General features: G+C 67.7%; 43 protein-coding genes (1 of these 43 running past the window's edge). 17 read left to right on the top strand and 26 right to left on the bottom strand.

The features are described from left to right. The 3 genes from ACFW6D_RS23125 to ACFW6D_RS23115 form a co-directional block, all read right to left on the bottom strand. On the bottom strand, positions 1-15 hold the 5' portion of the coding sequence (locus ACFW6D_RS23125) for a WhiB family transcriptional regulator (protein ID WP_379331282.1). 309 nt of this gene lie to the left of the window's left edge; only the first 15 of its 324 coding nucleotides appear in the window; its start codon is at positions 13-15; its stop codon lies off the left edge, out of view. Positions 16-153: 138 nt separating this feature from the next. Next, positions 154-474: a hypothetical protein gene (locus ACFW6D_RS23120; RefSeq protein WP_379331280.1), complete on the bottom strand. Its 321-nt coding sequence runs from the start codon at positions 472-474 to the stop codon at positions 154-156. A gap of 120 nt (positions 475-594) precedes the next feature. After that, positions 595-2,742, bottom strand: a complete 2,148-nt coding sequence (locus ACFW6D_RS23115) for an ATP-dependent DNA helicase UvrD2 (RefSeq protein WP_379331399.1) — start codon at positions 2,740-2,742, stop codon at positions 595-597. Positions 2,743-2,839: 97 nt separating this feature from the next. Here ACFW6D_RS23115 and ACFW6D_RS23110 point away from each other — a divergent pair, with 97 nt between their 5' ends. Continuing rightward, positions 2,840-3,073 (top strand): mycoredoxin, encoded by a 234-nt coding sequence (locus ACFW6D_RS23110; protein WP_379331397.1) that lies wholly within the window; start codon positions 2,840-2,842, stop codon positions 3,071-3,073. Positions 3,074-3,075: 2 nt separating this feature from the next. On the opposite strand, the gene nudC is transcribed toward ACFW6D_RS23110, so the two are convergent. From nudC to ACFW6D_RS23090, 4 genes are all read right to left on the bottom strand, one after another. Then, positions 3,076-3,966 carry an NAD(+) diphosphatase gene (gene nudC / locus ACFW6D_RS23105; RefSeq protein ID WP_379331278.1) on the bottom strand — a complete coding sequence of 297 codons (891 nt, stop codon included), beginning with the start codon at positions 3,964-3,966 and terminating at the stop codon, positions 3,076-3,078. Positions 3,967-4,008: 42 nt separating this feature from the next. Further along, the gene (locus ACFW6D_RS23100) at positions 4,009-5,067 is read right to left on the bottom strand and encodes a potassium channel family protein (protein WP_379331276.1); all 1,059 of its coding nucleotides are present in this window, start codon (positions 5,065-5,067) and stop codon (positions 4,009-4,011) included. Between the two features lie 110 nt (positions 5,068-5,177). Further along, positions 5,178-9,005 carry an ATP-dependent helicase gene (locus ACFW6D_RS23095; RefSeq protein ID WP_379331274.1) on the bottom strand — a complete coding sequence of 1,276 codons (3,828 nt, stop codon included), beginning with the start codon at positions 9,003-9,005 and terminating at the stop codon, positions 5,178-5,180. Beyond that, complete coding sequence (locus ACFW6D_RS23090) at positions 9,002-12,760, bottom strand: ATP-dependent helicase (RefSeq protein WP_379331395.1); 3,759 nt, start codon at positions 12,758-12,760, stop codon at positions 9,002-9,004. The genes ACFW6D_RS23095 and ACFW6D_RS23090 overlap by 4 nt, the downstream gene beginning before the upstream one ends. 115 nt (positions 12,761-12,875) lie before the next feature. Between ACFW6D_RS23090 and ACFW6D_RS23085 the strand changes: the two genes are divergently transcribed. The 5 genes from ACFW6D_RS23085 to ACFW6D_RS23065 all read left to right on the top strand — a co-directional run bounded on the left by ACFW6D_RS23085 (position 12,876) and on the right by ACFW6D_RS23065 (position 17,656). After that, positions 12,876-13,664, top strand: coding sequence for an alpha/beta fold hydrolase (locus ACFW6D_RS23085; RefSeq protein ID WP_379331272.1), 789 nt, complete (start codon positions 12,876-12,878; stop codon positions 13,662-13,664). A 4-nt stretch (positions 13,665-13,668) separates the two neighbouring features. Next, complete coding sequence (locus ACFW6D_RS23080; protein ID WP_379331270.1) at positions 13,669-13,959, top strand: MGMT family protein; 291 nt, start codon at positions 13,669-13,671, stop codon at positions 13,957-13,959. 74 nt (positions 13,960-14,033) lie between these two features. Beyond that, complete coding sequence (locus tag ACFW6D_RS23075; RefSeq protein ID WP_379331268.1) at positions 14,034-15,776, top strand: NTP transferase domain-containing protein; 1,743 nt, start codon at positions 14,034-14,036, stop codon at positions 15,774-15,776. A 49-nt stretch (positions 15,777-15,825) separates the two neighbouring features. Then, positions 15,826-17,265 carry an ATP-binding protein gene (locus ACFW6D_RS23070; RefSeq protein ID WP_379331266.1) on the top strand — a complete coding sequence of 480 codons (1,440 nt, stop codon included), beginning with the start codon at positions 15,826-15,828 and terminating at the stop codon, positions 17,263-17,265. Positions 17,266-17,494: 229 nt separating this feature from the next. Continuing rightward, positions 17,495-17,656 carry a hypothetical protein gene (locus ACFW6D_RS23065; protein ID WP_379236894.1) on the top strand — a complete coding sequence of 54 codons (162 nt, stop codon included), beginning with the start codon at positions 17,495-17,497 and terminating at the stop codon, positions 17,654-17,656. Between the two features lie 50 nt (positions 17,657-17,706). Here the strand turns inward: ACFW6D_RS23065 and ACFW6D_RS23060 are convergent, their stop codons facing one another. Genes ACFW6D_RS23060 through ACFW6D_RS23045 form a run of 4 tightly spaced genes read right to left on the bottom strand, consistent with a single transcriptional unit; the run spans position 17,707 to position 23,052 of the window. Continuing rightward, positions 17,707-19,665 (bottom strand): dipeptide ABC transporter ATP-binding protein, encoded by a 1,959-nt coding sequence (locus ACFW6D_RS23060; RefSeq protein ID WP_379331264.1) that lies wholly within the window; start codon positions 19,663-19,665, stop codon positions 17,707-17,709. Then, entirely contained in the window at positions 19,662-20,522 is an 861-nt protein-coding gene (locus ACFW6D_RS23055; protein ID WP_379331262.1) for an ABC transporter permease, read from the bottom strand. The genes ACFW6D_RS23060 and ACFW6D_RS23055 overlap by 4 nt, the downstream gene beginning before the upstream one ends. Then, a complete protein-coding gene (locus ACFW6D_RS23050) occupies positions 20,519-21,478 on the bottom strand; it encodes an ABC transporter permease (protein WP_379331260.1) in 960 nt (319 codons plus the stop codon). The genes ACFW6D_RS23055 and ACFW6D_RS23050 overlap by 4 nt, the downstream gene beginning before the upstream one ends. Further along, positions 21,475-23,052, bottom strand: coding sequence for an ABC transporter substrate-binding protein (locus ACFW6D_RS23045; RefSeq protein WP_379331258.1), 1,578 nt, complete (start codon positions 23,050-23,052; stop codon positions 21,475-21,477). The genes ACFW6D_RS23050 and ACFW6D_RS23045 overlap by 4 nt, the downstream gene beginning before the upstream one ends. A gap of 244 nt (positions 23,053-23,296) precedes the next feature. On the opposite strand from ACFW6D_RS23045, the gene ACFW6D_RS23040 reads away from it, so the two are divergent. The 4 genes from ACFW6D_RS23040 to mtnC all read left to right on the top strand — a co-directional run bounded on the left by ACFW6D_RS23040 (position 23,297) and on the right by mtnC (position 28,926). Continuing rightward, positions 23,297-25,702: an arylsulfatase gene (locus tag ACFW6D_RS23040; RefSeq protein ID WP_379331256.1), complete on the top strand. Its 2,406-nt coding sequence runs from the start codon at positions 23,297-23,299 to the stop codon at positions 25,700-25,702. A 106-nt stretch (positions 25,703-25,808) separates the two neighbouring features. Next, positions 25,809-27,677, top strand: coding sequence for an S-methyl-5-thioribose-1-phosphate isomerase (gene mtnA, locus ACFW6D_RS23035; protein ID WP_379331254.1), 1,869 nt, complete (start codon positions 25,809-25,811; stop codon positions 27,675-27,677). Beyond that, positions 27,674-28,243 carry an acireductone dioxygenase gene (locus ACFW6D_RS23030; RefSeq protein ID WP_379331252.1) on the top strand — a complete coding sequence of 190 codons (570 nt, stop codon included), beginning with the start codon at positions 27,674-27,676 and terminating at the stop codon, positions 28,241-28,243. The genes mtnA and ACFW6D_RS23030 overlap by 4 nt, the downstream gene beginning before the upstream one ends. After that, entirely contained in the window at positions 28,240-28,926 is a 687-nt protein-coding gene (gene mtnC, locus ACFW6D_RS23025; protein ID WP_379331250.1) for an acireductone synthase, read from the top strand. Before ACFW6D_RS23030 ends, mtnC begins: the two co-directional genes overlap by 4 nt. A 50-nt stretch (positions 28,927-28,976) precedes the next feature. On the opposite strand, the gene ACFW6D_RS23020 is transcribed toward mtnC, so the two are convergent. Continuing rightward, positions 28,977-30,521: an alanine/glycine:cation symporter family protein gene (locus ACFW6D_RS23020; protein WP_379331248.1), complete on the bottom strand. Its 1,545-nt coding sequence runs from the start codon at positions 30,519-30,521 to the stop codon at positions 28,977-28,979. A gap of 121 nt (positions 30,522-30,642) precedes the next feature. Beyond that, positions 30,643-31,431, bottom strand: coding sequence for a helix-turn-helix domain-containing protein (locus tag ACFW6D_RS23015; RefSeq protein ID WP_379331246.1), 789 nt, complete (start codon positions 31,429-31,431; stop codon positions 30,643-30,645). Between the two features lie 517 nt (positions 31,432-31,948). Here ACFW6D_RS23015 and ACFW6D_RS23010 point away from each other — a divergent pair. From ACFW6D_RS23010 to ACFW6D_RS22990, 5 genes are all read left to right on the top strand, one after another. Next, the gene (locus ACFW6D_RS23010; RefSeq protein WP_379331244.1) at positions 31,949-35,659 is read left to right on the top strand and encodes a nitrate reductase subunit alpha; all 3,711 of its coding nucleotides are present in this window, start codon (positions 31,949-31,951) and stop codon (positions 35,657-35,659) included. A 10-nt stretch (positions 35,660-35,669) separates the two neighbouring features. Then, entirely contained in the window at positions 35,670-37,346 is a 1,677-nt protein-coding gene (gene narH / locus ACFW6D_RS23005) for a nitrate reductase subunit beta (protein WP_379331393.1), read from the top strand. Then, the gene (gene narJ / locus ACFW6D_RS23000; RefSeq protein ID WP_379331242.1) at positions 37,343-38,023 is read left to right on the top strand and encodes a nitrate reductase molybdenum cofactor assembly chaperone; all 681 of its coding nucleotides are present in this window, start codon (positions 37,343-37,345) and stop codon (positions 38,021-38,023) included. Before narH ends, narJ begins: the two co-directional genes overlap by 4 nt. Next, positions 38,020-38,775 (top strand): respiratory nitrate reductase subunit gamma, encoded by a 756-nt coding sequence (gene narI / locus ACFW6D_RS22995; RefSeq protein WP_379331240.1) that lies wholly within the window; start codon positions 38,020-38,022, stop codon positions 38,773-38,775. The genes narJ and narI overlap by 4 nt, the downstream gene beginning before the upstream one ends. 84 nt (positions 38,776-38,859) lie before the next feature. Further along, the gene (locus ACFW6D_RS22990) at positions 38,860-39,522 is read left to right on the top strand and encodes a maleylpyruvate isomerase family mycothiol-dependent enzyme (protein WP_379331238.1); all 663 of its coding nucleotides are present in this window, start codon (positions 38,860-38,862) and stop codon (positions 39,520-39,522) included. 117 nt (positions 39,523-39,639) lie between these two features. On the opposite strand, the gene ACFW6D_RS22985 is transcribed toward ACFW6D_RS22990, so the two are convergent. The 7 genes from ACFW6D_RS22985 to ACFW6D_RS22955 form a co-directional block, all read right to left on the bottom strand. Next, on the bottom strand, positions 39,640-40,083 hold the full coding sequence (locus tag ACFW6D_RS22985; protein ID WP_379331236.1) for a PIN domain-containing protein: 444 nt from the start codon (positions 40,081-40,083) through the stop codon (positions 39,640-39,642). After that, positions 40,080-40,310 carry a CopG family transcriptional regulator gene (locus tag ACFW6D_RS22980; RefSeq protein ID WP_379331234.1) on the bottom strand — a complete coding sequence of 77 codons (231 nt, stop codon included), beginning with the start codon at positions 40,308-40,310 and terminating at the stop codon, positions 40,080-40,082. Before ACFW6D_RS22980 ends, ACFW6D_RS22985 begins: the two co-directional genes overlap by 4 nt. A gap of 74 nt (positions 40,311-40,384) precedes the next feature. Continuing rightward, a complete protein-coding gene (locus tag ACFW6D_RS22975) occupies positions 40,385-40,732 on the bottom strand; it encodes a hypothetical protein (protein ID WP_379331232.1) in 348 nt (115 codons plus the stop codon). A 180-nt stretch (positions 40,733-40,912) separates the two neighbouring features. Further along, the gene (locus tag ACFW6D_RS22970; RefSeq protein WP_379331230.1) at positions 40,913-42,706 is read right to left on the bottom strand and encodes an amidohydrolase family protein; all 1,794 of its coding nucleotides are present in this window, start codon (positions 42,704-42,706) and stop codon (positions 40,913-40,915) included. Continuing rightward, positions 42,666-44,309, bottom strand: coding sequence for a class I adenylate-forming enzyme family protein (locus ACFW6D_RS22965; RefSeq protein ID WP_379331228.1), 1,644 nt, complete (start codon positions 44,307-44,309; stop codon positions 42,666-42,668). Before ACFW6D_RS22965 ends, ACFW6D_RS22970 begins: the two co-directional genes overlap by 41 nt. 108 nt (positions 44,310-44,417) lie before the next feature. After that, positions 44,418-47,003, bottom strand: coding sequence for a LuxR C-terminal-related transcriptional regulator (locus ACFW6D_RS22960; protein ID WP_379331226.1), 2,586 nt, complete (start codon positions 47,001-47,003; stop codon positions 44,418-44,420). 145 nt (positions 47,004-47,148) lie between these two features. After that, positions 47,149-47,367 (bottom strand): hypothetical protein, encoded by a 219-nt coding sequence (locus ACFW6D_RS22955; RefSeq protein WP_379331224.1) that lies wholly within the window; start codon positions 47,365-47,367, stop codon positions 47,149-47,151. A 177-nt stretch (positions 47,368-47,544) separates the two neighbouring features. Here ACFW6D_RS22955 and ACFW6D_RS22950 point away from each other — a divergent pair, with 177 nt between their 5' ends. Continuing rightward, entirely contained in the window at positions 47,545-47,979 is a 435-nt protein-coding gene (locus ACFW6D_RS22950; RefSeq protein WP_379331222.1) for a hypothetical protein, read from the top strand. A gap of 62 nt (positions 47,980-48,041) precedes the next feature. On the opposite strand, the gene ACFW6D_RS22945 is transcribed toward ACFW6D_RS22950, so the two are convergent. Genes ACFW6D_RS22945 through ACFW6D_RS22925 form a run of 5 tightly spaced genes read right to left on the bottom strand, consistent with a single transcriptional unit; the run spans position 48,042 to position 55,496 of the window. Then, positions 48,042-48,374, bottom strand: a complete 333-nt coding sequence (locus tag ACFW6D_RS22945; RefSeq protein WP_379331220.1) for a TfoX/Sxy family protein — start codon at positions 48,372-48,374, stop codon at positions 48,042-48,044. Between the two features lie 35 nt (positions 48,375-48,409). Continuing rightward, positions 48,410-49,375: an alpha/beta hydrolase gene (locus ACFW6D_RS22940; protein WP_379331218.1), complete on the bottom strand. Its 966-nt coding sequence runs from the start codon at positions 49,373-49,375 to the stop codon at positions 48,410-48,412. A gap of 56 nt (positions 49,376-49,431) precedes the next feature. After that, entirely contained in the window at positions 49,432-50,109 is a 678-nt protein-coding gene (locus ACFW6D_RS22935) for a DUF6875 domain-containing protein (RefSeq protein WP_379331216.1), read from the bottom strand. After that, positions 50,106-54,494: an amino acid adenylation domain-containing protein gene (locus ACFW6D_RS22930; protein ID WP_379331214.1), complete on the bottom strand. Its 4,389-nt coding sequence runs from the start codon at positions 54,492-54,494 to the stop codon at positions 50,106-50,108. The genes ACFW6D_RS22935 and ACFW6D_RS22930 overlap by 4 nt, the downstream gene beginning before the upstream one ends. A gap of 57 nt (positions 54,495-54,551) precedes the next feature. Next, complete coding sequence (locus ACFW6D_RS22925; protein WP_379331212.1) at positions 54,552-55,496, bottom strand: NAD-dependent epimerase; 945 nt, start codon at positions 55,494-55,496, stop codon at positions 54,552-54,554. 125 nt (positions 55,497-55,621) lie between these two features. Here ACFW6D_RS22925 and ACFW6D_RS22920 point away from each other — a divergent pair, with 125 nt between their 5' ends. Next, positions 55,622-56,581 (top strand): GlxA family transcriptional regulator, encoded by a 960-nt coding sequence (locus tag ACFW6D_RS22920; protein ID WP_379331210.1) that lies wholly within the window; start codon positions 55,622-55,624, stop codon positions 56,579-56,581. Here the strand turns inward: ACFW6D_RS22920 and ACFW6D_RS22915 are convergent. Beyond that, positions 56,554-57,348, bottom strand: coding sequence for a hypothetical protein (locus ACFW6D_RS22915; RefSeq protein WP_379331208.1), 795 nt, complete (start codon positions 57,346-57,348; stop codon positions 56,554-56,556). The genes ACFW6D_RS22920 and ACFW6D_RS22915 overlap by 28 nt on opposite strands. Positions 57,349-57,671: the final 323 nt, after the last annotated feature.

Raw genomic sequence — 57,671 nt, 5'->3', positions numbered from 1 at the left:
CTGGGCGGTGAACACGTCGTTCTCCTTCAGTTCGTTTGCAGCGGTGGAATGTTCGGTGTGCGAACCCGGTGCCTACGGCTGAGGAGCCGAAATAAATATGGCCACGGATTTCGCTTGTCGCGATCCGTGGCCAGGAGGTCTGGGAGGTGTTCCCTACCTACTTCGACATTTCTGTCGATTCCTGATCACGGTCGCTGGGTGGACGCGGAGGCGGATTGCGCCGATGAACTCCGGCGCGTAACCGGCTTCATCGGCGGGTGCTGCCGGTGCCGAAACGGCGGTCGGCTGCCAACCCACGCTGGGCTTGTCCTGGAGGAGATGAATCGAAGCTTTGGCATCGCCGCCGGACAGACCGGTCCCCTGCAGAGCGAGGACCCCCCGGGAGGCGGACATGACAAATTCGTTCACCAGGACGCGATTCACCAAGACTTGCTCGGCGAACGTCTCGAACGTGGTGTTCGTGTTCGTGTTCATGTGTCTGCCTCCCTCCTGAACTCGTGTGTGAACAATTACCGCGCACCATGATCACTCTCGGTGCGTGTTCTCCACCATAGGCAATGATCGAGAACCTAACAACTTATTTTCTACCTGGGGTTATGTGCTCCTCGCTCGCAAACGTGAAGCAACGATGGCGAGCACGTCGGCACCGTAGTCCTTGATCTTCTGCGGGCCGATCCCCGCGATGGCCGCCAGCGCGGCATCGTCGGTGGGTAGCTGTTCGGCGATCGCGGTGAGCGTGGTGTCGGTGAAGATCACGAAGTCGCGCCTGCGCAGCGCTTCGGCCTTCTCCGCGCGCCACTCGGTGAGCGCCTCCAGCAAGAGCGGGTCGACCTCGCCGGGGCACCGCTTGCAGCGGCCGAGCATGGTGGCGTAGGTACCGAGCAACGGTTTGAGGCACACGCGGCACAGCGGCCGTTTGGACTCGGCCGAACTCGGGACCTCGACCGCGATCCGGGTGGCAGGCGAACTGTCCGGAATCAGCCCGGTGAGGAACCGCGAGCGGGTGACCGGCCGGGAGTCGCCGCTGGCCTGCATGCGTCGCTGGGTCCACGACAGGTTCAGGTGTTCGCGGGCCCGCGTGACACCGACGTAGAGCAGCCGCCGTTCTTCTTCCAGCCCTGCCTCGTCGACGGGCCCGTTCTTCTTGCCGAGCACGTGGAAGATCGGCAGCGTGCCGTCGGTGAGTCCGGCCAGGAACACCGCGTCCCATTCCAGGCCCTTGGCCGCGTGCAGCGATGCCAGGGTGACGCCGTCGACGGTGGGTGGGTGTTTGGCCTCGGCGCGGGTCGCGAGTTCGCGCAGCAGCGCGGTGAGGTCCAGTTCGTCGTCGTGGCTGACCAGTTCCTCGGTGAGCTGCACCAGCGCCAGCAGCGAGGACCACCGCTCCTTCGCCTGCGCACCGGCCGGTTCCTCCGCGGTGAGCCCGACCGGCGCCAGCGCGGCCCGCACCAGCGTGATCAGCGACGATCCACTGCGCGCCTCGTCGGGCAGGTCATCGCGCGAGTCGACCTGACGCAGTGCCGATATCGCCTGGCGCACTTCCTGCCGGTGGAAAAAGCCCTCGCCACCGCGCACCTGGAACGGAATCTCACGCGCGGTCAGCACCTGTTCGAACGGTTCCGACAGTGCGTTGGTCCGGTACAGCACCGCGATTTCGGCGGCGGGCGTCCCGTTGGCGATCAGTTTCTGGATCTGCCCGGCGACGGCGACGGCTTCGGCCTGCGCGTCGGCGTATTCGGCGAATTCCGGTTCGGGACCGTCCGGGCGCTGGCCGATCAGGGCAAGGCGGGTGCCCGCGATGCGTCCGCGCGCGGCGCCGATGACCTGGTTCGCCAGCGACACCACCTGCGGTGTCGACCGGTAGTCGCGTTCGAGCCGGACCACGGTGGCGTCGGGGAAACGCCGGGAGAAGTCGAGCAGGTAGGACGGGGTGGCGCCGGTGAACGAGTAGATGGTCTGGTTCGCGTCGCCGACGACGGTGAGGTCGTCGCGTTCACCCAGCCAGGCGTCGAGCACCCGCTGCTGCAGCGGCGTGACGTCCTGGTATTCGTCGACGACGAAACTGCGGTAGCGACCACGGAACTCGTCGGCGACGGCCGGGTAATCCTCGAGCGCGGCCGCGGTGTGCAGGAGCAGGTCGTCGAAGTCGAGCAGCAGGCCGTCGGCGGAGGCTTTCGCGGATTCGTAGCCCTGGTACACCTCGGCGACCTTGGCCACATCGACCGGCGCGTCCCGGTGATGTCTGGCCGCAGCGGCCGGATAGTCCTCGGGTGCGATCAGCGAGGCCTTGGCCCATTCGATCTCGCTGAGCAGGTCACGCACCATTTCGGTGGAGGCGCGCAGCCCCGCCCGTTGCGCGGCCTGCGAGACGATCGGGAACTTGCTGTCGATCAGCCGCCACGGCACATCGCCCACCACCTGCGGCCAGAAGTACCGCAGTTGCCGCAGCGCGGCGGCGTGGAAGGTGCGCGCTTGGACCTGTCCGGCGTCGCCGCCGAGCCCCATCGTGCGCAACCGATTGCGCATCTCCCCCGCCGCCCGCGCGGTAAAGGTCACCGCGAGCACCTGGTCGGCCTTCACATGTCCGCCCGCGATCAGATGCGCGATCCGATGCGTGATCGTTCTGGTCTTGCCCGTGCCCGCGCCGGCGAGCACGCACACCGGCCCCCGTGGTGCCCGCACCGCGGCGGCCTGTTCCGGGTCGAGGGCGGTGAGATCGAGTGCTGGCACGCGCACCATCATGACAGCGCCCACCGACAACTTGCCGCGACGGGCAAGGAACACAGCGCCACCCTGCGACGTTGCACCTTTCGTGACTGAAGCGAACCCAGACCTGACGATGTACTCGACCACGTGGTGCGTCTACTGCCGACGCCTGCGAACCCAACTCGACGAGGCGGGCATCACCTACACGGTGATCGACATCGAGGACGACCCCGCTTCGGCCGAATTCGTCGGCAGCGTCAACAACGGCAACCACGTGGTGCCGACGATCAAGTACCGCGACGGCTCCACCGCGACCAACCCGTCGCTGGCCGCGGTCAAGCAGGCATTGGCTGCCCAGCAGGCCTGAAGTCAGTCCGCCCAGGACTCGATGATCGATCGCGCGATCGAGATGGATCCGGGCACAAGCAGTCGTGCGCCGGGTTCTCTCGCCGACCAGTCGCCGACCTGCAGCGCGGCCCGGACCTCGTCGCGGGTGAACCAGTGCGCTTCGGCGATCTCGCCGTCGGAGAACACGAGTTCCTGATCGGGGTCGCCGACCGCGGCGAAGCCCACCATCAGCGAGCGCGGGAACGGCCACGGCTGGCTGCCGAGGTAGTGGATATCGCGCAGGTCGACGCCGACCTCCTCGCGGACCTCGCGTTCCACGCAGTGTTCCAGCGATTCGCCCACTTCGACGAAGCCTGCCAGCAGCGAGAACATCGTCTCCGGCCAGCTCTGCTGCCGGGCGAGCAGTACGCGATCGGCGCCGTCGTGGACCAGGCAGATAACGGCGGGGTCGATGCGCGGGAATTCTTCCTCGCCCGTGGCTGTCAGCCGCGACCAACCGCCGCGCGCCGACGTGGTCGCCGTGCCGTCGCCACCGTGGAATCCGGCTCGGTCGTGCCAGTTGAGCAGCGCGTACGCGGTGGACAGTAGTTCGGCGGTGAAGTCGTCGACGGCGCCGAGCGTGCGCAGATCCTTCAGGGTGCCGTCGAGTTCGGGCGCGCGCGTGGCCCACAGGTGGCTGCCGTCGACGACGCCGAGGAATACCGCGCCCTCACCTGGTCCGTCGGCCACCGAAGCGGCCGGGTCGAGGATGATCCTGCCGTCCTGCACCCGCACTTTCCCGCGCGGGTCGATTCGCAGAATCTTCGCTTTTCCCCACCCTTCGCGCAGCGCACCGGGATCGAGCCGGGCGTTCTCAGCCCGGTCGATGGTGGAACGTGACAGCAGCGGAACATCTTTCAGCCGGAACGACACATGCCGAGCATAGTGTCAGCGTTCCTCAGCCGCGCACGCGCTCTATTTACTTCCGGCGCGGCGGATGTAAAGCAGTTTGTCCCCGGCTTCGAGGGCGTCGGACTCGGGTTCGCCGACCCGGATCAGCGCGCCGTTGCGCACCACACCGAGCACGATGTCGCTGAGATGGCGCGGCGAGCCACCCACTTCGCCCGGCTCCACCTCGCGTTCGGCGACGGCGAAGCCCTCCTCGGGGGTGAGCAGGTCCTCCATCATCTCCACCACCGTGGGGGTGGTGGTGGCGATGCCGAGCAGCCTGCCCGCGGTCTCCGAGGACACCACCACCGAGTCGGCGCCGGACTGGCGGACCAGGTGGGTGTTCTCCGCCTCGCGGATGGCCACGGAGATCTTGGCCGTCTTGTTCAGCTCGCGCGCGGTGAGCGTCACCAGCACGGCGGTGTCGTCGCGGTTGGTGGCGACGACGACCGCGGACGCGCGCTGCACGCCGGTCAACCGCAGCACATCGGACTTGGTGGCCGAGCCGTGCACGGTCACCAGACCCGCTGCGGCGGCGGCCTCGAGCGCGATGGGGTCGGTATCGACCACCACGATGTCGGACAACTGCACTCCGTCACCGACCATCGCATCGATCGCGGTCCGGCCCTTGGTGCCGTAACCGACGACGACGGTGTGATTACGCACGGTGTGCCTCCATCGCTGAATCTTGAATGCCTGCCGCGACCGTTCGGTCAGCACGCCGAGAGTGGTACCGACCAACACGATGAGGAAGAGAACGCGCAGTGGGGTGATGACGATGATGTTCACAAGGCGCGCCGACGGGGTCACCGGGGCGATGTCGCCGTAGCCGGTGGTCGACAGCGACACCGTCGCGTAGTACATCGCGTCCAGGAACGACAGCTCGTCGCCGGTGTTGTCGCGATAGCCGTGCCGCCCGATATAGACGACAGTCGCCGCGGTGAACAGCAGCAGGATCGCGAAAAGGACGCGACGGGTGAGCGAAACCCACGGGCTCGACTGCGCCGCCGGGATACGCAAGAGACCGACCAGGGCGTAGTCGGGACTGCTGCTCAACCCGACCGGGTTGCGCGTGTCACCGAACATGCCTGCTCCTGTAATTTTGGCGGCTGGCGCCGCTGGGTGATCGGCCGCGCCGTGATGTTCTCGGCCTGTGCCGTTGGAGATCATCCTTCGGCGATCGCAACACTATCGGCTCAGGCGTTGTCTTGTGGATCGGTGTCTATGTTTTCGGGTGCGGCGTCGCGGATGAGGCGTTCGAGTTCGGCCGGGCCCGCCAACTGGGTGGGGGCGATGGTGCGGCCGGAGCGGATGTAATGGAACGCGGCGCCGACTCGTTGGAGCATTCGGTCCTCGGCCTCGCCGGTGCGGGCGGCCATCAGGCGGGCCCAGGCGAGGCGGTAGACGGCGAGCTGCATGGCGACGGCGGGTTCGTCGGCGGGGCCGGGTTCGGCGCCGGTCTTCCAGTCGACCACGATCCAGCGGCCGCCGGGTTCGGCGAACACCGCGTCCATGCGTCCGCGGATCACGGTGCCCGCGATGCTGGTTTCGAACGGCACTTCCACGTCGACGGGGTTGCGGTGCGCCCACGGTGAGCGGCGGAAGGCGGCCTGCATGGCGGCGAGTTCCTGGTCGGCGCGGCCCATTTCGCCGGTGCTGTCGGCGGCGCCGGGGAGTTCGTCGAGGCCGAGCAGCTGTTCGGTGCCGAACCAGGATTGCACCCACGCGTGAAAAGCGGTGCCGCGCCGGGCCATCGGGTTCGGGGGGTACGGCAGTGGGCGGCGCAGGCGGGCGGCCAGGCGGGTGGGGTCGGCGCGAAGTTCGACCAGGGCGGTGGCGGGGAGCTGGCCGGGGAGTTCCACCTGTTGTTCGGCGAGCTCGGCGGCGGTGAATTCGGCGAGGAGGGCGTCGACGTCGTTGGCCCACCCTTCCGGGTCGTCGTCCACACTTTCGGCGTCGTCGGTGGTTCGCTCGTTGTCGCTCGCGTCGTCGGGACCCGTTGGCCCGCCACGCAACCGGTCGAGTGCCTCGCGCACCAACGCGGCGCCCTGTTCGATCGGGTCGCGGCGGTTGCCGAGGGGGTCGCGCGGCCATTGGGCGGTGGGTGGGTTGTCGGCGAAAGGGTTCACCGCGTCCGGTGGTGGTTTGTCGTCCCAGCGGGCGATGGTGGCGACACCGTGGGCCGGGCTGTCGGGGTTCTCGTTCGCTTCCTTGAGTTCGAGTAGGAAGTCCGAGGGGCCTTTCTGCGAGGTGCCGGTCTCGGGCCAGTAATAGGCCGAAACCAGCAGTACGCGTTCGGTTCTGGTGAGAGCCACGTAGAAGAGGCGGCGTTCTTCGTCGAGTCGGCGGCTCTTGAGCGCGTCTTTGTGGTCGGCGAGCGCGTGTTCGAGTTCGGAGCGGTCGCCGACGGTACTCAGATCGAGGACGGGCACGCCCTCGGACGCGTCCGGTTGGGCGCGGTCGCCGCGCAGCGTGGTGGGGAGTTCGGTGAGCGCGCCGAGCCAGGTGCTCAGTGCGGTCGTCGACGGGAACACCGTAGAGCTCACGTGCGGGACCGCGACGACCTCCCATTCCAGGCCCTTCGCGGCATGCACGGTGAGCACCTGCACACGGTCGCGCGCAACCTCCACTTCGCCTGGCTCCAAACCGTTTTCGACCGATTCGGCAGCGGTGAAGAAGGCGAGCAGACCACTCAGCGATGCTCTGGAGTCGGCGGCGTACCCGGCCACCACCTCGGCGAAGGCGTCGAGGTGCTCGCGACCGGCGCCCCCGCCGGCGATCGCGCGTCTGGCCTGGGTCTCGACGCCGACGCCAATGGTGCGTTCGACATCGGCGACGAGCTCGACCAGCGGCTGCCCGCTGCGCTCTCGCAGGGCGGCCAACTCCTCACTCAAGGCGGCGATCCGCGCGAACCCTGCTTCCGAATATTGTTCTGGCGCACCGGGATCGGCGATGGCATCGGCGAGACCGGCCTTCTCGGTCGGTTCGGGTGCCACCTCGCGCAGCGCCGTCGCGAGTCCGGCCGCATCGGTGATGGCATCGGCGGTGCCAGATCCGCTGCCGATGGACAGCATCCGCGCACGGTGCGCCAGCGCGGCCAGATCCGCCACCCCGATCCGCCACCGAGCACCGGTGAGAATTCGGACCGCCGCACTCCCGGTGCCGGGTTCGGCGATCAACCGCAGCGTGGCGACGATATCGGCGACCTCCGGCGTCGCCAGCAACCCGCCGAGCCCGACGATCTCCACCGGCAACCCCCGCTCGCGCAGCGCCTCGGCCAACGGCGCCGCATCGGCGTTACGCCGGATCAGCACCGCCGAAGTGGGTGGCGGCTCCTGACTCTCCCGCGCCGTCGCCCATTCTCGCGCGATCCGCTCGGCGATCCAGTCCCGTTCCTGCGCAATGGTTTCGGTGAGCGCGAACTCGACCACTCCCGCCTCCGCCGCCGGCTTCGCCCGCAGCGCGTCCACGGTCGCACCCCCGCCCGCCCGCGCCACCGCACGCAATGGATCCGCTACGAGGTTCGCCAGCGCCAGCGCCTCGGGGGGATTGCGCCAGCTGGTCAGCAGCGGCAAGACCGGCGCGGGAACCCCTGGCGCAGCGGGGAAATCGGTGGCGAACCTCGGCAGATTGGCCGCCGAGGCACCGCGCCACCCGTAGATGGATTGCATCGGGTCACCCACCGCCGTCACCGCGAGAGCTCGCACGGATATCGCGGATTCCTCAGTCGCACTGTGGTTTACGTGCGCATCATCGACACGCGCTGCACTGTTGTGCAGGGTCGACCCGGCGGTCGCGGCAACCTTCGGCGATATTCTGGTCGGCAGCGGCTCCGTCCGCGCTGGTCCGTCGGTGGCGCGCAGGCCTTCACCACCACGACCACCGTCTGACGCACCACTGCCGTGTGTGCCGCCGGGCTCGCCGCGATCACCCCCACCGACACCGGGCGACAGCTCCGTCGGGCCTATGCCCGCGTTTCCGTCGCCACGAGACCGCGCCGAATCCTGGTCGTCTACCGCGAACAAGGCGTCGGCCTCGGGTACTCGGGTCGGCTGCGCGTCGCCCCGAATCCGGACCGGCTGCCTCGGTCGATCCTGTTGCACCGCTTCGGCATTGCCGAACAATGCCGAGAGCAGGACACGTTGGGCGTGCCCTGTGTCCTGGTATTCGTCGAGCAGGACCAGTTTGAAGCGCGCGCGTTCGGCGGCGGCCACCTCCGAGTGGTCGACGGCGAGCTGCGCGGCGAGGGACATCTGGGAGCCGAAATCCAGTGCGCCACGCCGGTTCAGGGCGTCGGCGAGTTGCTGGACCAGCGGTAGCAGGGCGACGCGCTCACGTTGCGCGTTCACCACGCCGATCAGTGCCTGACTCGGCCCGCCGCGTTGACGGGGACCGGCGGGCAGTGTGTAGACGAGTTTCTCCAGCTCGGCGTGCGCGTCGGCCAACTGCTCCGGTTCCACCAGGTGTTCGGCGAGCTGCCCGGACAGGGCGAGCACCGCCTCGGTCACCGAGACCGGGGTGCGGTCGGTGTCGAGGTCGCCGTCCCATGACCGCACCACCTCGTGCGCGAGCTGCCACAACTGGGTCTGGGTGAGCAGCGCCGCCGAGGGCTCCACCGGCAGCAGCAGCCCGTGCGCGGTGAGCAGCCTGCCCGCGTACGAGTGGTAGGTGCTGATCTCCGGCTCGGCCCCGGCGACGATCGTGCGCAACGCACCGCTGGGGTCGATCTCGCGCAGCAGTGGCGCACCGGCCAACCTGGCCAGCCGCGTCCGGATACGAGAGGTCAACTGCTGTGCGGCTTTTCGGGTGAAGGTCAGCCCCAGCACCTCGTCAGGGGCGACCAGTTGGTTGGCCACCATCCACACCACCCGCGAAGCCATCGTTTCGGTTTTGCCCGCGCCCGCTCCCGCGACGACCAGCGTGGGCCCCGGCGGTGCGGCGATGACCGCCGACTGTTCGTCGGTCGGGGGCGGAAGGCCGAGCGCGTCGGCCAACCGCTGCGGGGTGACGCGCACGCCGCTCACTCGTCGGTCACCTGCCGTCCGGTGTCCTGCACCGGGCAACTGCCCGCGACCGGGCAATGCCTGCACCCGTCGTTGCGGACTGCCAGGTAGCCGGGCCCGCGCGTCGCATCGGCCGCATCGTGGATAGTGGTGCGCCACTGGTCGAGTCCGTCATTGTCCAGCGGGCTCTGAGTTCGTTCCGCTGCACCGGTTTTCGTGCTCGGCTTGGCGACGTAGACCAGTCGCGCACCGCCGGGCTCGACAACGGGCGCGGGCTCGTCCGATTCCTCCTCGAGCGCACCGTGCGCGGCCGCCACCTGATAGGTCGCCAACTGCGCGTGATCGGCGACGGCCTTCGCACTGACCGGGGTCTTTCCGGTCTTCACGTCGACAATGACGAAGCGCCCCTGCGCATCCCGTTCGAGCCGGTCGATCCGTCCCCGAATCCGCACGGCCCGTGCGCCTTCTGTGCGCGCGGGCAGCACGCAATCCACCGGCACCTCGACCCCGGCCTGCGTGAGTTCACCCCGGGTGGTGCGCACCCAGGCCAGGAACGTTTCGAGCATGGTTTCGGTGCGGCGCAGCTCTGAACGCGAGTGCCAGCCGTCGGCCGGGTCGACCGTTTTCCACGCCTGGTCCAGCGCCGCCCGCACCTGCGCCTCGGGGACGTCGCCCGCCAGCGCCTGCACGAGCGTGTGCACCAGGTTGCCCTTCACCGCGTGCGGGTTGTCGCCGTCGGTGCCGCCGTGCCGTTCCAGCGCCCACCGCAGCGGGCAGGTGCGCAGGAGTTCGACCGTCGACGGTGACAGCCCGATCGGCGAATCGTCGTCGTCCCAGAGTTCGCGCTGCGAGCTGAGTTCGGCGGTGCCGTACCAGTCGCCGGGGTCGGTGCCGGGCACGCCCGCATCGGCCAGCCGGGCCAGCTGACGTGCGGCCCGGTCGCGACGCTCGGGGTCGGCCCCCGGATCACACACCACTCCGCGCAGTTCGGCGACCAGCGCGTGCATCACCAGCGCGCGGCCAGGATCGGCGACCGGCAACGCGCCGGGTTCGCCGCTGTCGTCGTCGCCGACAAGCTCGGCAAGAAACCGCGACGGCACCAGGTCCTGGTCGCCCGCAGCGGATTCGACCGCAGTGACCAGCAGCGACCGTCGGGCCCGACTGCACGCCACGAGGAGCAGCCTGCGTTCCTCGGCCAGGATCGGCGCGGCCCGGCTCAACGTCGCGCTCGGATCGACCCCGCCGACCAGGTCCACGAGATCCTCGGTGTGCAACAGGGTTCCTCGGGAGCGCGGATTCGGCCAGATCCCTTCCTGCACAGCGGCAACCGCCACCACATCCCACTCCCGACCCGCAGCAGCGTGCGCGCTGAGCAGGGTCACTGCGTCGCCTTCGGCGGTCAGCGGCCTACCTTGCTGCGGAAGTTGCTGGTGCAGCAGGTATTCGACGAAGCCGTCGATGCTCGCTTTCGGTAGCCGGTCGACGTAAGCGGCTGCGGCGTCGAACAATTCGACGGCCGCATCGAGGTCGCGGTCGGCCTGCATCCCCGAGGCACCACCGCGCCGCGACTGCTTGAACCAGCGCCGCTCCAGCCGCGAACTCGTCCACAACGTCCACAGCACGTCTTCGAGACCCTGCCCTCTGGCCTGGGTCTCCTTCGCCTTCGCCACCGCACGCAGCACGCGACGCAGCGGTGCCGCCTCGACTTCGGTGAGCCTGTCGAGCAGGCGCAGTTCGCCGACGCCGACGATCAGGTCACGCAGGACTTCGGCGGAGGACTGGTCGATGAGCGGCACCGTGGCAACCGCCGGTTCGGGCCGCGCCTGTTCGACGATTGTTGTTGCGACAGGCGGCTTCTCGACGTCGAGGAGGTCGATATCGTCGGGCAGGCGCTCGGCGATATCCCAGTCCGGTTCGGGTTCCGGTCGTAGCGGATCCTCCAGGTCCGGCGGGGGAAGCCAGTCGTCGTCGACCGGATCAGGTTCGGGCTCAGTCATTTCCGGCGGCGGGGCCTCGGCCCAGAGCAGGAACTGATCGGCACCGTCGACGAATGGTTCGGCCAGCGCGCCGGTGCGCTCCAGATCGAGCACACTGCGCCGCACGCCACGACGCAACCGGCGCAACGCGATCTGATCGGCGCCACCGAGCGGCCCGGACAGCAGATCCATCGCATCATCCGGCGAGAACATCGCATCGATCGCCCGCCGCGACCCCGGCCGCGACGAATCCCCCGCCAACAACACCCGCAACGCGAGCACCATCCACGCCGCCCCCCGCCGACGCGCCAACGGTTCGGCCACCGCCGGCCTGCGCACCGGCACCCCCGCCGCCAGCAGCGCCCGCCGCAACGGCGCCAACGACAACGGCACCGACCGCACGATCACCGCCATCGCCGACCACGCCACCCCATCGGTGAGATGCGCGCGCCGCAGATGATCAGCGATCAGCGCCGCCTCTTTGGCGGGCGTCGACAACACCCGCACCCGCACACTCGACTCGTCGACGGGCGGCAGGTCCTCCGGCGGCACCCCGTCGTCCTCGGGCGGCACCCAGTCGTTGTCCGGCGGCACCCACTCATCGTCGGGTGGTACCCACTCGTCGCCGGGTGGCACCCACAGATCGGACTCGGGCAGCAGGTCGTCTCCCGCGAAGAGCGAACCCGACTCCTCACCCACCACGGCTTCGGGCGGCTCGTTCTCATGACCTGGCAGTACCCGGTGCCGCGCGCTACCCGGCAATCTCGCCGCGATACGAGCGGTCGCCAATCGAATCGGCGCACCACTGCGATAGTTGTGGCGCAAGACGATTCGCCGCTGCGGCACGGTGTCGAGCTCGGTGAGGAAGTGCGAATCCGCGCCGCGGAAGGTGAACACCGCCTGGTCCGGGTCACCGGTGACGACCGTGCTCGCACTGCCGCTGCCGATCGCGCGCACCAGCGTCGCGGCCTGCGGGTCGAGGTGCTGTGCATCGTCTACGAGCAGGTAGCGGATCCGATCACGTTCGGCGGCAAGCAGATTCCGGTCACCGGCCAGCGCGTCGAGCGCCGCGCCTACCAGTTCCGCGGCATCGAGGGCGGGCGCGGTGGCTTCCGGTGCGGCGACACCGACCGACCAGCGCAGCATCGACGCCTGCTCATAGCGCTGGAAGAACCGACCGGCCGCCACCCACGCGTCGTTGTCGTGCTCGCGCCCGAGCGCCATCAAGTCCTCCGGCCCGAGCCCGCGTTCGGTCACCCGCAGCATCAGGTCGCGCAATTGCTCGGCGAAGCCCCCCAGTGCCAGCGCGGGCTGCAACCGCGGCGGCCACAGCCCGGCGCCCGCTTCCATGTCTTCGAGATCGCCCCGCAGCATCTCCCGCAGCACCGCGTCCTGTTCGGCGCCGGTGAGCAGACGCGGTGGTGGGTTGCCGTGCAGATCGGCGTGGCGTCGCAGCACCGAGAACGCGTAGGAGTGCAGTGTCCGCACCATCGGCTCGCGACTCGCGCCCGGAATTCCACCGGCGGCGGGCCCCAACTGGTGGGTGATCGCATCGCGCAATGCCGCGGCCGCATGTTTGGTGTGGGTGAGGACCAGCACCGATTCCGGGTCGGAACCCTCGACGATTCGCGCGGTCACCAGGTCGACGAGCAGCGCGGTCTTGCCCGTCCCCGGCCCGCCGAGTACCTGCCACGGCCGCCACCCAGGGCGCGGCGGCGCGGGCTCGGCCTGCTCGGCGAACAGCGCGCGAACGGACGCACCCCAGGCCCGCGGCCGGGGCGCCCGCGTTGTCCGGCGCACAAGTCGCACCGAGCTATCCGATCGCACCACATCGGCTATTGCAACAGACCAGTCCGACACACCGGCGCACCCCTACCGAGGGGACACGCTGCGAGACCGTGCGCGACCGGCCAGAATGGCAGTCGTGTCCTCGCTACATGTGCATCGTTTCGGTCCCGCCGACGGCCCGGTCGTCCTCGCCCTGCACGGGCTCACCGGCCATGGCAACCGGTGGGAAACCCTCGCCACCGAGCACCTGCCCCAGGCCCGGATCATCGCCCCCGACCTGCGCGGACACGGGCGATCCACTTCGCTGCCGCCGTGGGATTTCGAGACGATCGTCGCCGATCTCGCGGAGCTGGTGCGCGCCGAGACCGACGGCCCGGTCGTCGTGGTCGGGCATTCCTTCGGGGGCGCCACCGCGATCCATCTGGCCCGGCAGCACCCTGACCTCGTCCGCGCGCTCGTCCTGCTCGATCCGGCCATCGGCATCGACGCGAAGCTGATCGAACAGGTCGCCCTCGCCAATCTGGCCTCCCCTGATTACACCGACCTCGCCGAAGCCCGCTCCGATAAACAGGTCAGCGCGTGGGGGCCCGATGAAGTGGACCCCGAGATCCTGGAACGGGAGCTGGCCGAGCACCTCGTGCCCACCGAAGGCGGTCGGGTCGGCTGGCGAATCTTCCAGCCCGCGATCACCTCGTACTGGGGTCAGCTGGCGCGACCGTTCGTGCTGCCGCCCGCCGACCTGCCGACCGTGCTGGTCCGCGCCGCCAAGGTGCAGCCCCCGTACGTCACCGCGGAGTTCCTGGCCGCCCTCACCGCCCACCTCGACACCTTCACCGCCGAGGTCTGGGACTGCGACCACATGGTCGCCCAGGCCCGCCCCGCCGAGACGGCCGCGCTGATCGCCTCGGCCCTGTAGCTCGATGGCCGTCACGACCGAGGAGCAGGTGGAGAAGGTCCGCGAACTCGTCGCCGCGATCCCGGCGGGCCGTGTGTCGACCTACGGCGATATCGCCGCTGCGGCCGGGCTGTCCTCGGCCCGCACGGTCGGCTGGATCATGCGCACCGATTCCGCCGACCTGCCCTGGCACCGCGTCATCGGCGCGTCCGGCCGCCCCGCCGCACACCTGGCCGCCCGTCAGCTCCGCCTGCTCGGCGAGGAAGGTGTGCCGATCGTCGACGGCCGGGTCGACCTTCGGTCGGCCAGGCTCTGACCTCGGCGCTGAGCTAACATAAAGAGGCCTACTAGCATGGCGTTCGTGCCGATTACCCGATCCAGGATCAGCCGATGACCGCCGCCGATGCCATCGTGCTCGCGGGTGGGCGAGCCAGTCGGATGGGTGGGGTCGACAAACCGGCGATCGTGATCGGTGGGCGGTCGATGCTCGACGCGGCGCTGGCTTCGGTGCGAGACTGCGCCGAGGTCGTCGTGGTCGGGCCGCATCGACCCGAACTCGATGCCCGGTTCGGGCAGGTTCGTGAGGTCCCGCCCGGTTCCGGCCCGGTCGCCGCGATCGGCACCGGCCTCGCCGCACTCGCCTCGACCGCCCCCTTGGTCATCGTGCTCGCGGCCGACATGCCGTTCCTCACCGACGACACCGTGCGTCAATTGCTCTCCCGCGCGGCTGAATCCACTGCCGATGCGGTCTTCGCGATCGACGATTCCGGCCGCCCCCAGTATCTCGTCGGGGTGTGGCGGCGCAGCGCGCTGGTGGCAGCATTGGCCGGACTGGATTCACTGGTGAATCAGCCGATGAAAGCCATCGTGCCCACCGAAACCACCCTGGTCGAGCTACCGGACATCGCCGACTGCGACACCGAGGAAGAGGTCCGCCGCGCCCGCGAATCCCTTGCCACCGACCGTGCGTCGGCCCGCCTCGACCTCACCGAAGCGCGGGAATGCCTCGGTATCGGTCTCACGCCGCTGGTCGCCTACAAAGCTGCGCTGAGCGAAGTCCCCGGCGCCGCACTGGCCGCACCGATCACCGCCGCGGGACCGCTCCCCCGTTTCGACGTGTCCGCCATGGACGGTTACGCCGTCTGCGGCGACGGCCCATGGCAATTGCGGCGCGACGTGGGATTCGCAGGCGGCGCAAGGCCGGAAGGCCTCCGTCCTGGCGAAGCGGTGCGCATCGCCACGGGCGCGCACGTCCCCGACGGCACCACCTCGGTCCTGCGCGATGAATTCGCGACCCTCACCGCCGACGAACTCACCCGCCTGCCCGACACCCCGATCCGCGGTGATGTCCGAAAGAGCGGTGAGGACAGGAACATCGGCGATCTCGTCGCCCCCGCGGGCACCCGGGTCACCGCCGCCCTCCGCTCGGCCGCAGCCTCGGTCGAAGTCACCACCGGCACGGTACGCGGACCGGTACGCGCGCGAATTGTCATGACCGGCGACGAAATTCGCAGCACCGGCCCCCTCCAAACCGGCCAGACCCGCGACTCGATCGGCCCCGTCCTCCCAGACCTCCTCGCGGGCTGCGGCGTTCGCGTCGTCGACCGAGTCCACCTGCGCGACACCGCCCACGGCTTCGACGACATGCTCACCGACACCACCGATTTCGATCTCCTCGTCGTAGTCGGTGCCACCGGTGGCGGCGCGGCCGACCAACTGCGCACCGCCCTGGCCCGAGCCGAAGCCCGAACCCTGGTCCCCCGACTCGCCCTGCGCCCAGGCGGTTCCACCATCGTGGCCGAACTACCCACCGGCCCAACAGTTCTCGGCCTCCCCGGCAACCCCTTCGCCGCCATCGCCGTCCTACTGGCCCTCACCCCCACCATCGTCGCCGCCCGCACGGCCTCCCCCCTCCCCCGAAAAATCCTCGGCCCCCTCCACAACGCCGCCGAAATCACCGCCCCCGTCCCCCGCATCACCCCCGCCCGCTACGCGCCCACCGGCGGCTGGGTCGGCGACCCCACAGTCCGCACCGCCCACCTGGCCGGCTTGATCGACCGAGACGGCCTCGTAATCGTCCCCCCTAACGCCCCCAACGGCTCAACCGTCGAATTCCTCCCCCTCCCCTGTTAGATGAACTAAGATGATATCTTAGTAAGATTCACTCTTAGTTAGGTGGAACATGGAGTTCACCGGACGAACCAGAGACCTCGCGCTCCTCGTACGCCAGCTCGGCGCAGTCGCCGACGGCGCCGCGGGTACACCGGGCCGTGCCGTGATCGTCACCGGCCGTCGGCGGGTCGGCAAGTCACGGCTGGTCCAGGAATTCTGCGACCGTGCCGACGTCCCCTACACCGTGTTCCAGGCGACACGTGGTCGAAATCCCACTGCCGAGCGGGCCGACTTCATCGAGGCCGCGAGCCGCATCGGTTCCCCTGGCGCCGACCTGCTCCGTGGGTTATCGGCAACCGACTGGAACCAGGCGTTGCGGGCGCTCGCGGTCGCCACACCGGACGATCGCCCGACGGTCGCCGTCATCGACGAGGTGCCGTGGCTCGTCGAGCAGGACGGCGAGTTCGAGGGCGCGTTGCAGACGGTGTGGGATCGCGATCTGTCCGGCAAGCCCGTGCTGTTGATTCTGGTCGGCAGCGATATCTCGGTCATGGAGGCGCTGGGAGCCCGCGACCGCCCCTTCTTCGGCCGTGCGACCAAGATGACGATCGACCCACTCGACGTCGCCGATGTGCAAACGATGACCGGCCTCGACGCGGCCGCAGCCATCGACGCCCGCCTCATCACCGGTGGATTCCCCCAGATCCTCACCGCGTGGCGCCCCGGCATGGACCGGCTGGACTTCCTGCGCGAATCCACCGCCGACCCACTGTCGCCCTTGTTGGTCGCCGGCGAACTGTCCCTACTCGGCGAGTTCCCCGAAGGCACGCGTTCGCGCGCTGTCCTGCAAGCGATCGGCAGTGGCGAACGCACGTTCGGCACCATCGCCGCCCAAGCGGGCTCACAGGGTGAGCTCGCCGCCGGAACCCTCAACCCCCTTCTGAAAACATTGCAGGACAAGCGAATTGTGGCCGCGGATCGCCCGCTTTCCACTGTCGCCGACACCAAGAACAAGCGCTACCGAATCACCGACTCCTATCTACGTTTCTGGCTGGCGTTCCTCGAACGCGGCATACCGCTCGTGGAACGCGGCCGCGGCGATATTGCCCTGAGCCGCATCGAACGGTCGTGGGCTTCTTGGCGAGGCCGTGCCGTAGAACCCCTCATCCGCGCTTCCCTGCTCCGGCTGCTTCCTGATGAAAACTGGCCCGACACAGAAGAAATCGGCGGCTGGTGGAATCGTGCCAACAATCCGGAAATAGACCTGATCGGCGCCGACCGGTCCCCCGTCGCGAAGTCCATCCAGTTCGTCGGCTCGATCAAATGGCTCGACAATCACCCCTTCGATCGCCACGACTACGACGCCCTCAGCCGCTCCCTGGTAGCGATCCCCGGCACGGATCCGAATACCCCCTTGGTCGCGGTTTCCCGTTCCGGAACAACCGCTGATGCCCCCGTCGCAACGTGGTGGGGACCTGAAGAATTGGTCAGCGCCTGGCGGCGGTCGTAAAACTGATCGAATTACAGTTCGCGACAGGTACAAGAATTGATCAGCCGTCACTGACACGCCGCATTCGCACAGGTCATTAGCCTATTTTTGACTCAGGTCTACCGCTGGGCGGTAATGGTGCTTATTGTTGGTCGGGTCAGGCGTGGGACGCCCCGCACGCGAGGTGGATTGCGTCGGACAGTGCGTTGAAAGGCTTTATCCTTTATCCCTCGGAAAGGACCGTGTGGAGATGGCTGACAAGTCTCGGAAAGCGCCGAAGAAGATGCCCAAGCAGATGCCGCGCCAGCAGCAGGAGCAGCGGCAGGAGCAGGGGCAGCAGGACTCGCAAGGCATGACGCGAGCAGGCCAGGACGATCGGCGGGATCAGCAGCGCCGCCCCGGCCATCACTGAATTACGTGTGTCGACGAGCCGCCGGTATTCGTACCGGCGGCTCGTCCACGTCAAGCCCCGACGCTCTGTAGCGCGCCTGCCGAGGATCCGGCCCGCCCACGCCGCGCCGTCGACGGATCGGGAACGGGTACCGCGTCGAGCAGGCGGCGGGTGTACTCCTGAGCCGGTGCGGCGAATACCGCGCGCACCTCGCCGGTTTCGACGATCCGGCCCTGCCGCAGCACCACAACCCGGTCGGCGACCTGGTGCACCACGGCCAGATCGTGACTGATGAACAGACTGGCGAAGCCGTATTCGGCGCGCAGGTCGGCGAACAGGTCGAGCACCTGGGCCTGCACCGACACATCGAGCGCACTGGTCGGCTCGTCGGCCACCAGCAGGCGCGGCGCCAAGGCCAGCGCACGAGCCAACGCCACCCGCTGACGCTGCCCGCCGGACAGCTCCCCCGGCCTGCGCTGCGCGTAATCCCTTGGCAGGCGCACTGATTCGAGCAAAGTGGCGACCTTGGCCTGCAACAGAGCGCCCGATGCGGCCCGATGCACCTGTAGCGGTTCGCTGATCGCGTCGGCCACGGTGCGGCGCGGATCGAGCGAGGCGCTGACGTCCTGATGCACGAGGGCTACGTGCTTGCGCAGCCCACGCAGTTCGCGCCGCGATACGCCTGTCAGCGGAACACCCTGTAGCTCAACACGTCCCGAGGTCGCGGGGACGAGACCGAGTGCGGTGCGGCCGAGTGTGCTCTTGCCCGACCCCGATTCACCGACGATGCCGAGGACTTCACGCGGACCGAGAGTCAGCGAAATATCCTGCAGTGCGGGGAAAGACGCACCACCCTGGCGGCCCGGGTACACCACCGACAGATCGTCGATCCGCAGCACGTCGCGGTATTCCGGTTCCGCTCGCCCGCCGCCCTTTTCGGCGACCACCGCCGGCTCACGCACAATGACCCGGCGCAGGATTCGGCGAACCGCCCGCTGCGTCACGCCGTCGTCATCACTTGCCGCGCCCGCCGATCCGTCATCGTTACGGCCGCTCGCCGCACCCTCGCCGGTATCGACAGGCACCCGATCTGCGCCGACACCGCTGTCGGTGACCTTCCCAGTGTCGATGGGCTCATAGCCGGTACCGACGCCGGCTGGTTCTGTGGATCGAACATCGTTCTGCGGCACCTCGCCGGCCGCAGGATCGGCCGACCCACCTGCCGCGAGATCGCGCGACAACACCGCGGGCAACCGTGGCACTGCCTCCAACAATGTCCGCGTGTATTCCTCCCCAGGCTCAGCGAACAGCCCGAAAACCGCCTGTTCTTCGACCACCCGCCCTGCCCGCATCACCACGACCCGATCCGCGATCTCCGCGACCACCCCGAGGTTGTGGGTGATGAACAGGATCGCCGTGCCGCGCTGGTGTTGCAGCGAGCGCAGCAGGTCGAGGATCTCGGCCTGCACGGTGACGTCGAGGGCGGTGGTCGGCTCGTCGGCGATGAGCAGGTCGGGCTCGCCGGACAGTGCCAGCGCGATGACCACCCGCTGCTTCTGCCCGCCGGAGAGTTGGTGCGGATACCAATCCAGACGTTTCTCCGGCTCCGGAATATCCACGGCGGCAAGCAGTTCCACCACCCGAGCCCTGGCTGCGTTCTTGTCGGTCACACCGTGCGCACGCAGCGCCTGCGCGATCTGGGTGCCGATCTTCTGCACCGGATTGAGCGCGGTCTGCGGCTCCTGGAAGACCATGGCCGCCTTGGTTCCACGCAGATCCCGCAGCACGGACTCCTCGGCGCCGACGACCTGCGTGCCACCGAGCCGGATCGAACCACCCGCGTGCGCGGTCCCCGGCAACAGCCCGAGCACCGATCGCGCGGTGAGCGATTTCCCCGAGCCGGACTCACCGACCAGCGCAACGACTTCACCGCGATGCACCCGCAAGCTCACCCCGTCGACGACGGTCTTGTCCCCGAATCGCACTGTCAGCTCGTCGATGTCGAGCACCGGATCGTTCTGCGTACTCATGCCAATCTCCTTGCCCGGCCCAATGCCTGGGCGATCAGAAGGAATCCCAGGGTCAACGCGGCGACCACGGTCAGCGGCCCGATCGCGATCCAGGGGTTGGCGTCGAGGTTGGCGATCGAGCCCGCGATCAGCGACCCCAGCGAGGGCTGTGGCGGACGCACGCCGATCCCGATGAAACTCATCGCGCCTTCGAGGAATACCGCCACCGACAGCGACAGCGCGAACTGCACACCGAGCGGCTCGATCACGTTGGGCAGCACATGCTTTCGCAGGGTCCACCACGGGTCGGCGCCGATCACCTCCGCGGCTTCCACGAACGGCTGTTCGCGCACCGCGAGCACCGCCGTGCGGATCTGACGACCGAAGATCGGGATCTCGGCGGCGATGATCACGATGACCACCGCGTGCCAGCCGGGCCCGGTGATCGCGGCGAGCATGATCCCCAAGATCAGCGTCGGGAAGGCCAGGATCAGGTCGAACACCCGCTGCGCGGTGACGTCCGCGACCGGGTGGACGGTGGCGGCCAGCCCGACCAGCGCCCCGATCACAGCGCCGATCGGCACCGCGAGCAACGCGATCAGCAGGTCGATCCGAATGCCGGCCAGTACTCGCGCGGCCACGTCGCGGTTGAGGTGGTCGGTGCCGAGCCAGTGCTGCGCGCTCGGCCCGAGCAGGTTGGCGTCGGGGATCTGGGTGAGCGGGTCGTAGGAGGTGAGCACTCCGGCGAACAGCCCGGCCAGCGCCACCGTGACCACCAGCAGTATCCCGGCCAGGCCTTGACCGTGCCGCAGTGCGCGCAGCGATTCGTTGGTTCGCGGCGAATCATCCACCGCCACACTGGTTTCGTCGATTGTCATGCTCGTCCTCCGATCCGGATACGAGGGTCGAGCCAGGCATGCGCGACGTCGGTGATCAGCTGGATCACCACGAACACCGCCACCGACAGCAGCAACAGCACCTGCACGAGCGGGTAGTCGCGTCGACTGACGCCCTGCTCGATGAGCTGGCCGATCCCCGGCCACACGAACGCCGCCTCCACCAGCACCGCACCACCGAGTAGTTGCCCGGTCTGGATGCCGAGCACGGTGAGCATGGTCGGCAGCGCATTGCGCAGTGCGCCACGGGTGACGATCTCGCGGTGGCCGACCCCGAGCGAACGTGCTGTCAGCACATACTGTTTCGCCAGTTCGGTGCGCAACGCTTCGGTGAGGAACCGGGTGAGCGCCGCCGACACCGGCAGGGCGAGGCAGATCGCGGGCAACAGCAGGTACTGCACCGCGATATCGGGCCTGGCGATGAAGCCGTCCGGCGGCACCCCGCCCGAGGGCAGCACCGGGATCACGACCGCGAACAACAGCACCAGTAGCGGGCCGACCACGAAGGTCGGCAGCGCGACAGCGGCGGTATTCGCCGCGGCGACAACAGAATTCAGCCAGCGGCTCGGCCACAGCACCGACGCCACCGATACCAGCAGGCTCGCCAGCACGGCCAGCAGCAGCGCGGTCGTCGTGAGTACCAGGGTGTTGGTGAGTCCACGGCCGACCAGATCGGTGATCTGACCGCCGATGATGTAGGAGCGGCCCAGATCGAGGGTGAAAACGTCGACGAGCCACTGCAGATACTGCACCGGGATCGATCGGTCGAGTCCGAGTTGGTGGCGGATCGCCTCGATGTTCTGCGGTGTCGCGTCATTGCCCGCCAGGATGGTCGCTGGGTCGCCCGGGACCAGTCGCAGCATCAGGAAGATCAGCACCGAGGCGCCGAACAGAACCAGCAGCGCGGACGGGAGTCGGTGCAGCACATACCGCGTCATGACAGGAAGGTGTCGGTGAGAACGGGTTCGCGCCGCTTGGTCCAGGCGAAACCGTGCACCTTGTTGACAGTGGAGACCTGCAGGAAGCGCACGCCGATCTCGATCAGGAACAGACCTTCGAGGAGCTGGTCGGTGACGGCCTGATAGGCGCGCACTGCCTCGGGCCCGGTCCCCTGGGGCAGCTGCCAGGCCGTGTCGGCGGCTGCCGTGTAGGCGGGCGATTCGTAACGTGAGGCATTGCGACGAGCGTTGAACGGGTAGGCGCTCACCGTGAGGGTCGAGGGGACGAACTGCGCCCACGAGTGATCGGTGACCCACAGGCCACGGAACTGCTGGCCGGTGAGCTGTTTGACGAAGGTGGCGGCGTCGACGGGGTCGAGTTCGACCTCGATGCCCACGTCGGCGAGGTTGGCCTGCACGATCTGGGCGACCTCGCCGTAGCCGGGGGCGAAGGTCAGCGGCAGCTTCGGCGGCTTCGCGGCCTGGCCGAGCAGCTGCTTCGCCTTGCCGACGTCACGGCTGTATTTGGTGTTGCGGGACTCGTCGAAGGCGGGCGAGTTCTTGGGCCACGGCACGTTCAGCGGATAGCCCGCGCCCCGGAACACCTCGTTGACGATGCGTTCGCGGTCGAGTGAGTAGGCGATGGCCTGGCGGACCCGCACGTCGGCCAGCGCCGGTTCGGTCACATTGACGCCGACATAGGACTGCAGCTCAGCGCCTTCGAGGTCGAGCACCGTGTATCCACCGCTCTTGCCGAGGTTTTCGGCATCGCGGTAGGCGAGGTCGCGGGCCGCGGCGATCTGACCGGACTTCAACGCGTTCAGCAGCGCGTTCGGATCGGGGATGATCGAGACCTCGACCCGGTCGAGGTAGGGGCGCTCGGGAATCCAGTAGTTGGGGTTCTTCTCGAAGATCAACTGCGAATTCGGGACGCGCTGAACATATTTGAACGGTCCGGTGCCGATATAGGTGTCGCCGGTACCGAGCTTGTCGGCGGTTTCGCTGTCCAGGATCGGGACAGTGTCGAGCAGGTCGTAGATGTTGTTCAGCGGGTGGGCGAACTGCAGCACGATCCGTGTCGGCGAGACGATGTCGAACCCGGTGACGGCGGCCGCTGAACTCCGCAGCTGCGCTGACCATTTGGCGTCGGCATAGGTGCGCAGCGAGAACTCGACGTCCTTGGCGGTGAAGGGGCGGCCGGAATGGAACTTCACGTCGTCGCGCAGGTCGAGGCTCAGTGATCGGCCGTCGGCGGCGAGCTGCCACGACTTCGCCAGCAGCGGTTGCGGTTCCAAGCTGTCGTTGGGGTAGCGGATCAGCGATTCGTAGACCAGGCCGATCACGACCGGGGTGGCGGCGGTGTTGGTGAGCAGGTTCGCCGGCACCAGGTCCTCCCGGATGCCGACCTTCAGGGTGCCGCCGCGCACCGGTGTCGCGTTGTCGCCGCCCGCCTTCTGCTCCGAGACCGCCGAGGTGCAGGCGGCCAGCGCCGCACCGCCGAAGATGGCTGCCGCGGCGATACCGCTGGTGCGCAGGAAGTTACGACGGTCGAAGCCGCCGGGGGTAGAGCTCATCGTGAAGATCCTCGAGGACGCATCGACCCGCGCGGGGCCGAGGAGGGTGCACAGCACCGCAGGAAGGGGAACACATCGGGCGCAGGAGTTCGTCAGCCGCGCAGGACGCGACACGAACAGCAGCGGGATGGCTGATTCGCGAGCATGGCAGTGACGCTAACAAGTTGCGGCGTACCGGTCACCGATTCGACGCACCGTGCACTTAACCCTGGTGACCAGCGGATATGTCGTCTTTACTGCGGGAATGCCTGTTCCACCCCATGCTCGCGGTTACGAATCCTTCGGCGGCTCGGCCGCCCGCACGTCGGCGGGTTCGACCCCCGAGTGGACCTATCCACCCACCGCACCCGCCGGTGCGCCCAATATCGTCGTCGTGCTCGTCGACGACATGGGGTACAGCGATATCGGGCCGTTCGGTTCGGAGATCGAAACCCCGACCCTCGATCGTCTCGCGGCCCGGGGTGTTCGACTGTCGAACTACCACACGACGCCGCTGTGCTCGCCTTCGCGCGCGGCGCTGCTGACCGGAATCAATTCCCACCGTGCGGGTTTCGGCTTCGTCGCCAATGCCGATCCCGGCTATCCCGGGCTGCGCCTGGAACTGGCCGACGATGTGCTCACGCTCCCGGAGATCCTGCGCGACAACGGGTATGCCACCTACGCGGTCGGCAAATGGCATCTGGTGCGCGATGCCACGATGAACCCGGCGGCGCATCGGGACTCCTGGCCGACACAGCGCGGATTCGACCGTTACTACGGATCTTTGGAGGGGTTGAACTCCTTCTACTACCCCAATCAGCTGGTGTCGGACAGCTCGGTGGTCGATGTCGAGGAATACCCCGAGGGCTACTACCTCACCGACGATCTCACCGACAAGGCGCTGTCCTACATCAAGGACCTGCGCGCGCACGACGCGGAGAAGCCGTTCTTCCTGTACTTCGCGCACGTCGCGATGCACGGGCCGTTGCAGGCCAAGGCCGAGGACCAGGCCAAGTATCGCGGCCGCTACGCCGAGGGCTGGGACGAACTGCGCAGACGCCGCTTCGCCGAGCAGCTGGCCCAGGGACTGTTCCCGCCGGGCACCGAGCAGAAGCCGCGCAATACCGAGCCGGGTTACGAAGCGGCGGAGTGGGATTCGCTGTCGGCCGACGAACAGCGGCGCTACGCCAAGTACATGGAGGTATACGCGGGCATGGTCGACAGCATCGACCAGAGCCTCGGCCGCATCGTCGACCTGCTCGACGACCTCGGCGAACTCGACAACACCATCATCGTGTTCACCTCCGACAACGGCGGCACCGCCGAGGGCGGCCCGGAGGGCACCCGCACCTACTTCGCCGAATTCGCCCACGTCGACGACCCCGACTGGGTGGGCGATGTGCCGCACGACGAGGACCTGATCGGCACCGCGAAGCTGGGCGTGCACTACCCGCGCGGCTGGGGCCAGGCCTCCAACACGCCGTTCCGGTTCTACAAGGGGCAGACCTTCGCCGGTGGCGTCCGGGTGCCGCTGGTCGTGTCGTGGCCGAAGGGGCTGCCGCGCACCGAGACCGACGCCGGTATCCGGCACGAATACGCCTACGTCACCGACCTCGCGCCCACATTGCTCGAGCTCGCGGGGCTGGCGCGACCGACCGTGCGTAATGGTCTGCCCGCCAAGGACTTCGACGGCGTCTCGGCGGCCCATCTGCTGCGCGATCCTGCCGCGCCGACTCTGCACACCGAGCAGTACTCGGAGATGACGGGCCACCGCGGCTTCTATCGCGACGGCTGGAAACTGCTGTCACTGCACGAAGACGGCGAAGACCTCGACGCACCGAACTGGCAGCTGTTCGACGTGCGCGCCGATCCCACAGAGCTCCACGACCTTTCGGCGCAATACCCGGAAAAGGCCGCCGAGCTCGCCGCCTCCTGGGACGAATCGGCCTGGGCCAATACCGTTTTCCCGCTGCTGACCCGCGCCGACCTCTTCCGTCGCCGCCCGGAGGAAGCGCGCTTCGCCGCCCCTGTCCGGCTGCTACCCGGCACCCCGACCTTGGAGCGTTACCGCTCCCAACGACTCATCGCCTACCGCGACTTCACCATCACCGCTGACCTCACCGGCACCCGGCCATCCCCCGACACCGGTCGGGTGGCGCCGTCACCGCTCACCGCGGCCCCAGTTGGCGCGGAAGGGACCGGCCACGTGGATGGACGCGGCTATCGTCTCGGCGATGAAGGCGTGCTCGTCGCCCATGGTGATCCGCTGGGCGGATACCTGCTCTACATCGAAGACGGCGAACTGGTGCTCGGCGTGAACAGTTACGGCCGATACGCCTCGGTGGGAGTGCCGCTGCCGATCGGAACGCGGGAGGTCACGGTGCGCGCTGTGGTCCGTCCGCATCTGCGCTGGGACTTCACCGTCGAAGCCGACGGCACCGCGCTGGCCGAACTCACCGACCAGGTACAGCTCGTCGGCATGGCGCCGTGGACCGGGATCTCGGTGGGCATCGACGCGCGCGGGCCGGTCTCGTGGGACCTGCGCGAGCGCCGCGGGCCGTTCCGCTACACCGGTGCGTTGCGGGCGATCACCTACACTCCCGGCCCGATCCAGGTTCCGCAGCGCACGATCGACGCTGTGGAACGGGAGGCCGAGTACGCGGCGGAGTAACGGACGACGAGGTGGCCGCCATCGACCGGAGCCCCCGGCACGGCGCCACGACCAGGTCGGATACCGTTTACCAGCCGGATCTACCACGCAGACAGGACCCACCCCGATGGACGACAGTTCCCTGACCTGGGACGACGGTGCGCTCGTCACCATCGACCAGCGCGGACTGCCGCACGAGGTACGGGAACTGCGCCTGCGCTCCGTCGACGAGATCATCGACGCGATCACCACCCTCGCCATCCGCGGCGCCCCTGCGATCGGGATCGCGGGTGCGTTCGGCGTGGTCATCGCGACCAGGGCACACACGCGCGGATCGCTGAACGACCCGGCTCACCCAACCGACGGGGAGTCGATTTCCTCGACCGACTGGGCGATCGTGGAACCCCCGGCGGACGGCGGGCTCGGTGTCGCGGGCGTCGTCGACCAGGCTGACGGTGCGGGCAGGACTGGTGGCGTGGTCGATGTCGCCGCGGTGCAGGCGGAGGCCGATCGAATTGCCGCGGCGCGGCCGACGGCCGTCAATCTGGCGTGGGCGGTCGACCGGGTGCGTGGCCGGATCGCCGAGGGTGCCGACGCGGTGCTGGCCGAGACCCTGGACATGCTCGCCGAGGACGGCCGGGTCAACCTCGCCGCCGCCTCCCACGCCGCCGACCTGGTGCAACGGCTGTGCGGCGACCGCCCGCTGCGCCTGCTCACCCATTGCAACACCGGCCGCCTCGCCACCAGCGCGGTCGGCACCGCGATCGGCGCGATCGGTGTGCTGCACGAACGCGGCGCCGTCGAAGACGTGCTGGTCGACGAGACCCGCCCACTGCTGCAGGGCGCCCGGCTCACCGCCTGGGAACTGGCCGAGGCAGGCATCCCGCACCGGCTCACCATCGACTCCGCCGCCGCCTGGGCGATGGCGACCGGTCAGGTGGACGCGGTCCTGGTCGGCGCGGACCGGATCACCGCCAACGGCGACGTCGCCAACAAGATCGGCACCTTCGCCCTCGCCCTGGCCGCCCGCCACCACGGCATCCCGTTCATCGTGGTCGCCCCGGAATCCACCCGCGACACCACGATGGCGACCGGGGCGCAGATAGTGGTGGAACAGCGGGCCGCCGCCGAGGTCACCGGATTCGGCGGAGTCGAAACCGCACCTGTCGGCACCGCGGTGTTCAACCCGGCCTTCGACGTGACTCCCGCCGACCTGGTCACCGCCGTCGTCACGGAAAACGGTGCGGTCTACCGCAACTCGGATGCCTTCACTGCGCAGGTCCAGCCGGAAACCGGTGGCACGTCGGCTTTCTCCGAACAAGGTTCGGCTATCGCCGCGACCGCCCGTCAGCTCTATGAGCGTGGGTGGATGCCGGGGACGGCGGGCAATATCTCGGTGCGGATAGCGTCGACCGAACCCGATCAGGGCGACGATGCGCTGATCACCGCCAGCGGTTTGTCCAAAGGTGAACTGAGCGAACACGATACGGTCCTCGTCACGATCGCCGACACCGTCGCGCGACCGGGCCAAAGCCGGAAACCGTCCGCGGAGACCAGCATTCACACCGCCGTCTACCGCACACGACCCGCCCGCGCCGTCGTCCACGTGCACTCCCCCTTCGCCACCGCCCTGGCCACCACGGCGGGCAGCGCTCCGACCACGAACGCCGCACTGCCCGGGGGTCATGTAGTTACATTGTCCATCACCGGTTTCGAGCTGCTGAAAGGCTTCGGCCTGCCCGACCCTTCGACGGTGGGGGTCCCGGTGTTCCCGAACTGGCCGGAGGTCCGGCGCATCGGCACCGACATCGAGACCTACCTGCGCGAAAACCCTGATGCCCCACCGATTCTGTTCATTACCGGCCACGGCATCACCACCTGGGGTGACACTCTGGCTCAGGCGCGTGACCGCGCCGAATGCCTGGAAGCCCTGTGCGAGTTGATCGCCCGCACCGGTCGTACCGACGCCACGTCTCTCGAGATCGGACCGACATGACCCTGCTGCAAGTGATGGCCGCGGACAACGCCGCCGACGTGCGCGTGCGCACCACCGACCCCACCGAGATCGGCGCCGAACTCGCGAAACACGGCATCGCCTACTCCCATTGGGACACCCTCGCCGACGCGACCGCCACCGACTCCGACACCCTGCTCGACCACTACGGCCCGCAGATCGCCGAACTCAACGCCTCGGGCCGCTACGAGCACATCGACGTCGCGCGCATCCACCCCGACGCCGACAACCCGGACTGGCCTGCCACGGCAGCCGGCGCGCGGGCGAAGTTCCTCGACGAGCACCGTCACGCCGAGGACGAGGTGCGCTTCTTCGCCGCCGGGCGCGGCTGCTTCTACCTGCACGTCGACGACGCGGTGCTGGCAACGGTCTGCGAAGCGGGTGACCTGCTCTCGGTCCCCGCGGGCACCCTGCACTGGTTCGACATGGGCACCACCCCCGATTTCATCGCCATCCGCTTCTTCGAGGAGGCCGACGGCTGGATCGGCGACTTCACCGGTGACAAGATCAGCGCCGGTTTCCCCACCCTCGACGAACTGCTCGCATGACCCGCGCGATCGTCCTCGACATCGAAGGCACGACCAGCCCCACCGACTCGGTCCGCACCGACCTCTACGGCTACACCGAAAAACACCTGCCGCAGTGGTTGGCCGACAATGCTTCCGGCGCAGCCGAATCCGTGATCGCGACGACCGGGGAACTGGCCGGTGAGCCGACCGCAGATCCTCCTCGAATCGCTGAAATCCTCACGAGCTGGCTACATTCCGACGTGAAAGCCGAACCACTCAAGGCAGCTCAGGGCGCGATCTGTGCCCAGGGCTTCCGCGCGGGCGAACTCCACGGACGCTTCTTCGACGACGTGGTCCCCGCCATGAAAGCCTGGCATGCCGCAGGCTTTCACCTCTACATCTATTCCTCGGGATCCGAACGCAACCAACGGGATTGGTTCACCTACGCCACCCCCGGCGATCTCTCGCCCCTCATCACCGACCACTTCGACCTGGTCACCGCGGGCCCCAAACGCGACACCGAGTCCTACGACGTCATCGCCGAATGCATCGCCACCGCACCGGAACAAATCCTGTTCCTCTCCGACCACCCCGACGAACTCGACGCCGCGACAGCAGCGGGCTGGCAGGCGATCGGTGTCCACCGCCCCGGCGAACCTCATCCCCCACGCCCGCCCCACCGCTGGGTGAGCTCGTTCACCGAGGTGGATCCGAGTCCGTAGAAACGTCGAGGTCCCGATCCACCAGGACCGGGACCTCGACGAATGAACGATCAGGAGCTGACGGTCACCTTGTCGCGTTCGGACTCGGGCTGGTAGGTCTCCCAGAAGGTGGCATTGGGGATATCGAGTTCCTTCGGGTCGAAGACCGGGTCCTTGCCCGCCTTCTTCTGCCGCTCGAAATCACGCAACGCCTTGAACGCCGGCTGCTGGATGATCAGGATGCCGACGATATTGAGCCAGGCCATCAGGCCGACGCCGATGTCGCCCAGCGCCCACGCGTCGGTCGCAGTCGACACCGCGCCTGCCGCAGTCGACACCAGGATCAGCGCCTGCAGGACCAGCGTGGTGTTGCTGCCGATGGTGCCGCGGAGGAACGGGACCGGCGTGGCGGCCTTGTCGCCGAGCAGGAACCGGACGTTCGTGTCCGCCATGTAGTAGTAGGCGATGATCGTGGTCAGGCAGAAGAACGCCAGCGAGATCGCGACGAACGTGGAGCCGAAACCACCCCAGAGGGTGTCGACCGCGGTCTGCGCGTACGCCGGGCCCACGGCGATATCGGAGGGCAGTGCGCCACCGTCGTGCAGGACGGCACCGTCGGCCGACTCACCTTCGAAGACCCGGTAGGCGCCGGTCGACAGGATCAGGAAGCCGGTCGCGGTGCAGACGAACAGGGTGTCGATGTACACGGCGAATGCCTGCACGAGTCCCTGCTTGGCCGGGTGCGAGACCTCGGCGGCGGCGGCCGAGTGCGGGCCGGTGCCCTGGCCTGCCTCGTTGGAGTAGACGCCGCGCTTGACGCCCCACATGACCGCGGAGCCGACGATCGCGCCGAACGCGGAGTCGAGGCCGAGCGCGCTGCGGAAGATCAGCGACAGGATCTCGGGGATCTGGTCGGCGTTGACGAAGACGATGATCAGCGAGATCAGGATGTAGCCGATCGCCATGAACGGCACGACCACCGTCGCGAACGCGGCGATGCGCTTGACGCCGCCGATGATCACGAACGCGAGCACGATCACCGTGCCGACCGCGAGTGCCCACTCCGAGATCCCCCACGCCTGATGCATGGCCGCGGTCATCGAGTTGGCCTGCACGCTCGGCATCAGCAGGCCACAGGCCAGCACGGTCACCGCGGCGAAGAGCACGCCGTACACCTTGAACAGCGGCGCGGCCTTGGTGTGGGCCATCGCTGTGCTGAAGTAGTACGCGGGGCCGCCGCGGTACTCGCCGGTGAGCTTGTCGCGGGTCTTGTAGATCTGGCCGAGGGTGCACTCGACGTAGGAGGTGGAGGCGCCGAGGAACGCGACGACCCACATCCAGAACAGCGCGCCAGGCCCACCGAAGGCGATCGCGGTCGCGACGCCGGCGATATTGCCGGTACCGATGCGCCCGGACAGCGACATCGCCAGCGCCTGGAACGACGAGACGCCCGATGCGGATTTCTCGCCCTTCACCAGCAGTCGGATCATCTCCGGGATCTCCCGGATCTGCACGAACCTGGTCCGGATCGAGAAGTACAGACCTGCGGCCAAACACAGGTAGATCAGCGAGTCACTCCAGATGTACTCGTTGATCGTGGCCAAGAATTCGGACACTTGATTTTGCTCCCTAACGATGTCGCGGTCGGGAGACATGATCGCATGCCCAGTAACGGGCGAGTAACTGAACCGGTTACGTTCTTGTTAGCGAAACTATTGTTCCCGGCAGCCGTGGTGGCTAGTGGTCGGGTCCGCGAACGCCCAGGTAGTACTGGATGCGGCCGGGATAGGCGACCGAATCCAGCCGAAAAAGCTGCACGTCGACGGTGTAGCACTCGCCGGTGTGGAGGTCGCGCAGCCGCATGGCGGTGTGCTCGCGACCATAGACGGTGTCACCGTCGTCCCAGATACGGCGAAAATCGGGGTACCGTGCCAGCTCGTCGAGCAGTTCGCCGGCCCAGTCGCCACCGGCCTGCTGACCGATCAGTCCGCGCAACCAGTGCACGGTGAGGGTGGACTCCTTCTCCCACTCGACCATCACCTCGCGCGAGAGCGGGTTACCGAAGAACCAGCGCAAGATATTCACATCGGTGACGAGTCCGGGGAACGCGCGATCATAGGTCTCGTTACCCGCCAGCACATTCCAGCGGGTGTCGACGTAGGCGGCGAGATTCGGTTCCTGCAGCGACAGGGTCCGGCGCATCTCGGCGGTGATCTCGGCGCGCAGATCCTCGACGGTCGGATTGTCGACCGGGGGCAGCCCGGCCAGGTCGAACAGATGCCTGCGCTCGATATCGCTCACCGACGAGATCCGGTCGAGATAGCGCACCAGCGCGTCGACCACCGCGCGGGTCGGGCGCTCGCGGTCGCCGCTCTCGAGGTGGGTGATGTAACTCGAGCTCACGCCCGCCGCGAAAGCCAGTTTTTCCCGGGAAATACGCCGCTCGTCCCGTAATCGACGTAGCAAACCACCGAGCGTCGGCGGTCGTGGTGGGCCTTCCGGCCCGCCGGACGGCGTCTTCGACATCACCCCAACCCTCCCTACCTGCACGGCACCATCCTGGATGAGGTTTCAACCTCGAACCAAGATCTGAACGGAAAAGATGCCGATTCTTTATCTTGACGCCGCACAATTCGGGTAGTTAATCACGGGCAATTCGAGCACGGTCACCGCCCACCTGACTGCTTCTGCCCGATCGGGCGGCGCCGAAGTTGTGGGTGGCGTCACATTTCGGCTGTTCAGTGGGCGCACCAAGTGTGTAAACAAATGTAAACCGCGGGAGAACCAGTCGTTTCCGAAGCATCACCGCCGACCCGCCGACGACTCCCCCGCTCGCCCTATTCGGCCAGCTCGCGGCTCGTTCCCCCTGGTGGGCACCCGATCGTGGCGGTCTGCGCGCACCTCTCCCATGACCACAACATTTCGCCGTCCTCACAGCTCACCGGGGCCCGAATCCGGATGTGAAAAGTTCGTTTTGCCGAATGTGGGGGCCTCCTTACAGTTCACACCAACAGCCCGATTTCATGCACTCGAAGGGGGCGTCGTGGTTAATTCGCGCACGCAAGGTCCGTCGCCCGCCGATTTCGGCGACACATTGCTGAACCTCGGCAAGTATTTCCAGCGGGGCGAGGTCTCGCCCGACAACCGGTCGGTCTACAAGGTCGGCGGCCGCGATGCCGACGAGTTCTACCGCGACCGCTGGTCACACGACAAGGTGGTGCGCTCGACCCACGGCGTGAACTGCACCGGTTCGTGCTCCTGGAAGATCTACGTCAAGGACGGCGTGATCACCTGGGAGTCGCAGCAGACCGACTACCCGTCGGTGGGCTCGGACAAGCCCGAGTACGAGCCGCGCGGCTGCCCCCGTGGCGCCTCCTTCTCCTGGTACACCTACTCGCCCGCCCGCGTGCGCTACCCGTATGTGCGTGGCACGCTGCTGGATCTGTACCGCAAGGCCAAGGCCGAGCTCAAGGATCCGGTGCTGGCGTGGGAGTCCATCGTCGAGGATCCGGTCAAGGCCAAGGCCTACAAGATGGCGCGCGGTAAGGGCGGGTTCGTTCGTGCCGAATGGTGGGAAGCCGCCGAAATCGCCGCTGCCGCACATGTTTACACGATCAAGCAGTACGGGCCCGATCGCGTGGCCGGCTTCTCGCCGATTCCCGCGATGTCGATGGTCAGCCATGCCACCGGCGCGCGTTTCGTGTCGCTGATCGGCGGCTACATGCTCTCGTTCTACGACTGGTACGCCGACCTGCCGGTGGCCTCGCCGCAGGTGTTCGGCGACCAGACCGACGTGCCGGAATCGGCCGACTGGTTCGACGCCGGTTACCTCATCATGTGGGGCTCGAATGTCCCGGTGACCCGAACCCCCGACGCGCACTACATGACCGAGGCGCGCTACCGCGGCCAGAAGGTCGTGGTGGTCTCCCCCGACTACGCCGACAACACCAAGTTCGCCGACGAGTGGGTGGCCGCGCGGCCGGGAACCGATGCGGCACTGGCGATGTCGATGGGGCACGTGGTGCTCAAGGAGTTCTTCATCGAGAAGCAGACTCCGATGTTCACCGACTACATCAAGTCCTTCACCGATCTGCCGTACCTGATCTGCCTCGACGAGGCGGCGGATCAGGACGGCGCCCTGCCCGGCAAGTTCCTCACCGCGGCCGATCTGGGCCACACCGACGAGAACGCCGAGCACAAGCCCGTCCTGCTCGATCAGGACGGTAATGCGGTGGTGCCCAACGGTTCTCTCGGTCACCGCTTCAACGAGGCCGACGCGGGCAAGTGGAACCTAGACCTCGAGGGTGTCGACCCGCTGCTCACCCTGCTCGGTCATACCGACGAGGCGCCCGCCACCATCGCGCTGCCCCGCTTCGACACCGATGTCGCCGGGTCGATCATCCGTGGCGTGCCGACGAAAACTGTTGCGGGCAAGCGGGTTACCACGGTCTTCGATCTGCTGCTCGCACAGTACGGTGTCGGCCGCGATGGCCTTCCGGGCGAATGGGCGAAGGGTTACGACGACGCCGAGTCGCCGTACACCCCGGCCTGGCAGGAGGCCATCACCGGCGTTCCCGCCGTGCAGGCCGCGCGCATCGGACGCGAATTCGCCGACAATGCGGAACGTTCCGGCGGCCGCTCGATGATCCTGATGGGCGCGGGCACCAACCACTGGTTCCACTCCGATCAGATCTACCGCGCCTTCTTCACCCTCACGTTGCTCACCGGCTGTCAGGGCAAGAACGGTGGCGGCTGGGCCCATTACGTCGGGCAGGAGAAGTGCCGTCCCGTAACCGGTTGGGCCACTTTGGCTTCCGCTTCGGATTGGCAGCGGCCGCCGCGCCAGATGCAGGGCACCGTGTTCTGGTACCTCACCAACGACCAGTGGCGCTACGACCCCTTCACCTCGGACTCGTTCGCGTCGCCCCTCGGTAAGGGCAAGTTCGCCGGTCGCACCGCCGCCGACAACATCGCTCTCGCCAGCCGTCTCGGCTGGATGCCGAGCTACCCGACGTTCAACCGCAACCCCCTCGACCTCGCCGACGAGGCCGCCGAAGCCGGAAAGACCCCGGCCGAGCACGTCGTCGACGGGTTGAAGTCCGGTGACCTGCGGTTCGCCTGCGAAGACCCCGACGCTCCGGAGAACTTCCCGCGCGTGCTCACCGTGTGGCGCGCGAACCTGCTCGGTTCCTCGGGCAAGGGCAACGAGTACTTCCAGAAGCACCTGCTGGGCTGCGGCTCCAACCTGCAGACCACCGACGCCACCGGCGTGCGCCCGCAGGAGCTGGAATGGCGGGAGGAAGGTGCCGAGGGCAAACTGGATCTGCTTCTGGCACTGGATTTCCGGATGACCAGCACCACGCTGTTCGCCGACATCGTGCTCCCCGCCGCCACCTGGTACGAGAAGCACGACCTGTCCTCCACCGACATGCACCCGTTCGTGCACGCGTTCTCCCCCGCCATTTCCCCGCCGTGGGAGGCCAAGACCGACTTCGAGGCGTTCCACCGGATCGCGCGCGGCTTCTCCTGGTTGGCCGAAAAGCACTTGGGCACACGCAAAGACATCGTCGCGGTGCCGTTGCAGCACGACTCGCCTGATGCGCTGGCGCAAGCAGGCGGCAAGGTGCTGGACTGGAAAGCCGGTGAGTGCGAACCGATTCCGGGTAAGACCATGCCCAAGATCGTGGAGATCGAACGCGACTACACCAAGATCGCGGAGAAGCTCGCCGCGCTCGGACCGCTGGTGGAGAAGCTCGGCCTGACCACCAAGGGCGTCACCACCTTCCCCGAGGCCGAGGTCGAGTACCTGGCGGGCCAGAACGGCACCATCGTCTCCGGCATCGCGGCGGGTCGGCCGTCGCTGGCCAAGGACACCCACGCCGCCGAGGCCATTCTGTCGCTGTCGGGCACCACCAACGGCCGCTTGGCGGTCGAAGGATTCGAGGCGCTGGAACGACGCACCGGCACCGAACTGGTCGACCTCGCGAAAGAGGCTGAGGGCAAACGGATCACGTTCGCCGACACCCAGGCCAGACCGGTCCCGGTGATCACCTCGGCGGAATGGTCGGGCTCGGAATCCGGTGGTCGCCGGTACTCGCCGTTCACCATCAATGTCGAGCGGCTCAAGCCCTGGCACACCCTCACCGGTCGCCAGCACTTCTACCTCGACCACGACTGGATGATCGAACTCGGCGAGCAGTTGCCGATCTTCCGTCCGCCCCTCGACATGTCGGCGCTGTTCGCGGAACCGAGCATCGGCAATGTGAGCGGCAACGGTCTCACCGTGCGCTACCTGACCCCGCACTCCAAGTGGTCGATCCACTCGGCCTACCAGGACAACCTGCACATGCTCACGCTCTCGCGCGGCGGTCAGACGATCTGGATGTCCGATGTCGACGCGAAGAAAATCGGTGTGGCGGACAATGATTGGATCGAGGCGATCAACCGCAACGGTGTCGTCGTGGCCCGTGCCATCGTCTCGCACCGCATGCCCGAGGGCACGGTCTTCATGTACCACGCCCAGGACCGCGCGGTCGACGTGCCGCGCATCGAAGGCGCCGAGGACACCACCCCCGAAGCCAAGGGCAAGCGCGGCGGTATCCACAACGCGCTGACCCGGGTGCTGATCAAGCCCTCGCACCTCATCGGCGGCTACGCCCAGCAGTCCTTCGCCCTGAACTACCACGGCCCCACCGGAAATCAGCGTGACGAGGTCACCACGATCCGCCGCCGCAACCAGAACGTGGAGTACTGACATGCGCGTAATGGCACAGCTCGCCATGGTCATGAACCTGGACAAGTGCATCGGCTGCCACACCTGCTCGGTCACCTGCAAGCAGGCCTGGACCAACCGCGGTGGCACCGAGTACGTGTGGTTCAACAATGTGGAAACCCGTCCGGGACAGGGTTATCCGCGCCAGTACGAGGACCAGGAGAAGTGGAAGGGTGGCTGGACGCTCAACAAGCGCGGCAAGCTGACCCTCAAGTCCGGCTCGCGGTTCAAGCGCCTGATGAACATCTTCGCCAACCCCGACCTGCCCACGGTCGACGACTACTACGAGCCGTGGAGCTACGACTACGACAACCTGCTGTCGTCGCCGCCCATGGACACCACCCCGGTCGCGCGGCCCAAGTCGCTGATCACCGGCGAGGACACCAAGGTCACCTGGGGCGCGAACTGGGACGACGACCTGGGTTCCGGCCCGGAGCAGGTCGGCAAGGACCCCATTCTCGGCAAGCTCGAGAACAAGGTGAAACTGGAGTTCGAAGAGACCTTCATGTTCTACCTGCCGCGCATCTGCGAGCACTGCCTCAACCCCTCCTGCGCCGCGTCGTGCCCCTCGGGCGCGATCTACAAGCGCGAGGAAGACGGCATCGTGCTCGTCGACCAGGACAAATGCCGTGGTTGGCGGCAGTGCATCACCGGCTGCCCGTACAAGAAGATCTACTTCAACCACAAGACCGGCAAGGCGGAGAAATGTACCTTCTGCTACCCGCGTGTTGAGGTCGGCATCCCGACCGTCTGCTCGGAGACCTGTGTCGGGCGACTGCGCTACATCGGCGTGATGCTCTACGACGCCGACGCGGTGCTCGAGGCGGCCCAGGTCACCGACCCGCAGGACCTCTACACCTCGCAGCTCGGCGTGTTCCTCAACCCGCACGACGAGCGCGTGATCGCCGAGGCCGAGAAGGCGGGCATCTCGTCGGATTGGATTCAGGCCGCCCAGGATTCGCCGGTCTACAAACTGATCGTCGACTACCAGTTGGCGCTGCCGCTGCACCCGGAATACCGCACGATGCCGATGGTTTGGTACGTGCCGCCGCTGTCGCCGGTGGTCGATGTGCTGACCGAGACCGGTCACGACGGCGAGGACGTGCGCAACCTGTTCGGCGCCATCGACGCGCTGCGTATTCCCTTGGAATATCTGGCCGAGCTGTTCACGGCAGGTGAGATCGGGCCGGTGCGCTCGTCGCTGCAGCGGCTGGCCGGGATGCGCTCGTTCATGCGCTCGGTCAACCTGGGCGAGGAGCCCGAACCGCACATCGCACCGTCGATCGGGCTCGAGCCCGAGGAGATCGAGGCGATGTACCGGCTGCTCGCCATCGCCAAGTACGAGCACCGCTATGTCATCCCGATGGGTGCGACTTCCAAAGCGCACGAACTGGATTCGCTGGCCACCGGGTGCAGTCTCGACACCGACGGCGGACCCGGCATGACCGCGTTCGATCAGGTCGTCGAGAAGTTCTCGCTTTCGGATGTGAATCAGGCTGCGCCCGAGGAGAAGTCGGGCCGGATCAACCTGCTCAACTGGGACGGGCGAAGCACCAGTGGACTCTTGCCGAGCGCGAACGGCGAGAAGACCGGCAACGGCGCCGGTAACGGCAACGGCAGCAACGGCGCTGCCGTTACCGACACACCCGTGAGCGGTGTCGCACCATGAGCCTGCTCTCCATTCGTAAACGGCCCCAACCGGTTACCGAGATGCCCGAGCACGATCGGCTGGTCGTGTGGCGGCTGGCGGCGTTCCTGCTCGACTACCCCGGCGAGCAGACGTTAGCGATGCTCGACCAATTGTCCGAAGCCGCAGCGCAATTGCCCGAAGAAGTGCAGGCGCACTTCGCCGAGATTTTCGCCTTCCTGCGCGACAAACCGGCGATCGAGGTCGCCCAGAGCTACGTCGAAACCTTCGACATGCGCCGCCGCGCCAGCCTGCACCTGACGTTCTACGCCTTCGGCGACACCCGCAAACGCGGCATGGCGCTGCTGCGGTTCAAGCACGCCTACCGCCAGGCCGGCGTCGAACTCGGCGACGAGGAACTGCCCGACCACCTGCCCGTCCTGCTGGAGTTCGCCGCCACCATCGACCCGATCGGCGGCGAACGCCTGCTCGGCGAGCACGTGCCAGTGATGGAGCTGCTGCGGCTGTCGCTGGGCGACAACAACTCTCCCTACAGCGGTGTGCTGGCCGCGGTGCTCACCACGCTGCCGCCGGTGACCACCGCCGATCGCCGTCGCATCGCCGAACTCGCCGCCCAGGGTCCGCCCGAGGAAGAAGTCGGCCTCGAGCCGTACGCCATGGATCCCGCCCTCTTCGAAGCAACAGAAGGCCGCCGATGAACGCAACCATCCCCCTGCCCGAAGGCCTGTGGCTGATCCTGCCCTACATCGCGGCGACTTCCTTTGTGCTGGGCCATGTCTGGCGTTACCGCTTCGACCAGTTCGGCTGGACCACCCGGTCCTCACAGATCTACGAATCCAAGCTGCTGCAACTGGGTAGCCCGCTGTTCCACTTCGGCATGCTCGGGGTGTTCGGCGGTCACGTGATGGGGCTGCTGATCCCCGAATCCTGGACTGCCGCAATCGGAATCTCCGAGCACGCCTACCACCTCGTCGCGGTGGGCGCGGGCTCGGTCGCCGGGCTGATGGTCGTCGCGGGCGTGGCGATCCTGTGCTACCGCCGCATCGTCATCCCCGCCGTGCGCAAGAACACCAGCCGCAACGACATCATGATGTACACGCTACTCACCCTGGCCCTGGTCACGGGCCTGCTCAACACCTGGGGCTCGAACCTCCTCTGGGGCACCTACAACTACCGCACCACCGTCTCCCCCTGGTTCCGCAGCCTCTTCTCGATCAACCCCGAACCGGGCCTGATGGTCGGCGTCCCCTGGACCTTCCAACTCCACGGCCTCGTCGTCCTCGCCCTGGTCTTCGCCTGGCCCTACACCCGCCTGGTCCACATGTTCAGCGCCCCCATCGGCTATCTGACCCGCCCCTACATCGTCTACCGCCGCAAGGAAGTAGACACCAAGGACAAAACCCGCTTCGCCAAAGCCTGGGACGCCCCGGTGACGCCGGACAAGTGGTAGCGGTTCATACCGATTAGTCCGCGGGCCGGAGATCGTCTCTACAGCGGGATGCTGGTTCGGCGTTCCGTCGACCAGGAGGATCTCGTGCCCGACTCAGTCCTTTCCCGCGACGCGCTCTGGGCGATGGCGCATGCCGAGCGTGCTGCTCTCGCCGCTGACTTGGTCGGCCTCGACGACGAACGGTGGCACCGCGCGTCGCTGTGTGGGTCCTGGACCGTCGAGGAGGTCGTCGCCCATCTCACGGCGGCGGCGAGCGTCGGGCGGGTGCGGTGGGTGACCAGTGTTGTCGGCGCCCGCTTCGACTTCGACAAGCACAATGACCGACGCAAGGCCGAGGCTCTGGGGCGGACGCCGGCCGAGACTCTCGCGCGGTTCGAGGCGATCATCCCCAGTACCACCTCCGCGCCGGGGCCCACGGTGGCGTGGTTGGGCGAGGTCGTGGTCCACGGGCAGGACATCCGTCGTCCGCTCGGGTTGCCCGCCACACCGTCGGTCGAAGCCGGTACCGCTGTCGCCGAGTTCTACGCGAGCCGCGATTTCACCGTGCCGAGCCACACTTTCATCGAGGGGCTACGCGTCGAGGCGACCGATGGGCCGTTCGCTGCCGGAACCGGGCCATTGGTCCGCGGAACGACGATCGCACTGGTCATGTCGATGGCAGGTCGGGGTGCCTATTGCGATGACCTGACCGGGCCCGCCGCACCCACTTTGCGCGACCGCATAGCGGCTGACCGAAGCGGTCGGTAGCAGGTCGATACGCTCGGGATTGCCGAGGTCGTCGCGGCGCATGCGCGGGGCGACTCGCGGCGCAAGTCCGAGTTCGACGCGATCGAGGTGTGGCCGACTTTATAGCGCGAGAGCTCCTCACGAGTCCTGGATGGGTAGCCGAAATGAAACGTACGACGAGTTCAGAGGCTTGAGGGCGCGGAAGTCGCGCTCATCGAGCGTGAGGATCTCGTTCGTCAGATAACGCTCCGCGAGAACAACATTGACCGCATCCGCGAGGTCGAGACGCAAACCTGCGAACTGTCCGATTATCCGATGTGCGAGGCGGATATCAGGATGGTCGACCGGTGGGATGAGCACGCTTCCCTCTTCTGCCGACGTAAGCAGATCATCGAGAACAAGGTTGGCGTGGCGGCGGTCTTTGCCGAACCTGGCGACAAGCAGGTGGTCGACCTCGTCCAAGACCAGCGGCGACACGACGGCTACACCAGTGCCGAGCAACTCCCGAACGCGAGGACCTTGTGGAGCAGCCTTGTCATATGCGGCGATAATCGCGGAAGTGTCCGCGATGAAGCAGCTCACTGGTCGTAGGCATCATCGAGCAGAGCGTCGGTCTGTGTCGCGAAATTCGGATCACCGGAATCAAAAGCAGGCCAAGGTCGCGTACGAGGCGGCCGAGGGGCGCGCAGCAGGATGAGATCAATGCCCTCGCGAATGAGCTCCGCCTCAGATCGACCGGTCGCCTCGGCGGCATGCTTCAGACGCGAGGTTTGCTCCTGGTCGAGGTAGACGCTTGTCTTCACCTTCATGCACGTAGGGTATCACGTAGGGCATCACGTATCGAGGTGCTTCAGCCAACGGGATAACGCCGACAGGCGACGGGTCACGATGCGGGGTTGCCGAGGGCTTTGCGGACGGTGTCGAACCAGGCCTGGGTGTTGACGAGGCCTTTTTCGTTGTCTTTGCGGCCGCCGACGAAGCCGAACAGGTCGGCGGCGTAGCGGCTCAGGACCGTGCCCTCGTTCTCGTCGAACTCGGCCAGCACTTCGGCGTCGCCCAACACGTAGGCGACTACGGCGACCTGGCCTGCCGACCACTCGGTGCGGTAGTCGGCCCAGCCGTCGGCACGCACCGCGCGGGCCCGGGTGAGCAGGTCTTCGCGCAGGGCGTCACGGTCGGCGTCGGTGGGGTGGCGTGGCTTGCCCCAGGTGATCTTCTTGGCGTCCGACATATCGAGTCCTCTCGCTGATGGACGGCGTGACCAGTTGCCGTCGACCGCCGACCGGTCTCGAGTGAGGGTCGCAGATGAGCGCGAAGTAAGCCCGCACGGGGCTGCGTGTCGGGGCCGAAACCTGACCGCGCCCCAGGGCCCGACACATGGGCTCCCGACGACGCGGCCGGTGCGATCGGCCTACTCGGCGCGCAGGAAGGCTCCCACGCGTTCGGTACCCAGTGCCGGATCGGGTTCGCCCTCGCCGAAGACATAGCGCCCGTTGACGAAGACCGCGGTGACGGTTTCGTCGTTGCGGTTGACCATGCGCGAGAGGTTGCCGAAGACGGTGATGGGGTGTTCGGCGTAGGCGTCGAGGGTGTCGTCGAGGTGGGCGGGGTCGATGACTACGGCGTCGGCGCGGTCACCGACGCGCAGGTGGCCGGTGTCGAGGCCGTACCAGTCGGCGAGTTCGCCGGTGAGGCGGTGGATCGCGTGTTCGACTGTCATGAACGGCTTTTCGGTGCTCGCGGCGTCGTTGACGCGGCGGAGCAGGCGCAGACCGAAGTTGTAGAAGGCCATGTTGCGCAGGTGTGCGCCCGCGTCGGAGAAACCGAGCTGGACCGACGGGTCGGCGGCCAGGATGTCGGCCACCTCGGGGCGGTGGTTGGAAATGGTGGTGCGCCAGCGTAATTTGTCGCCGTGTTCGACGACGAGGTCGAGGAACGCGTCGACCGGGTGCACCCCGCCTCGGTCGACACCGACCTCACCGAAGGTCTTGCCGATGACGGTCTCGTCGGGGCATTCGACGATATCGGCGTCGAAGAAGTCGCGGTGCCAGGCGCGGGGGCCGTATTTGTTGTCGTAGTCCTTGCGGAACGCGCGGCGGTACTCCTCGTCCTGCATGAGGTGGCGCTGTTCGTCGATGTGATCGGACAGGTGCAAAGCCGCTGCGCCGGAACCGAATTCCTCGAATACCGGCAGCGAGATGCCGTCGGAGTACACCTCGAACGGAACGGGCAGATGCTGCCAGCGGAAGTTGCCGTTGAGCCCGTTGATGATCTTGCCGACGGCAGGAAACATCTTGGACGCGCCCGGCACCGCCTTCACATCGGCGGCCGACAGCAGGCTCACCTTGAGTGGCTTGCGCCCGATGCCGATGCTCGAAACCGCCATCGACACCAGGCTTTTCGGGTCGGCGATGTCGGGGCCGCCCTGCAGCGCGCGACCGCGCTTGCGCAGGATCGTGTTGAGCTTGTGGCGCTCTTTGCTCTTGGCGTAGGTGGACGGCAGGGTGCGCGAACGGCAGGTGACGCCGTCGAGTTTGTCGAACATCAGTTGCTGCGAGGACATTCCGACGAAGCCTGCGTCGAGGGCGTCGACGAGCAGGCGCTCGATCTCGGCGAGTTCATCCTTGGACGGCTTCACTTCGTCGCGGGTGGCGCGGTCCAGACCCATGACCGCGGCCCGGATGTCGGAGTGGCCGATGAAGCCTGCCAGGTTCGGGCCGAGCGGTAACTGTTCGAGCGCGTCGATGTATTCGCCTGCGGTACTCCAGGTCTGGACATCGTTCATCGCGCCGACCACGTACTGGCGCGGGATCGCCTCGACCCGGCCGAACAGGTCACCGGCGGTCTCACCGTCGACGTGCACGGTCGACAGCGAGCACGAACCGAGCAGCACGGTGGTGACGCCGTGGCGCACCGACTCCGACAACGACGGGTCGAGCAGGACCTCCACGTCGTAGTGGGTGTGGATGTCGATCATGCCGGGCATGACCCATTTGCCGGTTGCGTCTACCACTCTGGCACAACCGGTTTCGTCGAGCGGGGTCTCCGAGATCTCGGCCACCTTGCCGTCGATGATGCCGAGGTGACGGACCGCGGACGGGGCGCCGGTGCCGTCGAACCAACGGCCGCCCTTGATGATGCTGTCGAACAAATTTCTGACCCCTCTAGATCGCGAGCTCGCGCCTGGTGACCTTACCGGTCGCATTGCGCGGCAGCGCGTCAGAAGTGACCCGCCAGCGGGCAGGCACCTTGAAATGAGCGAGGCGGTCGGCGACAAAGGCGCGCAGCTGCGCCGGGTCCACTGTCCCCGGTTCGGCGACGATAATCGCCGCCACCTCCTGGCCGAGATCGGGGTGGTCGACGCCGAAGACCGCGCAGTCGTGCACGGCCGGGTGTTCGACGAGCACGTTCTCGATCTCGGTGGGATACACGTTCTCACCGCCACGCAGAATCAGGTCGGTGCGCCTACCCGACACGGTCAGCCTGCCATCGCGCATCGTGCCGAAATCGCCGGAGCGCAACCATCTTCGGTCGTCGATCGATGCTTCGGTCGCTGCCTCGTCGTTCCAGTACCCCAGCATCACATACGGGCTGCGGATACAGATCTCGCCTTCTTCACCATCGGAGACGACATGGCCGTCGACATCGCGAATCTCCACCGCGACCCCGATGATCGGCCTGCCGACCGAGGCATCGTCGGCGGCCAGGTCGAGCGGGGTGGCGACCGTGGCCGCGGTGCCGCTCTCGGTGAGGCCGTAGCTGGTGGTCAGCGAGAACTGCAGCGCCGGGATCTTCGCGCGCAGGGCGGCGAGCAATGCGGGCGAGGACGGTGCGGAGTTCAGCGACAGCGCGGCCAGCGAGGACAGATCATGCTGCGCCACATCGTGTTCCAGCAGTCGCGATGCCATGGTCGGTACCGCGGCCCAGTTGGTGACCTTCTCGCGCTCGACCAGGCTGAGCACCCGGCCGACTTCGAAGGCGCCGTGCGGGAACACCGCCGCCGCGCCGGTCAGCAGTCGCGGTATCACGAGGTTGTGCAGGCTGGCGATATGGAAAAGCGGCGCGGTGACCAGGTAGCGGCGATCGCGCGGTACGTCGCTGGGCTCCTGGCCCATGAACACGGCGAGCATGGCGTCGGTGAAACGGTGATAGTCGCTGATCGCCACCATGTTTCGCTGCGAATGGACCACACCCTTCGGCTTGCCGCTGGTGCCGCTGGTATAGAGGACGACGGCCGGATCGTCTTCGGCGAGCGGCGTGCTGGGGATCTCGCCGCCACCGAATTCGGCGATGAGGGCGGGCAGATCTTCCTCCATGGTGAGGACCGGGATCTCGGTGTCAGCCAGCAGCGCAGCCCTTTTCGCGTCCGCGATCATCACGGTCGGCGTGGTGTGCCCCAGGCCGTAGGCGATCTCCGGGGGCGCCCACCAGGCGTTGTAGCCGACGGGGATCGCGCCGAGGCACTGCGCGGCCCAGAACGCGATCACCCAGTCCGGGCCATTGGCGGCCAGGATGCCGACGCGGTCGCCCTTGCCCACGCCGTACCTGGCGGCCAGCGCGGTGGCCAGCGCGCCGACGGCCGCGGCGTGCCCGGCGAAGGAGATCCGGCGGTCCTCGGTGACGAGGTAGTCGCGATCACCCCAGCTCAGCGAGTGTTCGAGCAGTTCACGCAGGTTGGCGCGGCGACGCGCGAAAACCGGAATCGGCACGCCGAGAACGGGTTCGACGGTCATCTCGAACGGCGCACCGGGCGCGGTGAGCCCCGCGGCGACCTTGGCGACGAACTCCTGCGGGTCTACAACATCCATGCACAACTCCTGAGCGACCTCGATCATCGGCCGACCAGACCGAGTGACGTGGACCACAGGATAGCGGCTGTCCGTGCGTACGGCGCCGGGTTCAGCGCCGTACCGACGTCAGAACAACCCGAGCGCGCGGGCCTGGGCGATGGCTTCGGCGCGGGCGTTCACGCCGAGCTTCTGGTAGATGCCGCGCAGGTGAGTCTTGACGGTGTTCACCGAGACACCGAGGTCGGTGGCGATGCTGGCCGCTGTCATGCCGGACGGAAGTTGGCGCAGCACGACGAGTTCGGTGTCGGTGAGTTGTGGTGCACCCGCGGTGGCGCCGCGGTGGGCGCGGATCCGGTCGAGCAGGGCCGCGTACTGGCCGAAGCGCGCGCCGATCCTGGTGAAGAGTTCGGCGGCCGCGGGCACATCGAGGAACGGGCGCGTCAACTGTTCAGTCGCCGCGTGCGCGAGCGCCTGTTCGTAGGCCTCATCGACCTTGCGGGGGCGATCGAGTCGGTCGGCCGCCACCGCGACCAGCAGCCAGGCCGCGACCCGCGAGCGCGACGACAGGCTCTCACCCGCGAGCGCCGGTTCCAACAGGGTCAGCACGATGGCGGGGCGATGGGCGTAGCAGGCGAGTCCCGCCTCGGCCACGGCCAGCTCCGGGGTTCGGCCGAGCGCCCGTGTGGCGTGGTCGATCAGCTGCTGGGCGTCCGCTTTGGCTTGCACGCGCAGCAGCAGCCACAGCACATCGGTGACCAGCTCGCCGGTGCCGTGCAGGGTGGGCGACTCCTCCAGCAGGCGCTGGAGTTGCTTGCCGAGCGCGACCGCGGCGGCCGAGCGATCCGCGGCGGTGTCGAACATCAGCACACCGGTCATGATCGCCGCCTGGCGCACCGGCGCGGGCACCATGGTCTCGTCGGCCACACCCCAGGGCAGGCTCTGCAACGGCTGCTCGAAATCCAGGCCCTGCTGGTAGGCGGCGAACGCGGCGATCACTCTGGCGGACGCGGCATCCGACGATCCGGTCAGCTCGTAGTGGTGCGCGCAGTCGATCGCCTGGGCCGCGAGCGCGCGTAGCTCACCGATCCGGCCCGCCAGTCCGGCCGCAACGGCCACCGCGGTTCTGGCGCGCACCGCGCAGCGACCGAGCCCGACCTGCTCGGAGTGCACGATCGCGTGGCGCACCGATGTTGTGCCACTGTCGAGGTCGCCGCCGTAGATTTCGGCGATGCCGCAGTGCAGTGCGGCGTAGCAGTCGAGGTCGGGCTGTCCGGTCGCCGGTGGCAGCGGCCAGCGCACCGAGGACGAATCACCCACCAGCACAGCGACTCCCGCGCTCACGGCATGGTCGAGTGCGGCCACCCACGCGGCGGGCACCATCGCGTCCGCCGAATCCGGGCCCACGTGGGCGGCTTCGAGATAGACCTCGGCGGCGGCGATATCGCCCGACTCCACCGCGACGGCCGCGCGCAGCAGCCGGACGAAAGCGTCTGGCTCGCTGTGATTTTCGACGGCGGCGAGCAGGGCGTGGCCGTTTCCTTCCATGACCATGCGCAAACCCCAGTCCCGCAGGAACGCCGCCAGCCCCCGGGCGCCCGGTTCGGCCAGAACGTGCTCGAGCGCGGATCCCGGCATCGCGGCAGCGGTGAACCAGGCCGCCACCCGGCGATGACAGTCGGGCAGGCGCTCCGGCCTGGTGTAGGCGGCCTCGGCGAGCAGGTAGGCGCGCAGCAGCGGGTGATAGGTGTGCCAGAGCTCGCCGGAGTGGGCGACGGTGTGCAGGGGGAAGTTGGCGCGCAGCAGTTCGTCGAGGATGCGGGCGGCGTCGTCGCCGACCAGATCCTCGGCCATCGGCAGGCAGAATTGCGCGGGAACCGCTGTGGCGAGCAGGAATTCGAGCGTGGCAGGCGGTAGCGAAGCGAGCAGCTCGGCGACCAGGAAATCGGCGACCGCGTGGGCGGGGCGAGCCAGTGCGGCGAGCGCGGTGTCGCGGTCGGTTCCGTTGGTGGACACCCAGATTGCCGAGATCCGGACCAGCGCTGCCCAGCCACGGGTGAGGCTCTGCACCGCGGCCAGGTCGGCGTCGTCGAGCCTGCAGCCGTGCTGGGCGAACAGCTGGGCGACCCGTTCCCTGGAGAGCGCGAGCTCGGGGGCGCCGATCCGGGTGAGTCTGCCCGACAGGTCGAGGGTGTGCCAGCGCAGCGGCGGGTCGAAGCGGCTCGCGATCAGCGCGGTGACCTGGGCCGGCAGATGCGTGAGCAGGTATTCGAGGCCGGCGAGCTGCAGCGGGTCGGTGAGCAGGTGGGCGTTGTCGAGCACCAGCACGGTCGGCTCGATATCGCCCATGGCGGCGACGAGGTCCGCGGCGCGGTCCATCGGTGTGCACAGCACGCCGGTCGGCACGGAATCCGTTGCGGGATAGAGGGTTCGCGCGATCTCGGCCATCGGATCGGCGCCGGGCCGGTCGGCGACGGTCAGCCATGCGAGGCGGGCCGAGCACCTGCGGCGCACCCAGTCGACCAGCACGACGGTCTTCCCGCTGCCCGCCGGTCCGCACAGCAGCACCGTGTGTCCGGCGGCGGCCCTGGCGCGATCCAAACGGGCGAAAGCCTCGTTGCAGCGAACAGGAGCGAACGACAGCTCCGGGAGACCGGCCACAGCTATCACCGAGCCGCCACTGCGAAAGTCCGGAGAAACCGACGACAAAGCCATCTCAACCCTCCTGAACACGCCTTTTACTGCTGGGCGGCCGACCTCCGCCGAGACAGACGCTAGGCGAAACGGCGGCTGTTCGGTTGCTGGCGAGGAAATGTAGGCCCGCTCGTTATCAGATCGACGTCGACTCGTCGGCGAACGCTCAGTCGGGCAGCTGGGACATGCTCAGCAGCGTGAGGCCGAGGGTGTCGATGCGGGCCATCACGCCGCGCATGGCCGTGCTGTCGTCGATGAGGCCGAAGAGGGTGGTGGTTCCGGTGGGCGAATGCGAACTGGGGCGCAGTTCGGGGAAAGCCGCGAGAACACGCTCGGACAGCTCGCCCTCGATGACGAACTGATAGCGCAGCGGACCCGTCGGCATGACTCCAGTGTGGCGGCCGATGGCCGAGGCCACCTCATCCACTCCGGGTGAATTCGCCCGCCACCTGCACTGAAACAGGTTCCATCGTTTTTAAACATTGTTATTTCAGTTCTTGGGACACGGCGCGTATCCGCTGGCTACTGTCACGATCGACATCAGGGCGAACAGGAGAACATCATGAAGATCTACCAAACGCGGCGTGCCGGTTTCGGACTTACGGCATTCACCGCGGTGGCCGCGGCCGTGGTGCTGGCAGCGCCACAGGCGTCCGCGCTCGTGCAGGGGATCGCGGTGAGCGGCAGCACGCACTACGTGGATACCGCCTACACCGTCACCGCCGATGTCACGGCCACCTCGTTCCTGTTCAAGGTGACCTTCACCGACAACGGCACCAAGATCGGCGAGCCGGTCTCCGTCACCGACGGCAAGGCCACCATCACCTGGACGCCGAAGACCACCGGTGCGCACGAGATCAAGGCGGTGCAGGAGCTGATCAGCTCGAAGACCGTCACGATCACTGTCGTCCCGAAGCCGACCAACCCGGCTCCCGGCGACGGCGTTGGCTCCGGTTCCGCTGATCTGGGTGGTCTGCTGTCCGGCTCGGCCGGCTGATCCACCCGAATGACGGCCGCCGCGAACCTCTCCCCGCGGCGGCCGTTTCGCGTGTTCGGCGTCTATTTTCGCGGGAGCGTGGCAGCGAAGGCGACCCCGCGTTCGACCCAGTCCCGCAGTGCGGTGTCGTCGTCGACTGTTTCGGGGGCGACTCGTAGCCAGCCGCTCAGTTCGCGACCGCCCATCACCATCGGCGTGATCGCCTCGCCGTCGAGCAGGGCATCGCCTTCGGCCGGGGCGACGCGGACCAGTAGTCCACCCTTGCCGCTGGCGGCGACGGCCATATTGCCGCCGATCAGGAAGGCGAGACCGCCGAACATCTTCTTCTCGTCGAGGTCGGGCCGCGGGTAGACGATCTCCCGGATCCGCTCGGCGAGTTCCTCGTCGTATGCCATCGGCTCAGTGTGCGCCGGGCCACCGACAAGTCGACTCAGACGCCGAGGGCGGCGGCGAACATCGGCCACGAATCGTGGACGTCGTCCTGCCAGTAGGGCCAGGCGTGGGTGCCCGCGGCGCGGAAGCGAACGTCGGCGGGGATGCCGAGTTGGGCCAGGCGGCCCGCGAGGGGGCTCGAGCAGCTGCCGACGACGGCTTCCATGGTGCCGCCGACCAGCAGGCGGTCGAGCAGGACGCCGACATTGCCCGCGATGCTCGGATCGTTGAACGCCTCGTGCGGGCCGGGTGCGCCGTTGCCCGAGGACAGGTAGATGGCGGTGCCACGCAGTCGCTCGGCGTGCAGGGTCGGGTCGTTGGCCGCCCATGCCGGGTCACCGGGGCCGCCCCACATATTGGTCGCGTCGGCGCCGAAGGTGGCGAGCTGGGAGCGGACCAGGGTTTCGGCCAGCGGGTTGCTGGTCTGGGTGCAGCCGCTGAACGCGCCGACCGCGCGGTACAGGCCGGGTGCCGCGATCGCCAGATTCAAGGCCGAGGTGGCCGACATCGACAGGCCCGCAATGCCATTGGCACCGGTCATGCCGAAGCGGTCGTTGAGCAGCGGGGGCAGTTCGTTGGTCAGGAAGGTGGTCCACTTGTTGCGGCCCAGCGCACCGTCGTCACGCTGCCAGTCGGTGTACATGCTGGCGCGGCCGCCGATCGGGACGATCACATTCACCGGCTTGTCGGCGAAGAAGTCGACCACATCGGTGCGGCGCATCCACGGCCCGCCGCTCTCGCCACCGTCGACCGCGTTCAGCAGATACAGCGCGGGCGCGCCTGCACCGGGATGCGACATCCACAGGGTGATCGGGCGGTTCATCGCCGCGGAGTGCACGACCACCTCGAACTGTCTGCCACCGAGCGGGCGGACGTCGAGGATCCCGGATTGCGCCGACGCAGGAGGCGAGACGACGAATCCACAGCCGAGCAGGACGAGCAGACAGCACACAAGCCGACGCATGCGACGTAGTGTGCCGCATGATCCCGCTAATGTCCGGCATTACGCGGTTCGTGTCCCTATTGTGCGAGTTCATCCGGAAAATGTGCGCGCAGGTCGGTGACCGAGGCGGGTCCCGCGCCGGGTTCGTGCATCCGCTCCGCAATCGTGGCGCGGAGTTTGCGCGGCAGCCCGGGCGCATGGCGGGCGAGGTAGGCCGCGAGCCATTCCGGTTTGCCGACGAGGAACGGGAAGTCGGTGTTCATCATCGGCCGGATCACCAGCATCGGCAGTGGGGCGTGCAGCGGGCGGTAGTCGCGGTTCCACAGGCCCGCGACCGGGCAGCCGGGATAGAACTGGCCGAGCATGGCGCCCGCGGCGACGATCTCGCTCTTGCGCGCGGCGTGGGCGGCGTCGATGCGGGCGGTGTCGTCGAGGTCTGGGAAGACGGTGAGGACCGCCGGGGTGTGGTCGAGGGTGCGGTAGAGGTCGAAGGCGTCCTCGATAGCCTGGGTGAGATCGACGGTGTCGGCCGGTTCGGCTATCCACAGGGTGTGTTGTGCGGCAGCGGGTTTCACGAAGGGGCAGACCGGGCCCGGGCGGCCCTGCGCCGGGTCGTGGCGCATCAGGGTGTCAGCGAACCAGTCGAGCAGGGGGGCGGTGCGGGGGTGTTCGGCGGACCAGTGGACCGGGTCGTCGTAGACGCACCACCAGGTGACGGCGGTGCGTCGGCCGGTCGACGAGCGCAGCGGGGTCATGGTGTGGCCGTCGCGGTTTCGACCTCGCGGAGGTGGCGGTCGAGGATCGGGCCGATGTGGGCGACGACGTCGGCGTTGGTGAGCTGGGCGTGGGTGGTCTCGACGGGGTGCTCGATGAGGCGGCCGGTGACGAAAGGGCGCCACATCTGAGCGTCGAGGAAGGCGGTCATGCCCTGGGTCGCGCAGAAGTAGAGGAGGTCGCCGTCGAAGCGGGCTGGGCGGTAGCCGTGTGAGAGGCGGACTCCGTCGGCGTAGGCCTCGTGCAGGTTTGTCAGTTGCTCGGCGGTGAGGCCCTGTCCGAGAGTTGCTCCCGCTGTGGCTAATTCGGCTGCGGCTCGGTCGGCTGAGAGGTCGGGGAGAGAGTCGGCGTCGTCGGGTTCGTCACCCAGGAGGTGGGTGAGGAGGTCGCGCATGCGGGGGCGTGGCGGTGGGTCGGCTTCGGTGGGGATGACGACGCTGTCGAGCATGGCGAGGGTGGCTACGTCGCGGCCCGCGGCGCGGAGGCGGACGGCGGTGGCGTGGGCCAGTTGGCCGCCGAGGGACCAGCCGAGCAGGTGGATAGGGCCGTCGGGTTGCAGGCGGGTGATTTCGGTGGCGTAGGTGTCGGCGAGGAAGTCGACGGTCAATGCGGTCGGCTGCGGGCGATTCGCAGATCCGTTGTCCGACAACCTGTTATCCCCCGGCGCCGCAAGAGTGGGGGCTTGCAAGCCGTATACGGGGCGATCGGTGATGTGGTGGGCCAAGCCCGTGTAGCACCAGGCGAGGGGGACCGCGGAGTGGATGCAGAACAGGGGCGGGTTGGGGCCGCCGGTTCGCAACGGCAGGACGGTGGACAAGGCGTCGGCGCCCGGGTCGGTGTCGGCTCGGTAGGTCTCGATGCGGTGCGCCAGGGCCGCGACCGTCGGGGCGGTGTAGAGCCAGCGGACTGTTACCGGGGTGTTCGTCGACTCGGCCAGCTGTGCCGAAATACTCACGCCGGTCAGGGAATTGCCGCCGATGGCGAAGAAGTCGTCGTCGGCGCCGACCGCGTCGAGGTGGCAGGTGGTGGCGAAGGTGGTGGCGATCAGGTGTTGGAGTGGGGTTTCCGGGGCGCGGTAGGCCGTCACGGGTGGCGCGGGGAGGGCGGCGCGATCGAGTTTTCCGTTGGCGGTCAGCGGGAGATGGTCGAGGGTGATCAAGGCGGACGGGACCAACGCTGTGGGAAGGATTGTTCGCAGGCGGGTGAGAGTTGCTGTGCTGTCGAAGGGAATGGTTTTCGCAGAGTCTCGCTGCGGCGCGAGTCCGCCGGTGCTACCTGCGGTATTCGGCGAAGTAAGTGGCTCCAACCCGGACTGGATGGTCACGCCTGCCGTCGTGTTCGACGTGGGGACGCGGTCTTGCTCGGGGCGATCCGGGGCTCGGCACGGAACGATGTAGCCGATGAGGCGGGCAGCGGGGGTGCCCGGGTCGGCGATGTCGACTGCTGCGTGGGCGATTGCCGGGTCGGCGAGTAGGGCCGCCGCTACATCTGCCGGTTCTATGCGGCGACCTCGCACGGACAGTTGTCTGTCGATGCGGCCGAGGAATTCGTAGCTGCCGTCGGCTCGGGGACCGACGAGATCGCCAGTGCGGTAGACGCGTTCGCCACTTCCCTGCGGGTTTGCGACGAAATGTATTGCGGTGCTTACTGGGTCGTTGATGTATCCCTGCGCCACACAGGGTCCGCCGAGGTACAGCTCGGCGCGGGCGCCGGTTGGGACGGAGTTCAGACGTGAATCCAACAGCAGCACAGATACTTCCGGCAGTGGTGCGCCGATGGTCACGGGCTCCCCTGCCACCAGCGTGGCCGACTGGGTGGCCATCACCGTGGCTTCGGTCGGGCCGTAGCCGTTGTGCAGATCGACGCGGGATGCCCAGGTGGACACCAGTTCCGGCGGGCACGCCTCGCCGCCGACGACCACCACCGCGAGGCTCGGCACCTCGTCCGGGCGCAGCGTCGCAAGAACGGCAGGGGTGGTGAGCAGGTGGGTGACCCGGTGTTTCGCGATCAGGTCGGCCAGATCGGTGCCTGCGACGACTGTGGGCGGTTCGACCACCAGGCGCGCACCCGCGGCGAAGGTGGCGAGGAGCTCGAGCAAGTGCGCGTCGAATGCGGGTGAATGGGCATGCAGCACTATGGAGTTCGGCGACGTACCGTATCGGTCGAGTAGGTGTTCTGTGAGTGGGCCGAGGCCGCGGTGGGTTACCGCAACGCCTTTGGGTTGCCCTGTAGTCCCCGAAGTATGGATCAGGTAGGCGGGGTGGGCAGTGGTCAATCGCGCGTCGCGGTCCGCGTCGGTGATGGGAGTCGAGGGTTGATCGGCTACCCGCGCCAAGGTTTCCGGATCGTCGAGGGTCAGCCAGATGACTCCGGGCCCGTCGGAGTCTGCACGTTGAGCATGATCAGCCGGGTTGGCGCCCCCAGCACGGTCAGCGAAGCCAACGGCGGCAGCGGGATCAGCGAGTCCAGCGGGACCACCGGGGTCAGCGAGTCCAGCGGTGACCGCAGGTTTCGCGGCATGCGTCGTCAGCCCGAGTACCGCGCCGGATCCGGCGACGACCCGCGCGATTCGCTCGCTCGGGTCGCCGATATCGATCGGCGTCAGGCACGCACCGGCCGCCGCGATGGCGCGCACGGCCAGGACGGATTCGAGCGACCTCGGCATCGCGGTGAGCACCGGGCTCCCCGGCGAGGCGCCGTGCGCGATGAGCAACCTCGCCCAGCGCGCCGCCGACTCACCGAGCTCCCGATACGTCATCGACCTGCCACCATCGACCACCGCGACACTGTCTGCGCTGTCGAACCGGCTGAACAGCTCGCCCATCGTCGAAATTGTCGCCACACAATCGATGGCGGCGGCAATGGCGGGTGATCTCGCGGGGTTGTGGGCTGCGGATTCGGGGGTCAGATCACGGATCAGCTGGGTGGGGTCGGCGGCCAGGAAGGTGGCGAACCAGTCGAGGAACAGGCGGTGGTACCAGGACAGGGTGGCGGCATCGTAGCGAGCCGGGTTGGCTTGGAAGTCGATGGTGGCGGTGGTGTTGTCGGGGCCGAGTTGATAGCCGTTGACGAGGAGGTCTTCGACGGGGCCGAGGCTCAGGAGGTGGGCGTGGCCGGTGACGGGGCCGAGGGTCAACGGGGCGGTGAAGCCGAGCAGGTTGATGACGGGGCCGAATCCGCCACGGGCCAAGTGGGTCTCACCGCGATCACGTTGGATGTCCTCGTAGCGGTAACACTGGTGGCGCAGGGCGCCGATCACTCGCAGCCGCACCTGGTCGATCAGTTCTTCGACTGTTGACGTGGCGAGGTCGCGCAGCCGCAGGGGCACGACATTGGAGACCGATCCTGCCGAGCGGCGCAGGGCCGCGGTGGGTCTGGCGGCCATGGGCAGCGAGAGAACGACCTGGTCGGCGCTCGACATTCGCGCGAGGAAGGCCGCGAAAGCCGCGGCGGTCAGTTCCGGGAAACTGGCGCCGTAGCGCTCTCGCGCGGCGGTGAGCAGGTTCGCGGTGCGCTCGTCGAGGCAGGCCGACACCCGATGCGGGCAGGCCGACGCGGGTGCGGAAATACCGGCGAGCCCGATCGGATCAGGCAGCCCAGCAACCTCTTTCGCCCAGAATTCCCGATCGGTGACCATCCGGGCGGAATGGCGATAAGCCCGATCCGCCTCGACCAAGCCCTCGATCGACAACACCGGGCGGGGGTCGATATCGGTTCCCTGCGAATAGTTTTCGGCCGCGAGTCGCAGCAGTGCCGCCGCACCGACACCGTCGAGCACCAGGTGGTGGCTGCGCAGGTAGAGGAAATACCGCTCGGGACTCACCCGGAACAACATCGCAACCGTGATCGCGTCCTCGCACAGGTCGAGCCGAGCCCGCCTGTCCGCCTCCATCCGCGACAGCGCCTCACCCACCTCGCGGCCACGACCTACATCCGCGCGCGACATCGCTTCGGCGCCAGCATCTACGTGCCCACGAGACAACGCGTCGACGGCCGCATCTTCGTGCCCACGAGACAACGTAACGGGGCCGACCTCTGTGCTCGGCATCGCCGACACGGTGAGGTCGACCTCGGCGAGTTCACCGAAAACCGTCGGGTCGAGGTATTGGTGCGGCGTGCCGTCTACCAGTCGGATACGCACATGCGGTGACTGCAATCGCGCTGCCGCCGAGCGCATCGCGGTGCGCAGGCGCGCGATGTCCAGCGGCCCACGCAAGTCCAGGTAGAGGGCGATCGTCGCGGGGACATCCGGAGCCAGCTGATGAGCTACCCACCAGCGTAATTGCCCGGGAGACAAGGGAATCGGCGCAGCGTCGGCCGCCATCACGGCATCTGCCGCGCCGATACCACCCTCACCTTGCCGCACCGGGCCTCCCGGGATTCGGAGCAACCGTTGACTGGTTCTCCGGCAAACCTACGGCATCTACCCCGCGTCGGGCACGGATACCCGCGCGGCCGCGTCGGCCTCGACCACCTCGGCGAGCACCGTGTCCGGTGTCGACGCGGTGAGGCCGAAGGTGGTCCGCAACGCCGAATCGTCGACGACGAACTCCTGATGGGACATGTATTTCGTCTCGAACAGCTCGGCCCAGAACGGATCCTCGGTGGCGAGTTCGGTGACCTCCGCGTCGGTGAGCACCGCGAGCTCGGGCGAAGCGGCATCGGCCAGCGCCGCGAGTCTGTTCGCGGCGGCGCGGACGGTGGTGGTGATCACCGGCGCGTGCCAGGCCCTCCCCCACGACCGATCGTCGCGCGCGACCGCGACCAACGCGGCCGCGGCATCACCGATCGCGGTGAACGAATGCGCAAGGTCGAGTTCCTGCGGAACTCTGGCCGCGGAGTTCGCCAACACCGCGGACTGCACGAACAGCGAGAACACCGAGACCGCGCCGGCTCCGAGGAACTGACCCGCGCGCACCTCGGTGACGCGCACCCTGCCCGCCTCGTGCGCGGCGAGCGCATCGGTCCACATCCTGGCCCTGACCGCGCCCTTGCTGCCGGTCGCGGCGAGCGGGGTGCGTTCGTGGACGAGACCGTCGACCGCGCCGTAGCCGTACATATTTCCCAGCATGACCAGGTCGGCGCCGACGGCTTCGGTCGCCGCGAGAATCGAACCGAAAAGCGGCGGAACGGTCTCGGGCCAGGTGTGATACGCGGGCATCGCCAGGTTGAAGACGGTGTCCGCGCCGGTCGCGATCGCGGTCAGGGCGGGAGTGTCGTTGGCGTCGCGAGCGATCAGTTCCACGCCGGGATGCCTGGGGCCGAGCCCGCTTCGGCTCACCATCCGCACGTTGTCCCCGGCTTCGGCAAGCAACAACGCGGTGGCGGTAGCGGTAGCGCCCCGGCCGATCACTACATGAGTGGACATATTAATTCCCTTTCACAACAACAGCTTTCGGATTGCCGGTCAGGTTCTGGCCGCACTCTCAACGATGCCGTTCGCGCGACGGCTAGACTAGTGGCCGAAATGCCAGCTATCCCAAGGATCAGGCCATGAAGACCATCGCGGTGGTTGCCGTCCCGCCGGTGAAGTCGTTCGATCTATCGATGCCGGAGACCTTGATGGGCGGGATCACGGTCGACGGCGAACCCGCTTATCGAGTGGTGGTCTGCACGGCCGAGCCGGGGATATTGCCTTCTACCCCAGGCGGATTCGATGTGGTGATCCGGCACGGGCTCGACGTCCTCGACGCCGCCGACGCGGTGATCGTGCCGAGCACCGGCAGTCGCACGGATGCGGACCCGGTGATACTGAAGGCACTGCGCGCAGCCGTCGACCGCGGCGTCCTGGTCACCTCGATCTGCAGCGGGGCGTTCGTCCTCGCCCAGGCGGGGTTGCTCGACGGCCGCACCGCGACCACGCACTGGGGCCTGGCCGACGAACTGGCCAAGGCTCATCCCCTCGTCCGAGTGCGGGCCGACGCCCTGTTCATCGAGGACGGACCTGTGACCACCGCGGCGGGTGCGGCAGCCGGAATCGACCTGTGCCTGCACCTGATTCGAACCGACTACGGCGCCACCGTCGCGAATGCCGCCGCACGCGCAGCGGTGGTGACACCCGTGCGGGCCGGCGGCCAAGCTCAATTCGTCGACACTCCCCTACCCGCCGACGACGACCTCTCGCTCTCCGCGACCAGAGCGTGGGCACTGGAACGCCTCGACACTCCCCTGTCCCTGCGCGAACTCGCCGAACACGCACGAACCAGCGTGCGCACCCTGACCCGCCGCTTCCACGACGAAATCGGCCTCAGCCCGCAGAAGTGGTTGCTGAGCCAGCGCATCCACCGCGCCCGCGAACTGCTGGAATCGACCACACTGCCGATCGATCAGGTCGCCAGGTACAGCGGGATCGGATCCGCAGAGTCGTTGCGCCAGCACATGGTTCGCCAGTTGGGCGTGCCGCCCAGCACCTATCGTGCGAACTTTCAGTACGGGGGCGGATACCCAGGGTAGGCCTGGTAACCCGGCGGCGTCCGCGGTGCGAAGTAGGGGCTCGACAGGCTGTTCCACAGCAGGATCACCGCGGCCAGACCGATCGCCAACGTGACCGTTCCGAACACCAGCGCGATCCCGACGGTGGAGGCGACGAACGACACCACCGTGCTGACCAGATAGAACAGTGCGTTGATCCCGAAGAACACAGTGCCGGTGATCCGTCCCCAGTTCTTGCCCGCCCGACAGACGAACGCCATCCACACCCACAACCCGACGGTGATCAGCGCACCGACGAGCGCACCACCGATGCTGCCGTACACAACCCAGTCGAGTTCGTCTCCCCGCAACGCACCACCCGATGCATCCAGCGAATCGCTACGGACCTGGTCGATCGTGGTGAGCGTGTAAGCCATGCTGAGCAGAGTCACCACCGCGCCCGCCAGCATCACGTAGAACGCGATCTGCACACTCTGCGGAACAACCCGCGGCACGACGTCCACCGCCGCCGCCCCACCCTGCACCGGATAAGGCGCCACCGGATAAGGCGACTGCACCCCCATCGGCGCCGACGGCTGCCCATACCCCGAAGGCATCGACTGCCCGTAGGCAGGAGGCATCGGCTGCCCGTACGCCGGAGGCTGCCCGTGCGCCGGAGGCATCGGCTCCCCGTACGCCTGGGGCATCGGCGGCTGAGGAATCCGATCAGCCGACGCATGATTCTGCGGATACGACGTCAGCCCGTCATCCTGCGACGAATACCCCTGACCTGCGGACGAATCTGACATCGAACTCCCCTTCATCGAGACCCCCACCCTAACGCGCCGATCACCGCACCCCCAGCCCGCCCAACCGCCATACCCCTCCAACCACACCAGAAGCCCGAGATCCACCACACCCGAACCCCACCCACCCCGCACACCCCCAATCCACCACACCCGCACCCCAACCACCCCGCACACCCCTGATCCGCCATGACCGCCCCTCCCAGCCACCACCTGCGACCCATAGGGAGCAGCGGCCACGAAGTGGCCGGTCGCGGCCGGGTCGCCGGGTTGAGCCCGCAACGCCAACGGCCCCCCCCCCAGAAAGAAGGGGGAACCCCCGGCCC

The sequence above is a fragment of the Nocardia sp. NPDC058705 genome, assembly GCF_042749305.1.
Classification (GTDB): domain Bacteria; phylum Actinomycetota; class Actinomycetes; order Mycobacteriales; family Mycobacteriaceae; genus Nocardia.
This window is presented reverse-complemented; position numbering and strand designations above follow the sequence as displayed.

What these genes read in the sequence shown, in the direction of transcription:
- ACFW6D_RS22980 (WP_379331234.1), bottom strand. Translation starts at nt 40,310, where the DNA reads ATGAAGGTGAAGACAAGCGTCTACCTCGACCAGGAGCAAACCTCGCGT.
- ACFW6D_RS23045 (WP_379331258.1), bottom strand. Translation starts at nt 23,052, where the DNA reads ATGAGCTCTACCCCCGGCGGCTTCGACCGTCGTAACTTCCTGCGCACC.
- ACFW6D_RS22960 (WP_379331226.1), bottom strand. Translation starts at nt 47,003, where the DNA reads ATGGCTTTGTCGTCGGTTTCTCCGGACTTTCGCAGTGGCGGCTCGGTG.
- ACFW6D_RS22970 (WP_379331230.1), bottom strand. Translation starts at nt 42,706, where the DNA reads ATGCGACCGGTAAGGTCACCAGGCGCGAGCTCGCGATCTAGAGGGGTC.
- ACFW6D_RS23080 (WP_379331270.1), top strand. Translation starts at nt 13,669, where the DNA reads ATGGCCGTCACGACCGAGGAGCAGGTGGAGAAGGTCCGCGAACTCGTC.
- ACFW6D_RS22945 (WP_379331220.1), bottom strand. Translation starts at nt 48,374, where the DNA reads ATGGCATACGACGAGGAACTCGCCGAGCGGATCCGGGAGATCGTCTAC.
- ACFW6D_RS22955 (WP_379331224.1), bottom strand. Translation starts at nt 47,367, where the DNA reads ATGCCGACGGGTCCGCTGCGCTATCAGTTCGTCATCGAGGGCGAGCTG.
- mtnA (WP_379331254.1), top strand. Translation starts at nt 25,809, where the DNA reads ATGGACGACAGTTCCCTGACCTGGGACGACGGTGCGCTCGTCACCATC.
- ACFW6D_RS23100 (WP_379331276.1), bottom strand. Translation starts at nt 5,067, where the DNA reads ATGTTCGGTGACACGCGCAACCCGGTCGGGTTGAGCAGCAGTCCCGAC.
- narI (WP_379331240.1), top strand. Translation starts at nt 38,020, where the DNA reads ATGAACGCAACCATCCCCCTGCCCGAAGGCCTGTGGCTGATCCTGCCC.
- ACFW6D_RS23055 (WP_379331262.1), bottom strand. Translation starts at nt 20,522, where the DNA reads ATGACAATCGACGAAACCAGTGTGGCGGTGGATGATTCGCCGCGAACC.
- ACFW6D_RS23030 (WP_379331252.1), top strand. Translation starts at nt 27,674, where the DNA reads ATGACCCTGCTGCAAGTGATGGCCGCGGACAACGCCGCCGACGTGCGC.
- ACFW6D_RS22940 (WP_379331218.1), bottom strand. Translation starts at nt 49,375, where the DNA reads ATGCGTCGGCTTGTGTGCTGTCTGCTCGTCCTGCTCGGCTGTGGATTC.
- ACFW6D_RS23115 (WP_379331399.1), bottom strand. Translation starts at nt 2,742, where the DNA reads ATGATGGTGCGCGTGCCAGCACTCGATCTCACCGCCCTCGACCCGGAA.
- ACFW6D_RS22975 (WP_379331232.1), bottom strand. Translation starts at nt 40,732, where the DNA reads ATGTCGGACGCCAAGAAGATCACCTGGGGCAAGCCACGCCACCCCACC.
- ACFW6D_RS23060 (WP_379331264.1), bottom strand. Translation starts at nt 19,665, where the DNA reads ATGAGTACGCAGAACGATCCGGTGCTCGACATCGACGAGCTGACAGTG.
- narJ (WP_379331242.1), top strand. Translation starts at nt 37,343, where the DNA reads ATGAGCCTGCTCTCCATTCGTAAACGGCCCCAACCGGTTACCGAGATG.
- ACFW6D_RS23040 (WP_379331256.1), top strand. Translation starts at nt 23,297, where the DNA reads ATGCCTGTTCCACCCCATGCTCGCGGTTACGAATCCTTCGGCGGCTCG.
- ACFW6D_RS23075 (WP_379331268.1), top strand. Translation starts at nt 14,034, where the DNA reads ATGACCGCCGCCGATGCCATCGTGCTCGCGGGTGGGCGAGCCAGTCGG.
- narH (WP_379331393.1), top strand. Translation starts at nt 35,670, where the DNA reads ATGGCACAGCTCGCCATGGTCATGAACCTGGACAAGTGCATCGGCTGC.
- ACFW6D_RS22965 (WP_379331228.1), bottom strand. Translation starts at nt 44,309, where the DNA reads ATGGATGTTGTAGACCCGCAGGAGTTCGTCGCCAAGGTCGCCGCGGGG.
- ACFW6D_RS22915 (WP_379331208.1), bottom strand. Translation starts at nt 57,348, where the DNA reads ATGTCAGATTCGTCCGCAGGTCAGGGGTATTCGTCGCAGGATGACGGG.
- mtnC (WP_379331250.1), top strand. Translation starts at nt 28,240, where the DNA reads ATGACCCGCGCGATCGTCCTCGACATCGAAGGCACGACCAGCCCCACC.
- ACFW6D_RS23070 (WP_379331266.1), top strand. Translation starts at nt 15,826, where the DNA reads ATGGAGTTCACCGGACGAACCAGAGACCTCGCGCTCCTCGTACGCCAG.
- ACFW6D_RS23120 (WP_379331280.1), bottom strand. Translation starts at nt 474, where the DNA reads ATGAACACGAACACGAACACCACGTTCGAGACGTTCGCCGAGCAAGTC.
- ACFW6D_RS22925 (WP_379331212.1), bottom strand. Translation starts at nt 55,496, where the DNA reads ATGTCCACTCATGTAGTGATCGGCCGGGGCGCTACCGCTACCGCCACC.
- ACFW6D_RS23085 (WP_379331272.1), top strand. Translation starts at nt 12,876, where the DNA reads ATGGCAGTCGTGTCCTCGCTACATGTGCATCGTTTCGGTCCCGCCGAC.
- ACFW6D_RS23065 (WP_379236894.1), top strand. Translation starts at nt 17,495, where the DNA reads ATGGCTGACAAGTCTCGGAAAGCGCCGAAGAAGATGCCCAAGCAGATG.
- ACFW6D_RS23050 (WP_379331260.1), bottom strand. Translation starts at nt 21,478, where the DNA reads ATGACGCGGTATGTGCTGCACCGACTCCCGTCCGCGCTGCTGGTTCTG.
- ACFW6D_RS22935 (WP_379331216.1), bottom strand. Translation starts at nt 50,109, where the DNA reads ATGACCCCGCTGCGCTCGTCGACCGGCCGACGCACCGCCGTCACCTGG.
- ACFW6D_RS23015 (WP_379331246.1), bottom strand. Translation starts at nt 31,431, where the DNA reads ATGTCGAAGACGCCGTCCGGCGGGCCGGAAGGCCCACCACGACCGCCG.
- ACFW6D_RS23110 (WP_379331397.1), top strand. Translation starts at nt 2,840, where the DNA reads ATGTACTCGACCACGTGGTGCGTCTACTGCCGACGCCTGCGAACCCAA.
- ACFW6D_RS22950 (WP_379331222.1), top strand. Translation starts at nt 47,545, where the DNA reads ATGAAGATCTACCAAACGCGGCGTGCCGGTTTCGGACTTACGGCATTC.
- ACFW6D_RS22920 (WP_379331210.1), top strand. Translation starts at nt 55,622, where the DNA reads ATGAAGACCATCGCGGTGGTTGCCGTCCCGCCGGTGAAGTCGTTCGAT.